Genomic DNA, 57,671 nt, shown 5'->3' on the forward strand with positions numbered 1-57,671 from the left:
TCCCCACTCTACCTAACGGCGTTGTAGACTTGGCATACTCCATAGCATTATCGAGCTCAGTTCCGAATAATTCATCATAAGCCGGTGTAATAATCGTTCCAGGGCTAACCACATTAACACGAATTTGAGTTCCCTTTAAATCAAGAACCCAGTTGCGAATTAGTTGTCTGATTGCCGCTTTTGTAGCGCTGTAGATACTGAATGCCGGCATTCCCATTGAACCTGCCATAGACCCAGTCAGGATAATCGAACCTACATTGTTCGGAAACAAGGGTAATGCCTTTTGAACTGTGAATATCGTTCCTTTTACATTAACATCGAAGGTTTTGTAATAATGCTCCTCCGTAATTTCATCCAACGGAAGAAATGACCCCACTCCAGCATTAGCAAAAAGAATGTCCAAATGACCTTTCTCTTGCTTCACTGCTTTATACAGCCGGTCCAAATCCGCCAGATTGGAAACGTCGCCTTGAATACCAGTTACATTATCTCCAATCAGCTTCACAGCCGCATCAAGCTCACTTTGTCTGCGCCCCGTGATATAAACATGCGCCCCTTCTTTAGCAAACTGTTGTGCCGTTACAAGCCCAATACCGCTAGTGCCTCCTGTTACAACTGCCACTTTCCCATTAAACTTTCCCATGTTATGACTCTCCTTTTAAAGGTGCTTTAAGTATGTCTGTCCGTCGTTTTGTCATCAAACAACTGTTCAGTACATCTCATAACTGATATTATGTAATAAAAGTAACCATAATATAAGTACCCACTTTTTTGTTACATAGTAACTAAAAAGTAATAATTGTAATTGAAGGGAGATATACAACATGAAAGTTTATTATTGTAACCTTGAAGTTACCCTGGAGGTAATTGGGGGGAAATGGAAAGGGCTAGTTTTATACTATTTGATGAAAGGTCCGAAACGAACGAGCGAGTTAAAGCAACTTGTGCATGGTATCACTCAAAAAATGCTTATCCAAACCCTCAGAGAATTGGAAGCTGATGGACTTGTCAGCAGGAAAATGTTCAATCAGGTCCCTCCGAAGGTCGAATATTCGACCACAGAGCTTGGGCAATCGCTTGAGCCGATTCTAAGAGCGCTTTGTCAATGGGGTGACGGTTATGCGGATAAAACATTCGCTGAAGGAGAGTTTCAAATTCTTAATAATGAATTTTGATTATCCAACTAAGTCAGGAATGGATGAAATAAGTCAACAAAACCGCTTTTGGATTGGTATCCGCATCCCACGTGAAGTGTGGAGAGTTGGGAGGATTCGCCCAGCTCATTTTTACGGGGAGACTATCTCCATAGACGGCTATTTACTTTATGGGCTTTGTCATGAGAATAATTTTTTCAAAACCAGTGAAGCCATGCGGCAATTAGTAAACCAAACAAACGAGGAGATACACTTTAACTTGTTTTTGGAGCAAATTAATTTTTCTACTTACGGAGCCATCCATGGCTTTCTGACATCTGGCAAAAGGAAAAAAGAAAACCACCCTCCTTCTCTAAAAAGGCTGATGGTTTGGGTATTCGACAGAAAAACTCAAGATTGCCGCGCCTTCGGGTACTATGAGGTTTAGAAGTTCTTTATCACTCTACTCAACTCCGGGTTCCGGCAGTACAAGTAACATCCCGGGAGATGGAAGGGCAGTTTAAAAGCATTGTCCTGGGATGGTCACGTCTGCTACTTCACCGCTACTGTTAAGCGAATGATTCAAATGGGTTTGTAATGCTATTTGCTGGCTACCGCTTGTGTAAACATCTCAAAATGTTGATCTTCCGTATACTTATTGGTTATACGACCCTCGTAGCTGTAGGAAAGTCCATTATGGCGTGTATATATCAGTAAATTATCTTGAACTTGTGTATAAGATAGCTCAAGGTTATTTATGTTTTTACTTTGCAAGTCATTTGCGTGTTCAACTTCAACTTTGCTTATGGATAATGTTAATACTTTCTCCCCATCATAAGGACCATAAAGTACTGAAACACTAGAATCAGTTTCTACATTCTCAATAAGTTTTCCTTTCTCATCCGTGTACGTAATAATAATTGTATTTCTAAGCCCTTCTTTCGTTTCTTTATCAAAGTTGAGCAATACTTCCTTTACTTCCAATCCCTTAATCACAGGTACTTCTACAGAATCCATATATTTTTTTATAGTGTCATTAGTTTTTGAAAGACTGCCTTCAGAAGAGCAGCCTATAATCGTAAACAGTAACAAAACAACAACCATAATTTTTACTTTCATGGATCCTCCTTCTCTAAAAAGGCTGATGGTTTGGGTATTCGACAGGAAAACGCAAGATTGCCGCGCCTTCGGGTACTACGAGGTTTAGAAGTTCTTTATCACTCTATTCAACTGTCCTTCCGAATATCCACCGTTTCCCGAAACTTCAAAGCATTGCTACAATAGTCATGCTGGATAAGTTGAACTAAAGAATTAGCAATAGGCAAGAGTGTGAAATGATTCTGGAGAAGCGTAGCGCTCGCCTTTGTGACCGGATTTCTACCTTAATAAATTTAAATAAAGAAATCTGGGAGCAACAGCGATCGGAAGAACATTTCACACGCTGCCTTACATGCAAATCAATAGTTCAACTTATATAGCACTCCTACAACTCGGTGTATTTAGTCATTTTTCCGAAGGCCTTGTCCACTGGATACTTGGCGCCATTCCGCCGCATTTTGTTCCGAATGATCTCCTCGATATTGAGGTCCAGCGCGTCCGCCAAATAAACCGCGTAAATCAGCACGTCGGCCAGTTCGTCGGCAATTTCCTGCTTCTTCTGAGTCACACCCTCTTCGGATGATTTCCACTGAAAATTCTCCAGCAGCTCGGAGGCCTCCAAACTTAGCGAGATCGCCAAATCCTTCGGATTATGAAATTGCCCCCAGTTCCGCTCTTCCCGAAAAGCGAGCAGCATCTTGATCAGTTCCTCATTCATGTTCGTGCTCCTATCATTCCGTAATAGAGTTTGAGCCGTGCTCGTCCCACGCTAAAAAGAGACGGTCCTCCCCCTTGATTCGGGGCCCGCCTCTTGTCGTTTCTTGATGTGGCCATGCTTTGGCCCCTGGTTAAATATGCCTACTCCCAACTTATTACGGAACGCGGGATTCGTCAAATCGACCAATGCCACCGACCACAGATTCTTTTAAAAGGATCCCCCCACTCCTCAAATCTCCATAGACTCGCACATAAAAACCATAGAATTACCCCTTTATTTGGCATTAATTCCTGTTTATGATCTCCTTGCGATCCATATCAACCGTATGAAAGGAGGAATGCGGACAAACATGACACCGCTTACATTTTTTTGCCGACAACACCTTAATCGTCAGGAGTAACGGGCTCCACGGACCTGCCGCCAGATGTACGGAACTCGAGGAAACCTTAATATGAAGGGAGATTGAAACTCGTGAAAAGCCAAAGACGCGTCGCCGCATGGATTTGCCTGCTGTCCCTGATCGCAGGAACGTTCTTCGCCCCCCTCGGATTTCCCTATCCTGCCCATGCCGCGGGAGGGCCGAATCTGGCCGCGGGGAAAACGGCGACGGCCTCCGGCCATGCCGATGTTTATGTTGTTTCCAACGTGACGGACGGTAACCCCGAGACGTATTGGGAGAGCACCAATCATGCCTTCCCGCAGTGGGTTCAGGTCGACCTCGGCAGCGCGGCTCAGATCGACCAAGTCGTACTGAAGCTGCCGTCCGGCTGGGAGAGCCGGTCGCAGACCTTGTCCGTGCAAGGGAGCGCGGACGGCTCGAGCTTCTCGGATCTCAAAGCTCCGGCCAGCTATACGTTCGACCCGAACGCCGGGAATAAGATATCGATCGGCTTTGCCGCGGCCAGCGCTCGTTACGTGCGAGTCCACGTGACGGCCAATACCGGCTGGCCGGCCGCGCAAGTTTCCGAGTTGGAAGTCTACGGGAACGGCAGCAGCGCCGATAACGAGCCGCCGACCGCTCCGGCAAACCTGGCCTATACGCAGCCCACCCCGGATACGATCCGCCTCACCTGGGACGCGGCGACCGATAATGTCGGCGTCGCCGGATACGACATTTACGCGAACAACCAGCTTCGCGGGAGCGTAGACGGATCGATGCTTCAGTATACCGACCCGCAACCCGCTGACGAAACGGTGACGTATTACGTTGTCGCCAAGGACGCCGCGGGTAACGCCTCCCCGCCAAGCCAGACCGTCACCCGGACCGGCTCGGGCGGCGACAACGGGACCAACCTGGCCCTCGGCAAGCCGATGACGGCCTCCTCTTCGACGTTCACCTATGTGGCGGCCAATGCCAACGATAACGATACGAGCACTTATTGGGAAGGAAACGGCCATCCGAGCACCCTCACCGTGGATCTCGGAGCCAATGCCGACATCACGGCGGTCGTCCTTAAGCTGAATCCGGCCAGCGAATGGGCCACGCGGACGCAGACGATCCAGGTGCTCGGGCACGACCAAAATTCCGCGACATTTGCGAATCTGGTCTCCCCTGCTTCCTATACATTCAACCCGGCTTTGCAAAATACGGTGACGATTCCCGTGAACGCTACGGTGAGCCGCGTACAGCTCCGGTTTACGGCCAACTCCGGGGCGCCCGGCGGCCAAGTGGCCGAGTTCCAGGTCATCGGTACAACGGCCCCCAATCCCGACTTAACGGTCACGAATATTTCCTGGTCGCCGGCTTCCCCGGACGAATCCCACGCCGTTACGCTTAAAGCCACCGTCCGGAATAGCGGCTCCGTGGCCTCTACCGCGACGAGCGTGAATTTCTACCTGGGAGACGCTCGCATCGGGACCGCTTCCGTAGGCGCGCTAGCCGCCAATACCGCGGCGGAGGTCTCCGCGACCCTAGATCCGAAAGAGGCCGGCTCCTATGCCGTAACCGCCAAAGTGGATGAAGACAATAAAGTCATTGAGAGCAACGAGGCAAACAACAGCTACACTCATCCTTCCCCCTTGGTCATCGGCCAGGTTCAAAGCTCCGACTTGATCGGAACGGCCTCGTGGACGCCAAGCAATCCCAGCGCGGGCGATACCGTAACCTTCACCGTGAACCTCAAAAACCAGGGAACGATCGCTTCCGCCGGCGGGGACCACGACATAACGGTTGTGCTGAAAAACGCGGCGGGCTCCACCATTAAATCGTTTACCGGATCCCACAACGGCGTTTTGGCGGCGGGAGCGTCGGCCAACGTCACCGTCGGGACGTGGACGGCCGCCAACGGCAGCTACACGGTAACGACGACGGTCGCAGCCGATGCGAACGAAGTGGTCGCCAAGCGGGCCAACAACGTCAGCACGTCCAGCTTGTATTCCGGGCGGGGCGCCAACATGCCGTTCACCATCCTCGAAGCCGAAGCCCCGGGGAACGGCACCAACGGGACGAGGCTGGCTCCGAACTTTACGCCGGGCGATTTTGCCGGTGAGGCTTCCGGACGCTCCGCCGTCTATCTGGACGCCGCCGGAGAATACGTGGAGTTCACGCTGACCTCGCCGGCCAACGCGTTCGTTCTCCGCAACGCCGTGGCCGAAAATACCACCGGTACGGTCAGCATTTACGCGAACGGCGTAGATAAAGGCAACTTTACCGTGACCTCCAAGTTTTCCTACGTATACGCGACACCTTCGACGCTCGGGCGGCTCGGCTATGACAATTCGGGCTCCAAGGCCTACTGGCTCTACGAGGATTCGCAGCTGCTGCTGGATCAAGTCTATCCGGCGGGGACCAAAATCCGCATTCAAAAAGACGCCGGAGACGTTCCCTGGATCTATGTGGATATGATCGAGACCGAAAACGTCGCACCGCCCGCCGCGAATCCGGACCCGGGCAAATATGTCCAGGTTTCGGCCACCAAATCCATCGAGCAAGCGCTGAACGAGTTCCGGCAAGATCCGGCCAAGAAGGGGATTTTCATCCCGGCCGGCGAATGGACCCTCCCGTCCAAAATATACCTGTACGGCCGGGCAACCGAGATCATCGGCGCGGGGCCTTGGCATACCCGACTCGTCGCCCCGAAAGACCAGACGAACACCGATGTCGGATTTAATATCGGCTCCGGCGCGAACGGTTCAACCATCAAGGATCTGTCCGCCTGGGGCAACTATATCTACCGGCAAGACGGACCCGGCAAGTTCATTGACGGAAACGGCATGCAGAACGTCACCATCGAGAACGTCTGGGCCGAACATTTTGTCTGCCTCTATTGGGGAGTGAACTCTTCGCACAATACGTTCAAAAACAACCGGATCAAAAATATGTTTGCGGACGGCATCAACATGACCAACGGCTCCTCCTACAACATCATCGACAACAACTATGCCCGGGGAACCGGCGACGATTCGTTCGCGTTGTTCAGCGCCATTGATTCGGGCGGCTCCTATAACGTCGGCAACAAGTATACCAACCTCACCGCCACCAATGTCAGACGGGCGGCCGCCTTCGCGGTCTACGGCGGACAAAACAACCTGTTCCAGAATCTGTATGGCGCGGATACTCTGACTTATCCGGGCGTCACCATCAGCAGCTTGAGCTTCGGCTACAATACGCTCGGTTTCGGCGACCAGGATACCGTCATCGATGGCGTCACACTGGATCGCACGGGCGGCGATTTCTGGACCAGTGTCGGCGGCGACGACAAAATCAACGACTACCAGAATTTCGGGGCCATCTGGTTCCACGGCGGCGACAGGGACTTCAAGAACGTTCTGGTGAAGAACGTCGACATCAATAACCCGGTGTACTTCGGACTGATGTTCCAGTCCAAGTCTCCGGAGAACCTTCCAATGCAAAATGTCCGCCTGGAGAACATCACGATTAACAACCCGACCCGCTACGGCATTAAACTCGTCGTTAAAGCGGAGGACGGCCAAGGCCCGGTTGTCGGCGAAGCGAGCTTTACCAACGTGAAAGTGAACAATCCGGGCATCAGGGCCATCTACGGCGAAGACCGTTCTCCGAATTTCAACGTTATTCGGGTATCGGGGAATAACTGGTAACCCCTTAAATTTCAGCGGCTTAAGGAAGGAATGAGCGGTGCAAGAGGGTATCCTCGCGGGTCGCCATTCCTTCTTTTCTATACTCTATATTTATTTCTACCTAAGAATTATAATTGAGCATATTACCAAATTATTCTATGGGTAGAGAGGGGAACTTTCGTGAGGAAGCTGGTTGCTTCATTGGCGGTTACGCTTGTTGTCGCGCTGCTTTTTCAGCAGCAGGTGTTTGCCATGGCCATTTACGTTAAGACTTTGACCGGCAAGACCATAACCCTGGATGTGGAGCCTTCGGACTCCATAGAAATGGTGAAGCAGCAAATATCCGATAAAGAGGGCATTCCCGTCGACCAGCAGCGGCTGATTTTTGCTGGGAAGCAGTTGGAGGATGGCCGTACCCTGTCGGACTATAACATTCAAAAGGACTCCACACTGCATCTGGTACTGCGAATCCGCAACGATGCGTCCTTGAAAAGCCTCGCCATCCATCCGGGAATCCTGGACCCTGTGTTTGTTCCGGCGGTGGAAGCGTACCGGGCCAACGTCCCGTACGATATCCCGTCCATTTCGGTCTCCGCCGACGCGGCGGATGACACGGCCTCGATCCAAATCAACGGCGGGGAGGACAATCCGGCGGACGTGCCGCTTCAGGTCGGGGATAATTCCGTGACGATCACGGTAACCGCGGCGGACAATACCGCGAAAACCTACACCGTGACGGTAACCAGAGCAACCCCCGTGCCGATTGACAGTTTAGCCGTGGCGGGCACGTCGGCGACCACGGTCGCGTTAAGCTGGGCGGCGGTACCGGGAGCTTCCGGCATGGCGGTCGAGCAGTCCCTTGCAGGGCGCAACGATTGGGCGGCGGCAACGACGGCACCGGATCCTATAGCGGCGGATGCGACATCCGCGACGGTGACGGACCTCAGCCCGGATACGGCGTATGACTTCCGGCTGGTCGTCACGGGCGGCGCCAACGAGGGCCGGTCCAATATCGTCAGCGTTAAGACCGCCGTGCCGGACGTCGACGCGGAGACACCGGCGGTCGTTTCGCAGCCGCTGGACCAGACGCTGCGCCTGGGCGCTTCCGCCCGGCCTTTAAGCGTCACCGCCGTCGTATATGACGGCGGAACCCTTAGCTACCAGTGGTACCGGAGCGACAAGAACGAGACGGCCGGCGGAACCGCGATTGAGGGAGCGGCCGGTTCGTCGTATACGCCGCCGGATAAGACGGTCGGCACCACATACTATTATGCGATGATTACGAACACGAACCCGGGCGTGACCGGCGTTCAAACCGCATCAGCCACAAGCTCGGCGGCCAAGGTGACGATTCTCCCGGCCACACCGCCGGGCGGTCATGACGGCAGCGGATCGTCAGGAAGCGGTTCAGTCGTTTTATCCCCGCAGACTCCGATAAAACCGGAAGATCCGGCGAAACCGAAGGCCGAATTCACGTTTAAAATCAACGGCCAAAGCGCCGATATCGGGTCCGTCTCGCTCACGGAGGTCAATGGGCGTAAGATCGCCAAGGCCGTGTTGGATTCCGGCAAACTGCGTGAACGACTGGCGGTTGGGGAACAAGCCTCCGCTTCCGTGGCCGTAACGATCACTGTCAATGAAGATGCGGATGCGGTGATCGGCGAAATCAACGGTCAGTTGGCCGATTTTTTGCAGGAGAAGCAAGCCGTTTTGACGGTGGAGTCCCCCCAAGCGGCATTCACGCTGCCGGTGCGGGAAATCAATCTCGACGGTCTATTGCGGCAAATGACATCGTCCGGACAGAACCCGACCATGCAGGACCTGGAGATTCAAGTTGAAGTCGCCAAGTCCCCCGCCGATACGACACGATCGTCGGAACAGGCGGCAGCGCGTCATGATTCGGAACTGGTTTCGCCTCCCCTGGATTTTGCGGTCCGGGGCGTCCATAAACAAACCGTTGTCGACATCCGGGAATTCGGTACTTACCTGACCTGGGACATCCCGCTCCCGGGCGGTGAGACGCCTAAGACGACAACCGGCGTGATGCTTGGCTCCGACGGAACGGCCCGCCCCATCGCGACACGCTTTATGGAGGCGGGGGGCCAAACTTACGCCAGACTGTCGGGCATGGCCACCGACACCTACGCATTGACCCGCCGGCAGCCGGCCGGATTCAGCGATACGACGCATCATTGGGCCAAGGGAGCCATCGAAAACCTGAGTTCGCGGCTGATCCTTACAGGTGGCGAGTCCGGGCTGTTCCGGCCCAACGACCAGATCAGCCGCGCCGAGTTTGCGGTCATGCTCACGCGGGCGTTGGGGCTTCCGCTCAAGGAAGGTACCTCCCTGTTTTCGGATATAAACACGAGCGATGGGTACTACAGCGAGGTCAATACGGCGGCGGCCTTCGGCCTGATCGGCGGCTTCGAAGACGGCTCGTTCCGCCCGGCCGACAAGATCACGCGCGAGCAAGCTATGACCATGATCGCACAGGCGATGAAGCTCACCGGCCTGGCGGACCGACTTCCCGGTCAATCCGGCGAGCATTCTGCGGCGCTGAGCGCGTTCCCCGATGCCGCGAACGTGTCCTCTTGGGCGCTTAGCGGCATCCGGGACAGCTTGGCGGCGGGGCTGATCACAGGCCGTGCTGATGGCAGATTGGCGCCGCAGAGCTCTGTGACCCGAGCCGAGGTCGCCATCATTGTCGAGCGCCTGCTGCAAAAATCAGGACTGATTTAATTCATCATGGGGCTAACCGTTTATCGGTAGCCCTTTATCACTTCTTGCGGGGAGAATTACCTGGAAAAGTTCGTTTATTTGTCGTGGTCGGGTAAGCGTGGCCGAACCTGGGCTGAATTAGCAGTGGCACAGGCTATCGATAGGCTCTGTTGGGCTATGGTTGGCCATGGCTGGGCCTAGGCAATAGATTTAACGGGAAAACCTCCCGTTAAATAACGCGCAAATGGCCGGGGGCGAGGATTACCTGGAAAAAGTCCCGCTAATTTGCCGCAATCGGGCCGGATCGGCCAAAAATGGCTTAATTAGCGGGAGAAAATCCAGCTAATTGGGCGAGACCCTACCCATGGGGCAAAATTAACGGGAGAAATTCCCGTTAATTTGGAAGGACGATGCGAAAGTACGACGGGACTGGGCAACATGGACAACGCACTCAGAAGATCGAGGCACTCGGGTGAAGGATTAGTTAGTTGAGTAATAAGATTTGCCTGCGGGGTTTAGTTACGGTAGAAGATAAAGGCAAGTTTGAGCTTGGACAGTGTTTGTCTCGGCGAGGGCCTGGGCCTAACCTTGGGGTCGAACACGGCCATGATTGGGCCATAGTTGGCCATAGTTGGCCATAGTTGGCATGGTTGGCCATAGTTGGCATGGTTGGCCCCACTTGGGCCATGGTCGGCCATGGTTGCCATGATTGGCCAGAGGTGGACCCTGCTGAGCCCAGGCAACGGATTTAACGGGAAAACCTCCCGTTAAATGACGCGCAAATGGCCGGGGGCGAGGATTACCTGGAAAAAGTCCCGCTAATTTGCCGCAATCGGGCCGGATCGGCCAAAAATAGCTTAATTAGCGGGAGAAATTCCAGCTAATTGGGCGAGACCCTACCCATGGGGCAAAATTAACGGGAGGAAATCCCGTTAATTTGGAAGGACGATGCGAGAGGACGACGGGACTGGACAATATTGGCAGCGCACTCAGAAGATCGAGGCACTCGGGTGAAGGATTAGTTAGTTGAGTAATATGATCTGCCTGCGGTGTTTAGTTACGGTAGAAGATAAAGGCAAGTTTGAGCTTGGACAGTGTTTGTCTCGGCGAGGGCCTGGGCCTAACCTTGGGGTCGGACACGGCCATGATTGGGTCATGATTGGGTCATGATTGGGTCATGATTGGGTCATAGTTGGCCATAGTTGGTCATAGTTGGCATGGTTGGCCCCACTTGGGCCATGGTTGCCATGGTTGCCATCGTTGCCATGGTTGACCATCGCTGAGCCCAAGCGACGGATTTAACGGGAAAACCTCCCGTTAAATGACGCGCAAATGGCCAGCAGCGAAAATTACCTGGAAAAAGTCCCGCTAATTTGCCGCAATCGGGCCGGATCGGCCAAAATAGGCTGAATTAGCGGGAGAAATTCCCGTTAAATGGGCGAGACCCCACCCATAGAGCAAAATTAACGGAAGGAAATCCCGTTAATTTGGAAGGACGATGCGAGAGGACGACGGGACCGGACAATATTGGCAACACACTCAGAAAATCGAGGCACTCAAGGGCCTCCCGTTAGTGCCCGGGGTTTTCTCGTTATCCCAACGTTCCGTCTCCCCTCTTCTCCCGCAAAACTGATCCAAAATGCGCATGACAACTTGTACGGCTCCCCTTAAACTATGAAGTACAAATTGCACACATTTTCCAGTCTCCCTAGCTTACTCACCCCCACTTCTAAAGGAGGAATGAACTTGTACAATCCCCGCAAACCCAAGCGCATCCTGATCCTGGGCATTCTTGCGGCAAGCCTGACCGCCCTGCCCTTTTCGGCGGCGGCCGCCGAAGGAACCGCCAATCCCACTGTGGAGCTCCGAATCATGGAGACCACCGATCTGCACGTGAACATGGTCAATTATGATTATTTTGCGGATAAGCCTACGGACGAATACGGTTTGGCGAAGACGGCAACGTTGATCAAGCAGGCCCGCACCGAGGCCAAAAACAGTTTGCTCATCGACAACGGCGACCTGATCCAGGGCAACCCGCTGGGTGATTACGTCGCCACGGTAGAAACGTTGAAAGAAGGCGAAACGCATCCCGTCTTCAAGGCGATGAACCTGTTGGATTACGATGCCGGCAACTTGGGGAATCACGAGTTCAACTATGGTCTCGATTTTCTGGAGCAATCGCTTGAAGGCTCGGATTTCCCTTACGTGAACGCCAATGTCTACATAGACGACAAAGACGGGGACCCGGCCAACGACAAAAATGCCTTCACCCCGTACCTGATTCTGGACAAGGAAGTCACCGACAACAGCGGGGCCAAGCATAAACTCAAGGTCGGAATCATCGGCTTCGTGCCGCCGCAAATTATGGTGTGGGACAAAGCGAAGCTCGAGGGCAAGGTCGTTGCCAAAGATATTGTGGAGACGGCGGAGAAATTCGTTCCTCAGATGAAAAAAGAAGGCGCCGACCTTATCATCGCGGTTCCGCATTCGGGCTTTGAAGACATCCCGCAAACCCCGCTAATGGAGAACTCGGTCCTCTACCTCAGCAAGGTCAAGGATATCGACGCCATTTTATTCGGGCATGCGCACAAGGTTTTCCCGGATGCTTCCTTTGAGGGTAAGCCCGGCGTTGACCTAGCCAAGGGCACCATTAACGGCGTGCCCGCCGTGGAGCCCGGATATTGGGGAAATAACCTGGGGATTATCGACATAACCCTGGAGCAAAAAGACGGCAAGTGGACGGTGAAAAACTCCGCCGCTGCCGTGAAACCGATCTTCGACAGCGCGAAAAAGCTCCCTTTGGTCGAGGCGGACCAAAGCATCTGGAACGCGGTGAAGAAAGAGCATGAGGCCACGCTGGAATATGTTCGGGGACCGGTCGGCAAAACGACCGCGCCGATCAACAGCTGGTTTGCCCTGATCCAGGACGATCCGTCCATTCAAATTGTGACGAACGCGCAAAAATGGTACGTGGAGCAGCATCTGCAAGGCACCGAATACGAAGGACTTCCCGTTCTTTCCGCGGGGGCCCCGTTTAAAGCGGGCGGACGCCAAGGCCCGAACTATTACACAGATATTCCGGCCGGTAGCATCGCCATCAAGAACGTCGCCGACCTCTACCTGTACTCCAACACGGTTAACGCCGTGCTGGTCACGGGAGCCGAACTGAAGGAATGGCTGGAATGGTCGGCAGGACAGTTTAATCGGATCGATCCCGCCGGCACACAAGAACAGGCTTTGGTCAACTACGACTTCCCGACCTATAACTTCGATGTCATTGATGGCGTCACTTATCAGATTGATGTGACGCAGCCCGCCAAATACGACGCCAAGGGCGGACTGCTGAACGAGAAGGCCAGCCGGATCGTGAATCTGTCCTACGAGGGCAAACCGATTGATCCGGCGCAAAAATTCGTCGTGGCGAGCAACAACTACCGCGCCTCGTCCAGCAAGTTCGCCAATCCGGACGGCAAACGGATCATTCTCGCTTCGCCGGATGAAAACCGGCAGGTCGTCATCGACTATATCCGCTCGAACGGCACGATCAACCCGAGCGCCGACGGCAACTGGTCGCTGGCGCCCTTCGGCAGCGCGAACGTGACGTTCGCCACTTCGCCGGCGGCCAAAGACGCCATGGCCGGTAACGCGGCGCTCGCCGCCAAGCAGAACGAGTTGACGTACCTCGAAACGACCGAGGACGGCTACGCCAAGTTCAAGCTGAGCGTGACGGCCGACGGCAGCAAGCCGGTGGCCCAGCCGGCGTCGCCGGCCGCTCCGCAGCCGAACCCGGCAGAGACGCCGGTGACGACGCCGGAACAACCCGCGCCGGAAGCCGCGAAGGCGGAACCGGCCGCTCCGGCGAACAACCCGGCTCCGACCCAGCCCCCGGGGGCGGCCAAGGAAACGGTCTACGTCGTTAAAAAAGGCGACAACCTGTACCGGATCGCCCTTGACCACAACACGACGTGGCGGGAGCTGGCCAAGTACAACAAGTTGGCCAACCCGAAGCTCATCCGTGTCGGGCAGCATATCCTCATTCCGGCCAAATAACAAAGGCCGGAACTAACGAACCCTGGCGCAGCCAAGCAGCTGCGCCAGGGTTCTTTTCGCTTGGTCCGACCTCTCCCCCAACACCTCAGGGCGTTTAAGATTCACTTAAGGTTAGCGGCGTATTTTTAGGGGACATATCACTTACATTACAACCGGGGAGGATTAAGTCCAAATGATAACATCCAACGGAGCAGGCAAAGAAACCAGAAAAAAAAGCATCACGTATTTTAAATTCGGCTTGGATCTCATCATGGCACTGACGTTTGTGCTATTTTTTAACAAGCAGGTTCTCGGGGGGCTTACGTTTCATGAAATGGCGGGGATCGGTTTTGCCGCGGCCTTTCTGACCCATATGGGACTCAATTGGAGATGGATCGTCAGGGTGACGTCGAAGTTGTTCGACCGCAAGCTGCCGCTGAAGACCAAGTTCAGTTACTTGTTGAATCTCGTGCTGTTGTTGTCCATGACCTTTGTAATCGTCTGCGGGCTTTTTATTTCCAGGGTCGTCTTTCCCGCGCTTCGCGTCGGCAACGAGCCATGGTTCAAAGTCGCGCACATGTCCGTCGCCTACTTGGTGCTGATCCTCGTCGCGGTGCATATCGGCTTGCACTGGAAATGGGTCGTGGGCGTCTTCCAGCAAATCGTCCGCTACCGTATGAAAAAGCCCTTCCCCGCCATGGCCGCAAAGCTAGCCGCGGCCGCGCTGCTGGTGTTCGGCTGCTATCAAATCTATACCTCGAACTTCGCCATGCATTTGCGGGGTGTTGCCCAGGTAGCCGGCTTCTCCACCCCGTCGGTGCACGCGGGCGGACGGGACGGCGGACGGCCGGAAGGATTCGGGACGGCCGCTTCCATGCAAAGTAAGGGGGAACACGGCGGATTCGACCGAGCCGGCCGCGAAGGCGGATTCGAGGGTAGAGGCGGAGGCGCCGGGCAGAACGTTTTTGGCGTCGTCGGTGAATACCTCGGTATCATGTCTGTGTTTATTATCATCGTTTACTACCTGGATCAATGGCTTCTAAAGCGGAACGCCGCAAGGAAGAAGCGGCGCCTCCAAAAAGCTGGCCCGGCCGGTGCGTAACGGATGCAGAAGAAAGTACAAGATCCATGGCGGCCACCTGTTCATGGTCAGATCACGGATCCCCTAAATAACCTAACCCTTCAAGATCCCGCCCAGATAGCCCGACAGCGCCTCGGCGGCCTTGGCATGCGCCCGTTTCCCCGGGTGCGTACGGGCGCCGACGGTTTCGTCTGTCGTGTCGGGCAACTGGAACACGGAAACCCGGCGGTCTCCCGTAGCCCGGATATACGCATCCACCGCCCGGTAAATGGACGGCATCAACGGAAGCCCCAGCATCCCGTACACCCAGACGATGTGGGCGTGCTTGTTATTTTTCCGCAGCTTTCCAAGAAAGCTCTCCACCGCCCGCTCGAAAGCGCGCAAATCCTCCTCGTTGTACGTCCCGTCCTCATTCAAACGCTGCTTATGCGCTTCTCCCGTAACCGGGTCTCTCCATGCCGGATTGTTAAAGGCCCCGGCATCGTTCGTCCCCAGATTCACGATCACCGCGTCCGGCTGCCAGGACGCAAATTCATGTTCCCGAAAAGCACCCAGCGCTTCGTTCCTGGCCCCTGTCAGAAGTCCGCAGACCTGCTCGTAGTAAGCCGGAATCACGTTTCGGGGGTTGTTGTCCCAACTGGTGAGCACGCCCCAGCCGCTCTGGGAGATCACGCGGTATTCCGCGTTCAGCGCCTCCGCGGTCATGTACGTGTAATTGTCCACGGCGCTGAACCACATCGGAATCCAGTCCTCCTCTGTCCGGGCCCCGACCGCTCCCTCGCCGGATGTAATGCTGTCGCCGATAAACTCGATCTTGACCGGCTTGTCTTCCACAGGCGCAAAGGTCCCGTCAAACTTCACCGCGTGAATCCGTAAAGAGCAGCCCGGGTCCCCGTTCATGGCCTGGACGTCTTTGACGACCCGGACATTTTTGACCCTGTCGGGGTTCATCCCCCTAAAAAGGCAAACCCAATATCGTCCCTTGGTCAGCATCTGCCTGCTCACAGCCGCGGAGTTGATCAGCACGGTGATCCAGGACTCGTACTGATCATAATCCGCTTCCACCTCGATCCAAAGCTCGGACCCCTTGGCGTTGAGTTCTATGCCGCTGCCCGTCCAGAACAGTGTCAAGGGCGCAAGGTCTCCGGTGGTCCGTCCATGAACCTTCAAATTCGCGATTTCCGACAACGCGTACGGCTTCAACTTTTTCTGGTCCTGATCCTTCAAACTCGTCTCCTCCATTCAAATTCTCGGAATTGATGATTTCGCTTTATCCTGCGTTTCCGCGGCCATTCGAATCGTTAAAAAGCAATACAGGAGCATACTCATAGACGGAGCGCCTAAAATAAAGGGGTTGAATTGGGAGGCGACGATGATGGCCACCACCAGATAAAGCGCCCCGGCCGCCTCCGCCGCTTTGTTCTTGACAAACCAAACGACAAAGATGAAGAAGGCCGCCCAACCCGCAACGCCCACTACCCCGATTTGAAGCAGCAGGGAAGGCAGCAGCATTTCATATAAATAAGGTTGCTCCATAGAGCTCCTCAACAAATTTTCCGTGTAGCTCCCATAACCGAATCCGATCCAGGGACTTTCCCGCCATTGCTCCAACAGAGCCCGGGTTTGCACCAAACGGGTGTCGTTGGCCCTTTTCGTTCCCTCCAATTCGTCGGTAAATCGCAGTTCCTCATTGACGCCCTCTTGAATGCGGATATCCCCCTCCTTAATGGCGCTTGTACTGTTCACCGCGAAGGTGTTCTGGATTCTGGTGAATAGATAGTTGTCCAGCAGAATGGCATTCAGGATATAGCCGCTAACCACGGCTAAACTTAGGCAGACGACCAACTTTTTATAGTGAATCCGGCCCTTCATTCGGTTGCGGAAATAAAACAGAAACAGAAACAAAAATCCGAATAACAACCCCAGCCACAGCGATTTGGTCAACGTCAGAAACAGCGCCGTGAGGCCGAGCAGATAAAATAGGCATGTCCTCGGGGTCAATTTGCTCTTATGCGTAAAATAAAAGATCATCAGCAAATACAAGGACGTCGGATAAATGATCTTGAAGTAATTCATCGGATACATGACCGGCGGGCGTTCGGAATGCCCCAGCGTTAAGGAACGGAGCGTTTCGAAAAAATGAATGGCGAACGTAGCGTCGCCGTAGATTTTTTCACCCGTGTACAAAAAGATGTGCAGCAGAGCCAATCCGGCGAGACAGAACTTGATCAGGGGCTCGGCCCGATGCAATCGGATGTACCCGATTCTCATCAGAATCAGCAGCGGAAAGTACAGCAGCAGCAAGGTTGTCGATTTGACCTGTTGCAGCGCCATTTCGACGCCGTACCCGGAAAAGGCCGGAATGATAAAGACCCAAATGGCATTGAACAATAAGAATAAAGCGAGCACGAGGTCAAAAGGATTCAACATCCCCCACACCGGCGCTTCGCCGTCTCCATGGACCCAAGTTAATTTCTTTGTTGCCGCAGCATGAACGAGCATCCCGCAAAGCGCCGCGAGAAATAAAGCATAGGTCAGCACCCGGACCGGAATTTCCCCGACCAGCAGCAGTTTCCCGTTATAGCCCAAAATAAGCTCGCCGATAAATAGAGCGGTGATGACGGTTAGCAACAACCGCGGCATTTTTTTCAATAGATGCGATCTGCCCATGGTGATCAATGCCTCCAATGTAAGTCCAAGCGGACGGATCTGAGTTGTCTGAATTGAGACCTCCCCTTATTCTAGCAATTTAGGTACCGCCGCACTATGGGGGTAAATTCCAGGAATTTAACCGATGTGGGTGAAATCCCCTTTTTTCCGAAACTCTATTCTATACATATCCGTCTATATTAATAGACTCTCTATTTCGACGTAGTCCCACAACATAAAAAGGGGTGCACGCTATGAAAAAATGGATGGCTGCGAGCGTTGTTTTGGCCCTGCTGGCTGCAGGGGGCACGAACGTTCACGCAGCGGCACAGCAGGCTTCGCCGCAACTGGTGATCAAAGGAACCCCGGTCAAGTCGGACGCGGCGCCTGTAATAAAATCGGGACGCGTGCTTGTCCCGATTCGGGTGGTGACGGAAATGCTCGGCGGGAAGGTGACCTGGAACACGCCCGAGCAGACCGTTTCCCTCCGGAAGTGGACGGACACGATTCAACTGACGCTCGACAAACAGACGGCGGTCATCAACCGCCCCGGCGAAAGCAAGCCGGAAACCCGGCAACTTGAGGCCCCAGCCAGGCTGGTGAACGGCCGGATCTATGTACCACTGCGGTTCGTGTCGGAAGCGTTCGGCTACCCGGTGGATTGGGACGGGACGACCGCCCGTGTAAAATCACCGCTCAGCATGAAGGAACAGGAAATCCTGGCCTCCGGTTCGCTGGAGGATGCCCGGCAGCTGGTGAAGAAGCAGTTGCTGTCCGGAACGGTGCGCTACAAGCATGAGGCGTTGGTTTACAGCTATGAAAGCGAGTATCGTGAGACGACCTTCCTGTTTCCGGAAGGGGAGGCGCTTCGCGGCTATATGATCCAGGGAGACACCATCATGCGGTTTGAGTTCAAGGAAGATTTCCCTGTGGCCGTTTGGCAGGCCCGCGTCAAGGAAGGCGATAAGACGACCTCGATCCTTCAGGGGCATTGGACAAAAGCCATAGGCGAAAATCCTTCGATCAAAAAAGCCTTTTTCACTTACACCTCCGGCGGCTGGGGAGACAGCTTCAACGAGGAGACCGGCTGGATCGATCCGCAAGGCGAATACTCGCAGCTTGGCTACAAACGCCTGGTCGGCGGAGAAGCGGAAACGGCCCACGGGACGATCGCTTACGCGCAAACCCATGAGAAGCGGCAAGAGACCGTCAAGTTCAATAAGACGGGCGGCGCGGGCAACCCTTGACGGGAATGCGGCAAACAAGCTCGCGAGGCGGACGCTCCGCCTGCCATATAAAAAAAGTGCCCTGTCCGATACGTTATCGGAATCCGGGCACTTTTATTTTTTCAGCTTACTTCAACGCCTTCCAAACCCAACCCTCTACCTCCGGCAAGTCAAACCCTTCCTCCCGGATATACTCGTGATGTTTCTTCAGCATGGCGTCCATCTCCTCGACGATCGCGGCGTATTCGCCGGCGTCGGGCAGATTCAGCACGGCTTCCTTCACCAGGTCGAAGCGGTCCATCTGGTTCAGCACGCGCATATCGAACGGGGTTGTGATGTCGCCGTTTTCGCGGTAGCCGTGCACGTGCAGGTTATGGTTGCGGCGTTCAAAGAACAAGTCTTTGATCAAGCCTTCGTAACCGTGGAAGGCGAAGACGACCGGTTTATCCCGCGTAAAATAGCGGTCGAATTCGTCGTCGGACAAGCCGCGCGGGTCCAGCTTCCGGCTTCTGAGCTTCAGCAGGTCGACCACGTTGATGTAGCGGATTTTCAGCTCCGGCAGCTTCTCATGCAGCATCGAGATCGCCGCCAGGCTTTCGATCGTCGGCTCGGTGCCGGCGGAAGCGAAGACGATATCCGGCTCTCCGCCTTGATCCGTGCTGGCCCAGTCGATCACCTTCAAGCCTTTCCTCACCAGCTCCTGCGCCTCTTCCGCCGTAAACCATTGCGGACGCGGGTGCTTGGACGAGACGATCAGGTTGATCTTCTGGCGGTCGTTCAGCACCGTGTCGAACACGGCCAGCAATGTATTGGCGTCCGCCGGCAGATACTCCCGGATGAATTCCGGCTTCTTGTCGGCCAGATGGCCCAGCAACCCCGGATCCTGGTGCGTGTAGCCGTTATGATCCTGCTGGAACACCGTCGACGTGGCCACAACATTGAGCGAAGAAATGTCCGCGCGCCAGCCTTGATCGGTCGCCTTGCGCAGCCATTTGAAATGCTGGGTCAGCATCGAATCGACCACCCGCAGGAACGCTTCATAGCTGGCGAAGAACCCGTGGCGGCCCGTCAGGACGTAACCTTCGAGCAAGCCTTCAGCCTGATGCTCGGACAGTTGGGAATCGATAACGCGGCCGTAAGACGCCAGGAACTCGTCGTTCGGTTCTTTGATGGCGTCCAGCCATTGACGTTTGGTGACCTCGAACACCGGGCCCAACCGGTTGGACATCGTTTCATCGGGCCCGAAGATGCGGAAGTTCCGGTTCTCCTCGTTGATCCGCACCACTTCGGCGATGTACTTGCCCAGCACGGCCATATCCTGCGCAATTACTTTGCCCGGAACGGAGTTATCCAGCGCATAGTTGCGGAAATCCGGCAAGCGCAGGTCTTTCACGAGTTTGCCGGCATCGGTGACCGGATTTTTGCCCATCCGCCGGTCGCCCTTCGGCAGGATTTCGGCGATCTCGGCTTTCAAGCGCCCGTTTGCGTCGAACAACTCTTCGGGACGGTAGCTGTTCATCCACTCCAGCAAAGCCGGGGCATGCTGCATGTTCTTTTGATCCGCCGGAATCGGAACCTGGTGAGCGCGGAAGGAGTCTTCGTTCGGCACGCCTGCCCATTCCTTCGGCCCCGTCCAGCCTTTAGGGCTGCGGAACACCAGCATCGGCCAGGCCGGACGGGCGGGATCGTTGTTTTTGCGCGCATGGCTCTGAATGCTATGAATCCGCTCAATGATCGCGTCCAGCACGAGAGCCATTTCCTTATGCATCCGCGCGGGGTCTTCCCCTTCGACAAAGAAAGGCTCCCAGCCCATGCCCTTAAAATAGGCCGTAATCTCCTCTTTCGATTGACGGGAAAGGATCGTCGGGTTGCTGATTTTGAAGCCGTTCAGATGCAGGATCGGCAGCACCGCGCCATCCGTAATCGGATTGATGAACCGGTTGGAGAACCACGAAGCGGCCAGAGGTCCGGTTTCCGCCTCGCCATCGCCCACCACGACCGCGGAAATCAAATCCGGGTTATCCAAAATCGCGCCGACGCCGTGGGAAAGCGAATACCCCAGCTCGCCGCCTTCATGGATCGATCCCGGCGTCTCCGGAGCCGCATGGGAAGCTACGCCGCCCGGGAACGAAAATTGCTTGTACAGCTTTTTCAAGCCGGGGATATCCTGCGTGATTTCGGGATAAATTTCCGTATAGCTGCCATCAAGGTACGAATTGGACACCATGACCTGGCCTCCATGGCCCGGGCCTTCGATGTAGAACATGTTGAGATCGTATTTCGTGATGATCCGGTTTAAGTGCGCGTAGATGAAGTTCTGCCCGGGGATAGTTCCCCAGTGCCCGATCGGTTTAAGCTTCACGTCCGAAGCTTTCAACGGTTCCCTTAACAGCGGATTATCCTTCAAATACAGTTGCCCGACGGAAATAAAGTTCGCGGCGCGCCAATAAGCGTCCAGCTTCTCCAGATACGTTTTTGACGAGTAGTCCAGTTGTGCGATGGGTACTCCCATGTCATTCACTCCTATCTCTTTGTTCGTTCATTTGTGAAACATTTCACCTATGTATCTATCATAACGACTTTTTTGAAAAATGATACGGTCCAATTTTGTGAAAAGATGAACATACTATGAATTTTGGTTGAACCAAAGCCGATCATAGCCACCCGTCAGACAACCTTGGTAACATAGAATTCCTGCAAATGTGCATGTTTTTTTCTTGTTCGGGGCCCAAAATTTTAAAATTCCTGCGCATCTGCAGGAATTTTCGACGAAACCGGCTCGTTTCTCTAAAATCGCTGGAAATGCCTGCAGATTTGCATCTTTTTTCTCATCCCCTCGGGGATCGGCCTAAATACCTGCAGATTTGCATCTTTTTGGAGTTGGGAGTTTGGAAGCACTTCAGGTGCCTCTTTGTATGTGACATATCACTTTGACTAGCCATTAAGACCGTTTCCTTTCGTCATAAAAAAAATAAGACCGAAACCAAGTTTCAGCCTTATCGTTGCACCGATACAAATGTATTGAATTTCATATATTTGTAGTGGAAGCGCATATGGGAAAATTCAAACGGCGTGCCGTTGTCGAGAAAAAAGACCCCTTCCATGATACCGACGGGTTCGTGTTCCCGCAAGTTCAGCAGTCCCCGGTCTTCCGGCTGGGAAGGCTCCGCAAAAATCGATAGAAAGGACTTGGTTACGGCCATATTGTGCGCTTCTTCCAAGTAGTTGAAGATCGAGCCTTCGATAATCGTCTGGTTCAAATTTTGCACGATTTTGATCGGAATGTAGCCGGTCTCGATCATAAACGGCTCCTCATCGAACAGGCGCAGGCGAACGATTTTATATACAAAATCATGCGGCTCCAGAAACAAATCGCGCTGCAACTCCTCCGTCGGCGAGACCACTTCGAAGCTCAGCACTTTGACTTTCGGCTTTTTTCCGTCCATCTGAAAATTGTCCGTCACGCCCAGATTCGAACCCTCGTAATTAAAAATCGACTCGTTCTTGAGATACAGCGGATTGATGAAGGTCCCGGAACCGCGCTTCTTAAAAATAATCCCATCGCTCTCCATCTTCGCCAGCGCCCGTTTCACGGAACTGCGGCTCACCCGGTACGTCTCGCTAAGACTCCGCTCGTCCGGTAATCTCAGGTCCGCGTACCTGCCTGCGTGGATGTTCTTCTTCAGGTCATCGATTAATTGCTTATAGATCAATGGTGGCATACTGCTCTCCTTTTCAAAGGTACTTCATTAGCTCCGGTCAGGAAGAAAAACAAACCCGCCCGAATCGGGGCGGGCCTGGAGCAACCCTACATCGTCGCCTCTTCCTTCAATCCGCGGATAAAGCTCTCGAAATCGGGGGCGAGCCGGGTGATGCGGTTGTTTTCTTTTTTATCCACATGAACCACTTCAGGTTCGCGGTCATTTCCGGATTCCCGGTAATCCAGCATGACCACTTCATACGCGGAAGGGCAGTCACAAATGACAACCCCGATTTCGGGATAGCCCCCTTGCTCGATCAGCGTCCGGCTGCCCGCTTCGCCGCACAGTGAGTGCTTCTTCGTCCGGCCGATGCCCAGAATCCCCGAGATTTCGATCGCATCCCTGCCGGCACCGGATTCGGTCGGATCCACCGGGAACAACCGCTGGCGGGGAACGCCTCCGTTATGCTGTTTCATCATCTCTACGTAGAAGGCCGGCAGGCGGAAGACCAGTTCTTCCTCCACGGAAGTCACCAGTTCGTCCGTCGGCGGCTCGGACACATACTTCTCCAGCGCCTCCGCGCTGTCTTCCCAGAAGCCCGTCGTATCGATGTCGGCGGCGTCCGGCCGCCCTGCGGTCGCTCGGGCCTTCTCGCCAAACCCGCGCTCCTGCGATCCAGGTTCATCCGGCTCGCCCCCCGGTTCCTCCCCGGACTCTTCCGCCGACACGTCCTCGGCAAGCTTGTCCCGGATCCAGCCGAGGAATTCCTGCGTATCCTCATCGCCGGGATCCAGGCGGTCCGCGGTTTCAAAAGCGCGCAAAGCCTCCTCATACCGCTCCAAATAGTAGTAGGCCAGCCCGATGCGGTAATGCCACAGCGGGTCCTCTTGCCCCTCCTCCGCAACCGTCAAAAACTGTTCCACCGCTTCGTCATACCGCTCAAGGTTGTTCAGCGCCCGCCCCAAATGGCTGACCAGGGTGTAGTCCCGTTCCTCCGCCGGTACCTCCATAATGGCATCGACAATCTTCTCGAACTCGTCCTCTTCGTGCCACGCCTCCAATTGGGCGATCAACTCTTCATTCATTCCAGTTGCCTCCGTTTCTTCGTTTTAAGTAAATAGCCATACAGTCTGAACTAAACACCCTTCGTCAACATTCAACATTGTAGATATCGAGCGCCGCTGTAGAGAGCATCACACTTAACTGCTATATTAACTGGAAAACCTCCCGTTAATATACCGTCTTTGACACCTTAAATCCGATTTAGCTGGAAAATCTCCATCTATTTCGCGATCCAATCGCCGGCATGCGCCGTTTCAGGCAAATTACCGGGAGGTTTTCCAGCTAATGCACCCCTGCGGCCGCTTAGGCCCCAAATTAACGTGAGGAATTCCCGTTATTTCAACTAAACCATTGGCGTTGAGCAAGAGTGTGATAAGAACACTTCCCGTCGATGTCTTTTATACTGATCAATAGCTCAGTCTTTATGGCTAATTCTCCTCGTCCAACTCCTCTTTCCATTGATCCATATCATAAATGATTTTGAACTTGTTCACAGGGGCGGCGTTTTCCTCCAGAGGAGCGTATCCCCCTATTTTCATGGAAAGATCCATTACTAGCGGGTGATGGTGCAATTCCTCCAAATGATCCATTATGGCGGATAGTCTGGCTTTCAAAGCCAAACGACAGCTGTCCCCCTCCCCTAGGGAACTTACATGTTCCCCCGCGTCCAACCAACGATTTTCCTCCAAAAAAGCTGTGCCGCAGGTTAATTCCACTTCCATCACCGGCTCGAATATCCGCCAATCCGCCTTCTTTAAAGCCGCCATAAGCGACCCTCGGGCTCCCGCAATATAATAGTAGTCGCGAAAAAAGCACATCCTGCAATACGTCTTCGTGACCTCAATCCCGCAGTCCGGCAGCGGATACCCCAGCGCTACTCCCTCGGTCTGGAACTTTATGGAAAAGCACTCCAACGATTTCAGAAACAGCCGGTATCCGAGCTCCAAGCCTTCTTTATCATCCTTATGACAGCAATAACTTACGATCTCTTCGTCGGTCACTTTAAATCCGAAGTCATATCCCGCACCGATCTCCCGCGGTTTCAGCTCGATCTCCACGCTCGCGTACAAGTCGTTAAGGCTGGTCACTCTGGATGTACCGCCGCCAAGTATTTTATGTATATCCCCTGTGAATTCCCTGTACAAGATGCAGGGATTCTTGAGGTTCAGCTTCACACCTTGTCCCTTCATAAAGTCGCGGATTCGCTGGAGATGTAAATAGTCATTCCCAATAAAAACGATGTCGGTATACTTCCTTGCCCCATCTTCCGGGAGGACGAAGTAAGCGCCGATCACGACGTCCTTGTCGTGTTCCCGAAGGCGTTTTATGCGATCAAGGATCCCGTCCCGTTGTTCGATACTTTGCGGAAATGACAGGGCAGCGCCCAGGTACTTCATGTTCAAATCCGGCAGCAGGCGCCTTTGCTCGTCCAAATAGGCCGCCGCTCTTTCAAATTGAACCCTTCGTGAATTCCCGCTCAATCCTCATTCCATCCTCTCCTCATCCCCTATTTCCATCATATAGGAGCTTGGTCCGCCAGGCAAATGAGCAAAAGGAAAAATAATTAATTGCTATGAATAGAAAAATTTTACTGTAAACTCTAGAAATCTATTCCATTACTTGTTATATTATGGACAGGGACCATAGTTTAGCTATAAGCTCCCAGTCAGCGCGTCCATCACTCTAGAACGAAAGTGAGGTGAACGGGCTGTTTTTGTTCTAACGCAAGTGATACTCCAGATAGGCAGCATCTCGAGTCAGAAGAGAAGTACAGCTGGTTCCGACTTGTAAGAGGCGATTCGTTTGTTTAAGTAGGATCACATCCGAAGGAGATGAAATCTGCTATGGGCAAATGGGTAAGGAAAGGCGGGATTTTTTCTTTCAGCTTTTTGTTAGCGCTTACAACCTATTCGGGATGGACCTCTCTCACTCCCGTCGCCGATGCGGCGGCATCCGATTACAACTATGCCGAAGCGCTGCAGAAATCGATTTATTTCTATGAGACGCAGCGTTCGGGAGCGCTTCCCGAGAATAACCGCGTGGAGTGGCGCGGCGATTCGGGAATGCAGGACGGGGCGGATGTCGGCCATGATTTGACGGGAGGTTGGTATGACGCCGGAGACCATGTCAAATTCGGTTTTCCGATGGCTTCCACCGCAACAATGCTCGCATGGTCTGTTTATGAGTACCGGGAAGGATACGAACAGTCCGGACAGCTCGATGAAATATTGGACAACATCCGCTGGGCGACGGATTATTTCATGAAAGCCCACACGGCCCCGAACGAACTGTGGGGACAAGTCGGCAATGGGACGGCCGATCACAATTGGTGGGGACCCGCCGAGGTCATGCCGATGGCGCGGCCCGCATATAAAATCGACGCGTCCAAGCCCGGCTCCGATCTTGCCGGGGAGACCGCCGCGGCGCTTGCCGCAAGTTCCATCATCTTCAGAGACAGCGATCCGGCTTATGCGGATAAGCTGCTCCGGCATGCCAAGGAATTGTACGCCTTCGCCGATCAGTATCGCGGCAAATATTCGGACAGCATTACCGATGCCCAACAGTTTTACAACTCCTGGAGCGGATATGCCGATGAATTGAGCTGGGGCGGCGTATGGCTTTATTTGGCCACGGAGGACGAAACTTACCTCGATAAAGCGATCGCCGCGAGCGAGCTGTGGGGCACAAACCAGCAAGGGGAATGGGACTACAAGTGGACGCACGCCTGGGACGACAAGCATTACGGCGCTCAACTGCTGCTGGCCCGGATTACCGGCGATCCCAAATTCGTCCGTTCTACGGAAAAAAACATGGAATTCTGGACCACCGGCGTTTCGGGTACGGGCGAGCGCGTAACGTACACCCCCGGCGGCCTTGCGCATCTCGATCAATGGGGGGCCCTTCGTTATACGGCAAATCAAGCCTTTCTTGCTTTTGTCTACTCCGACTGGGTCAGCGATCCCGTGAAGAAAATAAACGCGCGTTCATTCGCGGAGCGGCAAATCCTGTACATGCTCGGCGATAACCCCCGCGAAAGCAGCTATGTGGTCGGCTTCGGCAACAATCCGCCGCAGCACCCGCATCACCGCACTTCACACGGCTCCTGGGCGGATAACCAGAACGTGCCTGAGAACCACCGCCACATCCTGTACGGGGCGTTGGTCGGCGGCCCTTCCCAAACCGACGCGTACACCGATTCCATCGGCGATTACGTATCCAACGAGGTCGCAACCGATTATAACGCCGGATTTACCGGGGCGCTGGCTAAAATGATGCTGCTCCACGGGGAGGGCAGACAGCCTCTCTCTAACTTCCCGGCTCCAGAACAGCGCGAGGACGAGATGTTCGTTGAAGCCTCGGTCAATGCCAGCGGCAGCAATTTTGTGGAAATCCGCGCCTTGTTGAACAACCGTTCCGGCTGGCCGGCCCGCGCCAGCGAGAACATGTCTTTCCGGTACTACGTTGACCTGAGCGAAGCCGTGGAAGCCGGATACGGACCGGAGGATATCACCGTAACGGCGGGGGGCTACAATCAGGGAGCCACGGTATCCGAGCTTCAGCCTTACGATGCGGACCGGCATATTTATTACACCACCGTCGATTTCACCGGTACACGGATCTACCCGGGCGGGCAATCGGCCTTCCGCAAAGAGGTGCAATTCCGGATCGCCGCGCCGCTAAACACCAACTTCTGGAACAACGCCAACGATTTTTCGTTCCAGGGCGTAGCCAGCGGAGGAGCGGCCCCGGCCAAGACGCCGTATATCCCGGTGTACGACGGAGGGCGTCACGTTTTCGGCGAACATCCCGCGGGAGGCGGGAATCCGGGTGAACCCACGGTGCCCGCCGCGCCGCGAAACGCCAAGGCCGTGCCGGGAGACGGGATCGTCCGGCTGTCCTGGAACGCCGTAAGCGGCGCCGCCGATTATCTGGTCAAGCGGTCGCTGACCAGCGGCGGCCCTTACGAGACGGTAGGAACGACGACGGAACCGGCCTTTACCGATGACGGAGTCATCAATGACACGACGTATTATTACGTCATCACCGCCAGAAACGACGTCGGCGAAAGCCTTCCCTCGGCCCAAATCAGCGCCAAGCCGCGCACCGTTCCCATTCCGTCGGAAGGCGACCTGGTCGTCCAGTACCGGAACAATGACGCGAACGCCGGCGACAACCAGTTTCGGCCGCATTTTCGCATCGTGAATACCGGCGATGAAGCGGTGGCGCTCAGTGATCTTACCTTGCGTTACTACTACACGATTGACGGGGAGCAATCCCAAGAATTCCATTGCGACTACGCCGCCGTCGGCAGCGGCAACGTCAACGGGCGGTTCGTCAAAATGGATTCCTCCACAGACGGCTCGGACTATTATCTCGAAATATCTTTTGCGCCGGGAGCGGGCAATTTGGAGCCCGGCGGCGACACCGGCGAAATTCAGGCCCGCGTCAACAAAACCGACTGGAGCAATTTCAACGAAAGCGATGACTACTCCTACAACGGGACACAGCAAGCTTTCGGCGATTGGGACAAAGTCACGCTTTATCGGAACGGAACAAAGGTTTGGGGCGTCGAGCCTTGAGTCTTTTCCAAAACCCTATAATCGAATCGAAAGGATGATGTAAGGATGACGCATTGGACAAGGTGCAGGAAACCTGCTTCGATCCTGATGACCGTGGTTTTATTCTTTTCCGTTGCAACGACCGGCGTGTTCGGGTTCGGAACGACTCGGGTCCAGGCCCAGGAACCGGCTCCCGAACAGGCTGAGGCATCGGTGCAGGCGGCTTCCCCGGAGGAAACGCGGTTTCTCCAGCTGTATAATCAGTTAAAGGACCCTAGTAACGGGTATTTTTCACCCGAAGGCATCCCCTACCATTCCGTGGAAACGCTGATGAGCGAAGCTCCCGATTACGGGCATATGACGACCTCGGAGGCTTACAGTTACTGGCTGTGGCTCGAGGTGCTGTACGGGCACTATACGGGCGATTGGAGCAAGCTGGAAGCCGCCTGGGATAATATGGAGAAGTACATTATTCCGGTCAATGAGGGCGACGGCAAAGAGGAACAGCCGACGATGAGCTACTACAATCCGAACAGCCCGGCGACGTACGCTGCGGAGTATTCGCAGCCGGACCGGTACCCCAGCCAGCTCAGCGGCCAATACGCGGCCGGCAGAGACCCGCTGGACGCCGAGCTCAAGGCCACATATGGAAACAACCAGACTTACCTGATGCATTGGCTTCTGGACGTGGACAACTGGTACGGATTCGGCAATCTGCTGAACCCCAGCCATACCGCCACCTACGTGAACACGTTCCAACGCGGGGAGCAGGAATCCGTGTGGGAAGCCATTCCCCATCCTTCGCAGGACGACAAGTCCTTCGGCAAACCCGGTGAGGGCTTCATGACCCTGTTCACCAAGGAGAATCAAGCTCCGGCAGCGCAGTGGCGTTACACCAACGCGACCGACGCCGATGCGCGGGCCGTTCAGGCCATGTATTGGGCGAAGGAGCTCGGCTACGACAATGAGGTTTATCTGAATAAAGCCGAGAAAATGGGCGATTACCTCCGCTACGGCATGTACGATAAGTACTTTCAGCAAATCGGCAGCGCGGCGGACGGAAGTCCGGCGGCGGGCACCGGCAAGAACGCCAGCCACTATCTCATGGCCTGGTATACGGCCTGGGGCGGCGGTCTCGGACAGTCGGGCAATTGGGCTTGGCGGATCGGGGCCAGCCACGCGCATCAAGGATACCAGAACGTGGTGGCGGCTTACGCCCTCTCCGATCCGGACGGCGGGCTGATTCCCGACTCCCCGACAGCCGGGCAGGACTGGGATACCTCGCTGAAGCGGCAGTTGGAGTTCTATACCTGGCTGCAATCCGCCGAAGGGGCGATCGCCGGGGGAGCGACGAACAGCTGGGATGGCGCGTACAAAGCATATCCAGCTGGAACGAGCACATTCTACGGTATGGCTTATGACGATGCTCCGGTTTATCATGACCCGCCTTCGAATAACTGGTTCGGCATGCAAGCCTGGCCGGTGGAGCGGATCGCGGAATTGTACTATATCCTGGCCTCGAAGGGGGACACTTCGTCCGAAAACTTCCGCATGGCCAAGCAAGTGGTGACCAAGTGGATCGACTGGTCGATGGATTATGTATTTGTGGATCAAAAGCCGGTAACCGACGCGGACGGGTACTACTTGGACGAGCAAGGAAACCGCGTGCTCGGCGGACAGAATCCGCAAATCGCCACGGTTTCGGCGCCCGGCGACTTCTGGATTCCGAGCAACCTCGAATGGGAGGGCCAGCCGGATACCTGGAACGGCTTCGGCAATCACACGGGCAACCCCGGTCTCCGCGCCGTAACCAAAAACCCCGGGCAAGACACCGGCGTCCTGGGCAGTTACATTAAAGCGTTGACCTTCTTCGCGGCGGCCACCAAGGCGGAGAACGGCAGCTATACGCCGCTTGGCGGAGAAGCCGAGCAACTGGCCAAATCGCTGCTCGACACGGCTTGGGGGCATAACGACGGCGTAGGCATTACGAAGCCGGAGGCGCGCGCCGATTACTACCGCTACTTTACGAAGGAGATCTATTTCCCGGCGGGCTGGAGCGGCAAGAGCGGCCAAGGCAACACGATCCCGGGAACGAACACAGTTCCTTCCGATCCGGCAAAAGGCGGCAACGGCGTTTACGCCAGTTATTCCGATGTCCGTCCGGACATCAAGAACGATCCCGCCTGGTCCTACCTGGAAGACAAATACAACACGTCCTGGAATCCGCAAACGCAGAAGTGGGAGAACGGCGCGCCCGAGTTCACTTACCATCGCTTCTGGTCCCAGGTCGATATGGCCACGGCCTACGCCGAATACGACCGCTTGATCAACGGCGGCGGTGGCGGTCCGGTCGAGCCGGTAGCCCCCAAAGCTCCCGGTAATTTGAAAGCGGTTCCCGGGGATGCGCAAGTCTCGCTGACGTGGAGCAAATCAAGCGGCGCGGACAGCTACACCGTGAAGCGGGCTGAAACCAGCGGCGGTCCTTACACGAACGTCGCCACGATCTCCGAGACGTCCTATGTGGACCTTGATGTCGTCAATGACACGACGTACTACTATGTGGTCAGCGCCGCCAATGAAGTCGGCAGCAGTCCCGATTCCGTCGAGGTCAGCGCCAAGCCGACGGAGGCGCCGACGCCGGTTGAAGGCGATCTCAAGCTGCAGTACCGCACGAATGACACGAATCCCGACGATAACCAGATTCGGGCGCAGTTCCGAATCGTCAACACCGGGGAAGAAAGCGTGGCGCTCAGCGATGTGAAGCTGCGTTATTATTTCACGGTCGACGGCGACCAGGCCCAGCAGTTCCACTGTGATTACGCAGTCATCGGCAGCGGCAAGGTCACCGGCTCCTTCGTGAAACTGAATGAGAGTAAAGACGGTGCGGACTATTACCTGGAGGTCGGCTTCACATCCGATGCGGGAACGCTCGCACCGGGCGCGGACACCGGCGATATTCAGGTTCGCTTCAACAAAGCCGATTGGTCCAACTACAGCGAAGCGGATGATTTCTCTTATGATGGAACCAAAACCGCTTATGCGGATTGGGAGCGCGTTCCGCTGTATTTGAACGGCAGCCTGGTTTGGGGGCTTGAGCCTTAAGCCGCCGCTTACGGAAAAAGCAAGAGGGTCATCCGTCGGGATGACCCTCTTCGCTTTTTAATAGGCCATACTGCAGCTACGGGGCTGATTCCGTTAACTTTGTCAATTCAAAGATCAGCTCATTGGCCATCCGCTTATTCAACCGATACGTTTCGAATCTTCCGGCTTTGGCGGATAAGGTCTTGATCGTTTGGATCTGCGTCTCGGTCGGGGGCTGCCGCTCGATCAGACCCTCGTAATTTTGATAAGCGACCTTCAGCGCCGTTTCCGGGGAAAGCAGATCGATCGTTTCATATAACGCTTTCGCCGCTTGTTCCGTCGTCAAGCCAAATCCGGCATCGGTCGACAGCATGAAGCGGTCGGGGTATTTTTCCATCAGCGGCACGAAGTCCTCCAATTTGTTGGTGCTCTCGGGATTATAGGCCGTAAACCCGGCAAAAAAATCAATATACAAGTTCGGATGCTTGTTTAATAGCGGTTCGATATTTTCCGGAGGGTTATATGCGTTGGCATGTCCGAAGATGATGGCGGTATCCGGATGCTGATCCAGGGCTTCCTCCAGACGGGTGATCGGCTCGCCGTTCGGCGGGTCGATATGCAGCAGAATCGGCACTTGGTATCGGGCCGCCAAATCATATATCTTCGGGAAATTCCCGTCGTTCGGATGCTCCGCCTTCCAGGCCACCCGGGAGACCGTTTGCGAATAAGTCGAAGCGGCGGCCACCTCCCCGATGTTCAAATAGCCCTGTTCCAGGTTTTGCTTAACGATGGACACCCCCTCCTCTTCATAGATCGGAAATCCCGCAAAGGAAGGGTATACGCTCGAAGGCGCTTGCTGATATTGCTGCCAGGCCAGTTTATCCGTTTGCTGGGCGCTCGGCTCCGATATATTTCCGAATAACACGAGGCGGTCGATGCCGTATTCCCCCCACTTCCCGATCGCTCCCGGGTCGGAGGCATCGTGATTATGAATGTCGATGACCGTAAGATCCTGATAGATTTCGTACAGATCTTTATTCGAGTCCTTGTTTTGGTTTTTCCTCAGGCTTTCTATGAAAGCCCCCTCCTCCTTGGGGGTATATTCGGTCAATGGTTCGACCCTGACCTCGGTCCCCTTCTTGTTCCCCGTAGTCTCCTCTGATGACGTGCATCCCGAGAATAGGACAGCAGCGAGAGTTAGCGCACATAGGGCAAAACAACGCACCGTTTGAGGCATAGGCGTTCCTCCGTCTGGATTTTTTTTTGGATCACATAAAGAATGGGGTAGTCTGTCTGATATGCATAATTCGTGAAATTTTCGTCTCCATTTGGAAGCGCTATCAAATCCTATCAAAAATATATCTCATGGAGCCGCGAATTTCCACCTAAATTTGGAAGTATGCCCTGAAATGACCTCCAAGGTGGAAGCTCGCTATTTGAGCAGACGGTAATGCCTCATCGGCCAACCTTGTTTTTGTAGATATAATGTCCCACCCTCGGAGTCTATACCATTAACGGGAAAATCTCCTGTTAATATACCGTTCTTGGCTTTTCGAGCAGATTTAGCTGGAAAAGTTCCATCTATTTCGCGGCCCTATTGCCGCAATACACCATTTTAGGCGAATTAACGGGAGGTTTTCCAGCTAATTCGCCCTTGCAGCCGCATACGTACCAAATTAACGGGAAGTATTCCCTTTAATTCAAACCAAACATTTAGTTGTAGATCAAAAGTGCGAGAAGAGTACGGTACAAAAAAAGGAGAAATCGCCGAACGATTTCTCCCTCCTACAACATGAGCATCCCCGCTATCGGGCAGCCTTAGTTAGAACGTATTTTCAAAAGCCGTGATGCAGGCCCCGCCCTTCGAACGGTCCAAGACCGAGAAGCGGATTTCCGCAAACAATGTCCCAAAGCCCTCGTCATCCAAAAGCTCCCGCCACCATCTCGCCACCTTCACCGGATCGTTCCGGAATACGCCGCAGCCGTAAGCGCCCAGGATGAGGTTCCGGTCGCCCTTATGGGCGAAGATCGCCAAGGCCAGCCGCATCCGGTCTTTCATAACGCGCTCCGCCTCCAACGGGTCCTCCCCTTTGAGCAGAACCTGCCCGTAGTTCACGGCGGGCAGCGTCAATACCGACGCCGTGACCGGCCGCTCGATCAGCTCGAACCTCGGGTCGCGGAAAAACACCACATCCGGCGAATAGATGGCATGATCGGTATACATCATGGTTCCGCAGGCCCGATTGGCCTTATAGTAGCCTTCGTTTCGCAGCTGCGTTTCGTACAGACCGCTGGAAGCGGCCAGGCTCTCCTCCTGGGCCATCGCGCCGTTCAGGAAGCCGCCCCCGGGGTTTTTGGCGCTGGCGAAGTTCAGCACGCCAACTTGCTCCTTTCCGGCTTCCGCAAAGCCCAAGATCGCCTTCACCGTCGCCTCGTTGGCGACGGAACGCGCGGCGGCCTGCGGCAGCCTCGGCAGCCCGGCGCTTGCCCGCACCAGCTCCGCCCCCCGTTCGGGGGTGATCAGCTCGCTGTTCTCCTCCGAATGCTTCTGCGCCGCGGCAAAATCCACCCGGCGCCCCTCATATTCATAGAACCCTTGCCGCTGAATCCGCAAGGTATCCTCGGCAATTCCTTTACGCTTCATTACCGTTCCCTTCTTTCAATAATAATTCGTCACGCGCTTCGGTCAGCGCAAAGCCCAGCAGATTCCGCCCCCGCCATTTCACCGGGTTCTCCGCGTCCGGGTTTGATTGTCCCATCCCGATCCCCCAAATGCGGTCCCGCGGACTGGCCTCGACCAGAATGCGGTTTTTCGTCGCTTTGAGGTAATCGCCGAGCTCAGGATTTTGCGAAAATTTGGCCAAGCTGCCTCTTTTCACTATGCCGTAGCACGCGCTGTCCCAAATCTCCTTGTCAAAGTTGCGGACCGCTCGCCCGTAAGCCTTCATCTCCTTCGGATGCTTGGCCCCCAGGATCGCCTCCAGCATCTCGCCGTCCCCGAACAGCCGGGCTTTCTCGGCCATCATAAACTGCTCGGCACAGGAATACTTCGTGCCCTCCACCTCAAACGGGCACATCCACCATTGGCTGAAGCAGCTCTTGTCGACGCCTCCATTCTTCGGCGGGGTATGGCCCCAAAAGAATACAAACTTGAACGTTTTCCCTGCGTTATAGGCTTGTCTTAATTCCTCGATATTGTAAATCATCGGTATCCCTCCAAATTCCTCCGATACAAGCGGGAGGGCCGGTGTCCCGCATTTTCGGTATAATGGTCCGTTTCCGTCACAAGATCCGCGACCTTCCGGCGGAAAGCGGCTTTTAGCAGCTCTCTATCCAAAATGACCTCGTACACCTGCTGGAGCTCCGTCAAAGTGAACAGCTGGGGCATTAAATGCAGAGCGATGTCGGTGTAATTCACCTTTCCGCGCAGCCGCTCGATGGCGCAGGCAATGATTTTGGCATGGTCAAAAGCCAAACCGTCGTTGGCAACAATCGCATAAGCCGTCCCCGTCGAAGTCGGCCTGGCTGTCACCGTTCTCGCCACGACGGCCGTAAGCTCCTCTTCTTCGGCGCTCAGCTTAAGCTCGTACTCCAGCGTCTTCACGTATCCGCCCTCTTCAAGCAGTTCCTTCCGTTCCCGCAGCAGCTGGTAGGTTACCTTGAACCAGGCGGCCTCGGCCGCATCGTCCCCCGCCTTAAGCTGGAACTGGTCGCTATTGATCAGGGCCATATAACTGCAGCTCATCACCCAGGTGCGGGGGTCCCGCCCGATATCGCTAAAGGTATACAGCTGCTCCAAATACACGTCATCCAGGCCGGTCTCCTCGCGCAGCTCGCGCGCGGCGGCCTGCTCCGTCGTCTCGTTCGGGCGGACGAAGCCGCCCGGCAGGGCCCATTTGCCCAGGAAGGGATGCCCTCCCCGGCGAATGAGCAATATGCGCAGTTCCTTCTCCGGAAGCTTGCGGTAGCTGTCCGCCTGGGCGTCCGTCACGGTAAAAATCACCATGTCCGCCGCCACCGACGGGCGCTCAAAGTCCCCAGCCCGGTACTGCTCCAAAAACTCGCGTTCCGTCAGTCCGTCGCGATCCTTCAAATCCATCGGTTCCGCTCGCTCCTTCACTCTTTTTCCATGGTCAGTTCAGCATTTCCCCAAAGTAGTTGCCGTAAGGCTGAAACTTCGCCAGCACCTCGTCAACCTTGCGCATCCGCTCCTCCAGGCTTCCCCGCAGCGAAATGTAGGGGATCCGGCGCTCCTTCAAATCCGCGATAATTTGCTTGTGAAAAACATGCCGCTTCTGATCCCCGCTGCGATCCCAGGTGTCGTCGTAAGGAATGTCGTCTTCGCACAGGAAGAACAAATCGTAGCGCTGCGCGTTTTCGAGCGCGATCCGGGTCAACAGCTCCGGCGCCCGGCCGTGGTAATCGAGCGCGAACATGTACGTCGTAATCGCATTGGTGTCGACGAAAAGATACCGGTTCGCCTCAAGCACAGCCCGCTCCTCCCGCTCGATATGCCCGACCGCGATTTCATTGAACGCCTCGAAGCCGATTCGGCGGTCCACCTGATGCTCGGTCCAATAGTCGCGGCCGTATTCGCTGGCAAAGGTTGTCTTGTACCGCAGGGCCAGCGCCTCGGTGATCGTCGATTTGCCGGTCGACATCGCCCCCACGAACACCACCTTCGTAATTAGGTCCCGGTACACGACATCACTTACGAATTCCCGGTACTTGTAAGGGTCCGAACGCACCATCGTCGCCGAGACCGGGACCCGTAAGCGAGCTTCGTCCACCCGCCGGTCCACCGCGCCCAAAGCGATGCTCATGTGCTCGCCGTAGAACTCGCTCGAGTAAAAGTGCGTTACCTGCTCTCCCTTCAGCAGGCCCAGAATATACTGCTCCTCCCGGATTTCGTGTTCCCGGTCGTCGGAGTAGCCGTCCGGGCCGTCCCAGGCTTCGATCACCCGCACGTCCGGGTAAAGACGGCGTATCCAGTTCGCCCGGATATGAAGCGGGATCGGCGTGACGGTCGTCTCATAGATCACGACGATCAGTTCGTCGACTTCTTGCAGCGCCGTCTCGATCATGTATTGGTGCCCTTTATGCAGCGGGGCGAATTTCCCCAGCGTCAATCCCAACGTCTTCATGCATACGCCTCCTTGGCCCCTTTGTTCCAGTTGTAATAGCCGTATCCCGCATTGATCAGATAGGCGCTCCACATGACGATCATCAGCAGACCGTCCGGACTGCCTTCAACCATCCGAATCACCCACAGCAGCACCGTGAACATATTGAGTACAATGTAGAACAGCCATTGCTCTTTGAATCGTCTGACCATCAAAAACGTCGCCACAATGGACAGCACCGTCGTAATCGCATCGATATAAGGCGAGTTCTGTCCGGGAATGAACGAGAGCCCGAAGCCCAACAGCAGGCAGCCTGCCACAGAAACCATGCCGACCCCAAGCAATCCTTGGAGCTTCATCTGGCGCATGGCCAGCTTGCCGCCCTGACGGTTGTTCTTCCACATGTAAAAGCCGACGACATTCATGGGGACAAAAAACAGCAGGTTTAGCATAACCTCCCCGAACAGCCCGTTGACATAGGACAAGTAGGCGTAGCCGACCGTGTTATACATGCCAAACACATAACTCATCAGGCTCCCCTTGGCCGCCAGCACCACGCATAGCACGCCCGTAACAAACACCGTAAATCCGAACAAGGAGTCCTTGGATATCACCGTGAATCCTATAGCAATGGAGGTAAACAGAACCAGCCATGCGATTTCAAACAAGTTCCAGCTGCCCGTAAGCTTCTTCACCTTGCATCTCCTCAGCTTTCTTCCGCTCACGCTTGGAGCCAAACTCAAATTGTTACTTAGTATAAAATTGATAATAACAATTTGTTACTATCAAAGATAACAGAAGAACCCGCGGATGGCAAGTAAAATTTTCCTTTCCGGGTGACGAGAGGGCCTGGGAGGACCGGCAGAAGCAGCGGCTGGTATGACTTTGGGTAAGTGAGATGTGGTTGTGTGGGATGTGTGTATCTGGGATGTGTTATGTGGGCTGTGCTATGTCGGCTGTGCTATGTGGGATGTATGATCCGCGCCGAATTAGCGGGAAAATCTCCAGGTAATTTTGCTCCAAAAGCGTACAGGCCGCGATTACCTGGAAAACCTCCCGTTAACCAAGCTTCCTGGGGGGTCATTATCGTGGATCAGGCCGAATTAACGGGAGAATATCCCGGTAATTCGGTCCTTTTAAGCTAAACAGGCAAAATTAGCGGGAGAAACTCCCGTTAATGATGATGAGGGTTAGCGGAAAATCCCCGCGATCACATGCAATTGCCCATCCGAAATCGGGGGATGACAATGCGACGTCTGCTTTTCTTTTTCAGGCTAGAGGGTTCGGACTTCCGTCCCTTGAAGCGATCCGCGGTACGCAAGCTCTGTTCGCTCCATCGTATCGTGAATCTGGCGAATGATGTCATCCAGCGATGCTGGATCGTTCACATCGTATTCCTCGATATTCAGCCGAAGTACGGGACAGGCGGTAAAACCGTCGATCCACTCGGCGTACCGGGCATGCATCCGCTCCCAGTACGCGCGTTCCGTGCGAATTTCCATGTCGCGGCCGCGCTCCTGGATCCGGGATAAGATGGCAGGCAGGCTGCCTTCCAAATAAATCATTACGTCCGGATGCGGAAAATAAGGCGTCATCACCATCGCCTCAAACAGGCTGGTATACGTCTGATAGTCCGTGGCCGACATCGTGCCTTGATCGGCGTGCATTTTGGCGAAGATCCCGGTATCCTCGTAGATGGAACGATCCTGGATGAACCCGCCGCCGGCTTCCACGATCGCTTTCTGTTCCTTAAACCGCTCAGCCAGGAAATAAATTTGCAAATGGAAGCTCCAGCGCTCAAAGTCCGCATAAAACTTTTCCAAATAGGGGTTATGATCGACCTTCTCCATCGAAGTCTTGAATCCCAGCCGCCCGGCAAGCGCCGTAGTCAGCGTCGATTTGCCCACTCCGACCGTGCCCGCGACGGTAATCAGCGCATCGTCCGGTATTCCGTAGTTATTCATCATCACATTAAACTCCTTTACACCTTGTACCCTTCATAAGTGAAAAATTATAACGTTCCTGCCCGCTTTTTACAATCGGAAAATTTCATGTTCGATCCTGGATGACATATCCTTCCTCCGGTTGGAAGGCGACGAAACCGGCCATCTCTTTCTCCCGGAAGTGAATGGGTTGTCCGGCTCCCATGAGCAGGATGTTTCTTTTATCGGCCGCTCCCGTTTGCGGCAGTTCAAAACAGCAAGTATAGGGAAAAACGGCCCGTAACGTGGTATGCACGGCACGAATGAGGGTATCGCCTCCCCCGCGGCCAAACAGATTCATCAAGAGGGCCCCCCGCTCGTTCAGCTTGTTCCTGCACAGCCGAAAAAAAGGCTGCGAAAGCAGGTGAAGCGGCGTATCCTTCTCCGTAAACGCGTCGAGCACCACGAAATCATAGGCGAGATTCGGCTCCCTTACCAGCAAACACCGTCCATCGCCAACATCCACATTATCCGGGGAATATCCGAAATAACGGCGGCTGACCTCTTTTACCCGCGGGTCGATCTCCGCCACCTTCACCCGTTTATCGTAAAGCCGGGCAGGAAGGGTCCCGATGCCGAGCCCGATGATATAAGCGTCGTTGAAATCCGGTATATGGGATTCCATGAGATGAAGCAAGGCCCTTGGATATTCAAAAACAATGCGGCTCGGGCGATCGATATCCATAATCCCTTGAGCGGCTCCGTCCGAAAAAGCCAGTACCCGGAAATTTCCGCGTTCCCCCTCGTAACGGGAGGTCTCATAAACCACCAGCCTGCCTCCCTCTTCGTCCCGATCCTCGTATAGTACCCTCATCCGTCCTGCTCCCTTTTATAGTATGCTCTAGGCTGTGGTTACCCGAAGATCCCTTCGATCTCCTCCCGCTGCCGGGCCGAAATCCCGGTTTCGCTTAGGACAATGACGGCATCGGCCTTCCGCCAGACGAGCAGTTCGCCGTTCGTATCCCAACTGACGATATCTTCGGGAAAGTCATCTATCTTTTTCAACCCCATCCGCCGAACCAATTCCCCGTACTTCGTCTGATCCACGATGTCGTAACAGCCCTTGTGGTAGAAATCCAATTCATATTTAAAAACGCTCTTCCATTTTCCGGTGTTCACCTGTTCCAGCATCGCCAAGTTTTCGATATGGGTCTCGAAACGATGGCATTTGATATCGTACCCTTCGTAATATCTTCCCTGCTCGTCGATCGTAAAGGTCTCTTGGTATAAAGTATCCGCACACTCCAAGTGCCGGACGACGATGTCGTCTTCCGGCTCCATGACGATCAGCCCCGTCTCGCACTCAAAGGCGCCTCGGCAAGGGGGCTTATGAAGAATCCCAAAGACGATGGGTTCCAGGTAAGCATAGTATGTAAAGCCGCCAAAATTCTTTTGAAATTCGATCAATGCATTAGTAGGTGCTATCCCCGCAGCCTCGAACGCTTGAACGATGTCTTTCTCCTCCCGAACGGAATCCTTCCATTTGGAGTGATCCAGAAATCGCCGCGCTCTATTGGATAATTTCACGTCTCCACCCCCGCACAAATTCCGGCCGCCTCTCGGGCCACCCGCCACTCTCATGGCGAAATCGGCAAACTAAAACGCCCTTTCGCCAGCCAACAGCTAGTTTTTAGTATAACAGAGTATGGGCTATTTGCTGGATCGATGCTTTTTAGGCAAATCCGGACCGTAAAACGGCGTAAGAGCGCTACCTGATTCAGGTTAGCGCCCTTAACTTTTTCCGGAGAAGAATATTTGCGATAACTGAGCAAATAGGTTCCTGGTTGCTGTCTCCGCCCCAACTATAGGCCGAAGGGGTTACCCTTTTCGGATTACGCCCCCAGCATGGCGACAAAGGCAAATGCTCTTATTGCTTTTTTGAATGCTGTTGTGTCGGCATCCGCACACATTAACGGGAAAACCTCCCGTTAATATCCCTCTTTCGGCCCTTGGATCGAATTTAGCTGGAAAAGCTCCATCTATTTCGCGGCTCAACTGCCAATATACTCAATTTCAGGCGGATTAACGGGAGGTTTTCCAGCTAATTCGCCTCTATAACCGCATCGGCACTAAATTAAAGGGAGGAATTCCCTTTAATCTCAACCAGAGAATTAACTGTGGGCAAAATGGTGAAAAGCACCATTCACACGGCTGTCCACTAGGCAAATCAATAGTTCAACCTATCTGGCTCCTGTAACCCCGGACTATTGGAGGTATTGCTTTATTCTCCCGATCGCTTGTTCTCCGGCCTGCCGCCACCGGTTTTCATGTTCAATCCGGTCGTCCGGATCGACGGGGGCTTGAAACTGGTTCAATCCGAAGGCCGTAAACGGGCCTAACTCGCCGTTCTCATCGAGTCCTGTATGCACGATATGCTTGATCAGAAACGGACGCCCAAACTCCAACAAAGCGTCGTCCCGATCCAGCTTCCCTTCCACAACCCGTGCCGGCAGGCGCAAGTACACCGTGGTTCCTTCGTTCATGTGCAGAATGGAATCGAAAAATCCGGCGTAATATTCCCAGCTTCCGCAAAAATGAAATCCCTGCTTCTCAAAATCCCCGCACACATCGCCATAATAAGCGCGCATTCCCTCAATCTCCGACGGGATATTTAACATCCTGGCTTCCTCCCTACTTGATATAAATAGACTTATCCTAAGGGATTGCCATGATCAGCCGGTTTCATTCGCGGAAAGGCGCAGGGAAACACGATCGAATAAATGCGGACTCATTCCGATGAGGCCTTCCTGTTGTTCGAACATTTCACCAAGGCAACTGCTCATCCATATAGTAAAACCCGCCGGTTGGCCCGTCCTGAGCTAGGGTCGCCAAGCGAACCGCCGTCTTCGCCCCTTCCTCCGCGGAAAGCTCCGCCTTTTCTCCGCCCATTCGGGTTTTGACCAAACCGGGGTGCACCGAATTGACCTTGAGATTCGTTCCCTTGGTCTTTTGCGCCCAATAAGCCGTCAGCATGTTTAAGGCCGCTTTGGAGGCCGAGTACGCCGGCGTCGCGATCCGCTGCGCCAGTTCATTGGACAGCTGGAACTGAATGGAGCCCAGGGCGCTGCTTTGGTTGACAATCCGTCCCGCATCGCTTTTTAACAACAGCGGCAGCAGAGCTTCCGTAATAAAGAAAGGCGCGAACGTATTCACTTCAAAAGTATCCCGAAAGGCGTCCCCCTCGTAGCCGGAGTTCTCCGCCCAGATCCCCGCGTTGTTAACCAAAATATCCAAGCGTCCGTAGGTTTCTTGGATGAATTGAGCGATCTCCGCGATATGTTCGGCATTCGTCACCTCCAGCTCCACTCCGAGCGCCTGAAGCCCTTCCCTCCGCAGTTCTCCCGCCGCTTCCTCCGCCGCTGCTTTGGTGCGTGCCGCAACCAATACGGTAACGCCCTGCTTCGCCAGTTGTCTGGCTACCTCATACCCGATTCCTTTGCTTGCGCCGGTGACTAAAGCAATTTTGTTCTCCATGATTCATTTCCTCCTTAGTGTGTGGACCTCTTTTAGGTTGTGGATGGCGAAAGGCGGCAGATAATGAAAATGTCTCCTTTTTATTTTGAGAATGAATGTTCTAGAATGTCCGTGGACAGCTTTTGAGAACGGTCGTTCTAAATTTACGAAAAAAAATTAGTCCGCCGCTTTCTCTAGTATATGCATCGACAATTTGGCAATCCGCCGCAGCTTCGCCTTGTCGACTGAAGTCCGGGCCATGACTCTCAAGCCCGTTAAAGCGTTATGCAGAACCTCAGCCAACGCCTTGGCATCGTGCCGCTTCGTAAACTCGCCGTTCCGCTGCCCCCATGCGATGATTTCTTCCAGCAGCCGCTCCACCTTGGCAAAAGCCTCTTTCGCCTTAGCGTCGACATCCGCATCCCGGATCCCCAGTTCAACGGCCGAATTGACAAGCATACAGCCGGGGGGCGTGTCTTCCTCGCCGTTAATCATAAAATCAAAGACAAATTCGACTGCTTCGAGCGCCGTATTGGACTGCTTGGCTCCCGCTGCCAATCTGGTGCTGATCCGGTCTTCAAATCGGTCCATCGCTTTAAGGAACAAGGTGCGTTTGTCGGTAAAGGTATCGTAAAGGCTTCTGCGATGAATCCCCATGCACTCGACAAGGTCATTCATGGAAGTCTTCTCGTAGCCCTGCTCCCAGAACAGCTTCATGGCCTTCTCCAAAACCGCGTTCTCTTCGAATTCTTTGCTCCTGGCCATTTTCAATTCCCTCCTGAAACGATCTTAGCATAATGAGAATGATCAGTAAAGAATTATTTTTACCGATCGTTCTCAAATCATAATCACTTGCTTCCATCACGCAAAAAGAGCCTGATCGCATCAGGCTCCCATCAAATTCTCATCCTATCTCTAGGATTTCAGAATATTATTCTGCTGCTGAAGCTCGACCTCTTCTTCCACCTCATAATACTCCCGGGTATACTCCGCTTTCAAAGCCTCCGCCTTCAGCAGGTTCTCCAGAAGCGGGATCACGTCCGTGCATTTTTGCCCCTTGATTCCCAGCGTTTCCGCCTTGACGGTGCCGTCCGGGAAAATACGAATCTGGATTTTTTCCGGCACTAAACTCCCCCCTTAGAAATCGATCGCGCGGCCTCCGCGGTTCAGGCGGACATCGTCATGCCCCTTGTCGCCGAACAGGCGGCCTGCTCCGGAAGACTTGCCGTCGTAGCCTTCGCGGTCCTCCCGTGGGGTGGCCGTCACAGCCCGGACGTTAGCCCAGTCCCGCAGCGCCCGGATTTGCTCCGCCAGGGTGACCGACAGCGAAACGGTGTTGGCGATGGCTTTGTGGAAGTCCTCCAGGCGAATGGACCGGTTTTCCGCAAAAGCCTCAAACAGCGCGTCGACGATCAACTGTTCGATTTCGGCTCCCGCAAACCCCTCGGTTTTCTCCACCAGATCCTCCAACACCTCGTCGGTCAACTGGAACTCGCCAAGCACTTCAGGATCCTGGATGCGCTTGTGGAAATGAACTCTGAGGATTTCCTTCCGCTCCCGTTTGGTCGGCAGGTCCACAAAAAAGATTTCGTCAAACCGGCCTTTCCGCATCATCTCCGGCGGCAGCTCGGAGATATTGTTCGCGGTCGCCACGACGAAGACCGGCTTGGTTTTCTCCTGCATCCAGGTCAGGAATTGCCCGAAAACCCGGGCGGACGTGCCGCTGTCTCCGCTGCTCGTAATGCCGCTGAAGCCTTTTTCAATCTCGTCGACCCAAAGGATACACGGAGAAATCGCCTCCGCCGTTTTGATCGCTTTGCGCATGTTGCTTTCGCTGCCGCCCACGATGCCCGTGAAGATCCGGGCCATGTCCAGGCGCAGCAGCGGAAGCTGCCACAAGGAGCTGATCGACTTGCTGATCATGCTCTTACCGCAGCCAGGAACTCCCGTGATGAGCACTCCCTTTGGTGCGGGCAGTCCATACTTTTTGGCCGAATCGAGCCACGATTTATTGCGCTTGGACAGCCAGCGTTTAAGGTTTTCGAGTCCGCCGATATCCTCCATCTTCAGGCTGCTTCGGACAAACTCCAAAATGCTGGTCTTTTTAACAATCTGCTCTTTCTCCTCCAGAATGACCTCCACGTCCTGGGCGTCCAGCTTGCCGTCTTCCACCATCGCCCTCGCAAACGCATTTTCCGCCTCGGACAGAGTCAGACCCAGCGCCGCCTGGGCTAGCCGCTCCTTATCCTCCTCGCCCAGCTCGATCTGGATTCTCCCGCTCTGCTCGTTGATCGCAATCATCTGTTCGAGCACCGCCTTGATTTCCTCGAAGCTCGGCAGCTCGAAGTCCACAATGGTGACGTCTTTCTGGAGATCTTCCGGAAGCACTAACGCCGATGACGTAAAAATCACATTGATGGGATGCGCGCTCTGCTTGATCAGAATCAGCATATCCCTTAATTTTCGGATGACCTGAAGATCGGCCGCCCGCCCTTGCCCGCCGAAAAACACGTGGAAATCCTGCAGGACGACAATGCAGGGCTTGTCGTATTTTTCGATGAACTCGAGCGCTTTCAGGGGCTGTTTGCTGTCCCCCTTCGGCTGGTGGTTCCCGTCGACAATTCCGGTTGTCACCCGCCAAGTCAGCACCTCACGGGGGGTTTTGATTAATCCGGCGTCCTGCGCCACGGAACGGATAAGCGACAGAATGCGGTCTTCTTCCCAAGTCTGAATGTACAAATAAGGAAACCGCGCTTTCAGCAGGTTGGCTAACAAAGTCTTTGTTCGTTGCTGATCATGGACTACGTTCATGTTGACCCTTCTCTCCCTTTAAAAATCAACTTTTCTTCCGGAAATCGGCGGCGCTTGTTTAAGCTGCTGCTGTGAGAACATCACCAACGGCTCAATGACGTGGTTAGGTTGCCGGGTAATTCCCATCACCGATATAAAATGGTCGAATGATTCAAAGCCGCCGATTTCCTGGCGCTTCATGACGATTTTCTTAGCCAAAATGATGCCGATCTGCGGAATAGCCGCAAGCTCCGCTTCCGTCGCCGTGTTGACATCGGTTCGTCCTGCCGCGGCTGTCGAGTCCTGGAGCGGGGGGGCGGCCGGCTGTCCATCCGCCTCGTCCTGCCAACTCTCCCGGGCGGGTATTTGCGGCTGGGGAGGCCGCTTCATCCCCGAACCTCCTCCGCCGGCATTCAGCCGCGTTTCGGCCTCCTGTCTGAGCTTTGCGATCCGTTCTTGTTCGCGGGCTCCTTGCCCGTCTATATAGACATCCAATTGAATCAAAAAGGCGGGCCTTACCATAAAAGCGTGAATTACAGGAACCACCCAAAGGACAATCGCCATATACGCGCCGAAGTCCATCCCCATGGCGGTGACCGTAAAGGCCGTGATGAACCAGGCCAGATATCCAAACCCGTATAAGCGCCAACGTTGATTTTTCACTCTGAACCCGATGTACAAAAAAGAGACAAAGCTTGTGATTCCGAAGGGGGCCAAGGTTAACAGAATCCACCAGCTGTTGACGATCTCCCAGGACATCCCGCGGTTAGTATACGTTTTTGCCATGCCTTCACCTTCTATCCGTTCAATATGTACGTCACTTGAATGGAGTTATCCTCAAGCACTTCTTCCGTTTCCAGAATAAGCCCCTGCTCCTTGGCTTTTTCGATCAAGCTGGTGTAAACGCTCTGTTGAAGGTAGTGATGGTAGGACAATTCCACCTTCTCCACCCATTCGGCAAAAGCCTCCCGATCCGCGGACTCCGGCAAAATCAGATCGTAGCAGCCCTCCTCGTTCACGATAAAAGTAGCTTCTCGCTCGCCGCCAAAAGTAATGGAATCGGCGGATTCCGCTTTGCGCAGGGAACAGCTCCAATCGTTCAGCGCCTGCTCCAAGAGCGCCTCGTCCTTCATTCGGGTGGGGAGAATCGTATAGCGCTGCCCCCCGTGCTGCAGCTGCTTGGAAATTCCTTCAGCGATCTCCTTGGTTAAAGCGATAGCCAAGGGAATCAAGACTACTTCAATGCTCATGCGTTGGCCTCCTTGCGCCCATATCCCAAACGCAGCAGCAGCTCGATGTCCGCCGTTTGCGCCATGCCGTTCGCGGTAATCGTCCCGTCGGGATGAAGCCGGATCTCCAGTTTATTCGGGATCTTGGGCAGCTGTTTCTCCAAATGTTTGTACCTCTCCGTCAAAAATCGATATTGCTGATTCCTCGAACCGATCCAAGGGCGGCTTAAATCATGTTGACTTTTTATGTAGGGGCCGTCGATCAGCAGGTCGGTCTCGTCCAGTAAGCGCTGCCATCCGGCGTCTTCGGCCTTTTTGATATGTTCGTAAGGGTAGCCCGAGAACGTCACGACCGACAAGTTCAGTTCCCGTCTTATACGGCCGGCTAAACGGCTCAATGCCTCCGCCTGGCTGAAAGGCTCTCCGCCCAGAAACGTGACGCCCTCCAACTCAGGGGCGCGCTTCAGGGTGGAGCGGATATCCTGGAAGAGGTCCTCCAATGCATAAATTTCTCCGCCGTTCATATCCCAGGTATGGGGATTGAAACAGCCCTCGCAGCGGATCGGACAGCCCTGGACCCAAATGACGTAGCGCAATCCCGGTCCTTCGACCTTCGTTTGCTCGACGATCCTCGAAACCCGGACGAAATCCATCCCTTCACCTGCCTTGTCATTGCTCATAGGACCCTAAAAATGAGCAAGCTGAATAATATGGCATAATTTTACTACACGCCCCCAGTCCCAGCAATGGACCTAAAAGGCTATAATACGGCGGTTTATCCCGGTTTCGGCCCCGGCGCCCAAGGACGAAAGACCCTCCTGACGGAGGAGCGATCAGCTGGACAAACCTGGAAAAAATGCCGAAAGGCCGACCGAAAAAAATTCGGTCGGCCCAGTATCGACGGTCCCTCTTCAGCCACCATGACTTTACTTTAGATAAGCTTGAGCCAGATCGATCAGCTCTTGTTTGCTCAAGTGACCGCCGACATCCTCGATATGGTACCAGATATAAAACTTGCTGTCCGGAATGGAGTAAATAAAGCTGATTCCTTTCCCCGTTGCGATCTCCCTGCTTATTTCTTTGCCGGGGACGGTCGTATACTCGCTGTATAACAGCTCCGCGCCGTCGACGTTCAGCTTTTCTTTCTTCACGCCCTCGCTCCCCGCAGAGCTCTGCATAACAACCGTTTTTTCATCGGATTTGGTCGCCTGTACCAGCAGCTTGTTGCCGCTATTCTCGTAAACGCTGAACAAGTTCCAATGATCGCCGGACACCCGGAGCGTCTGCATGGCGTAGCCCTTCCCCGATTCTTCGGCTTGCTTCTCCAGTTGGTCCGTCAGCTTGCTCCACTCCTCGTCGGACAGCTCGTCAGGGGAGTAGATGACGCGGGCGCTTTCAAACTTGTACTTTTGCCCCGCTACGGTCTCCATAATCCGAATGGGCTGCCCTTTTAACTTTTCACGCAATGCGGAGAGCGTCTTAAATCGCACAGGCGCTCTTTCGATATCTATTTTGCGGTCCGGGTTGCCTTCCGCCATATAGAACGCAGCGACTTCCCCTTCCTCCAATAGCTGATCGGCCAATCGGCCGCTTTGGAGGGAACGCAGTTGATTTTCCAGCGTGTTCCCGTCCCGGTCGGCGGGGTCGATCTGCTTCTCCTCGTAAACAATATCACCGTGATGATTCGTCAACGAGTACAGATGAACGGCGGCGAAGGCCGAAGATACGGTTAACAGCATGCCGACCAGCACGAATACACTAACCCTGTAATTCAATGTACCTCTCCCTTTTTCGGCTTTGGACTTCAACAGCTTCTTCATTACAGGCTGGGTCAGATCCGTTTCCGGCAGCCGCGCGTTATGGAAGAGTTGTCTGAGATCCCGGTCGTTGTCTCGATTCACCGCTGCTCGCTCCCTTCATTTGGATATAGTACTTGCGGAATTTGGCGGCAGTTCTTTCATACTTCTTGCGTAAACTGGTACTGCTGCGCTGCAAAATCAACCCGATCTCCTCATAGGTTTTATCCTCCACGCAGCGCAGAATCAGCAAACTGCGCTCCTCCGCCGACAACCTGGACATGGCCCGAAGCACCCGCTCATCGAAATAGGCGGCTTCGATCCGCTGATCGATCGGCTTGTGATCCTCATCCGAACGGTACAGGAAAGGAAGGTACCTTGCCAATCTGCGCTTGCGCAAAACGTCCAGGCAATGATTGGAGGCGATCGTATAAAGCCAGGCCTCGAACGGCTTTTCCGGCCGATATGTCCGCAGATGACGGAAAGCCTTCAGGAACACCTCCTGCGCGCAATCCTCGGCTTCGGCATAGTTTCCTAACATATGATAGCAGTAGTGGAGGATCTGCCTCTGATACTTCTGCATGATCTTTTCAAACTGACGGGTATCCCCGTTCAAAATTTCACCGATGATGAAGCGAAGCTCCGTATCATCCACATCATCACCCCTTTCTATTCGCTTTCGGACGCAAAACCCAAGATGCGGCGTTAAGCTAACAATCCAGTTAGAATACCAGCTTTATATTTCATCGAAATGACTCTCCTTTTTGGTGTGCGGCAAAAGCGCACTGTGTTTTTTGCAGGCCTGGCCAGGTCTGAACCAGGGGCGCGGACTATAGCAAGCAACATCGTTCGTTACGGCAAGGGTCGACCCTTGCCCGCCCCTTTCTAAAGAGTACTACGCACGAGCCCCCTGCAAATGTGACATAAAAAAATGCAGGAAATCCCTGCGGGGATTCCTGCTATTTAGATAAGGGGGAACATAACCCACGGCCCGAAGGAGCCCTGTCGATAAAAGAAATGCTAAATTACAACTTTTTCACTGGGCGCAATACCGCATAGCCATATCCCTCGGGAAAATGACGCTGGTAATCCTGCTTAACGTCCTCATCCCATTCATACCCTCTGCTCTTCGGGTCAAAATTCCAGGCGGTATGTTCAACGGCCCCCATGACGGCGCCGTTATCCTTGAGATAATCGAAAGGCGGGTGAAAGAAAACCAGATATTCCGATTCCGGAATCTCTTTGCATTCCATCCCGTCCGGAATAGCTCCCTGGTAGTCCAGGGCAACGGGAATTCCGTACAGATAGCCTTTTTGCCCGTCCCGATAAAACCATCCCGCCGTCTGGCCCAATTGCCCCGGCAAGGCCAGGTTGGACATGCTGTCCAGAACGCCGGCGATCTCATCGCAGTTGTGACCGTTTTGCCAGAACGACCCATAATTTTGTACGTCTAAATCCCAAATTCCAATAAACTTGTGTGCCGGAATGTACTCGACTTTGATCTCGACCGGTTGTACCCGTGAGTTGCTCATCTTGCCACGCTCCTTGGTCAAATAATAATGATAAGGCGAAAATACCTCCTGACGAATGGCCAATGGAATGGGCCGGGGCGCCTTGCGGTAAGCCGCCGGGGTAACCCGGAACGCCTTGACAAACGCTCGGGTAAAAGACTCCTGTGAGGAGAAACCATACTTTACGGCAATATCCAGCACGCGCTCGTCCGTGTCGCGGAGCTCCAAGGCGGCACGGCTGATCTTGCGTGTCCAGATATAATCCCGCAGCGTCATCCCCGTTAACTCGTTGAATTGCCTGGAACAATAATAGGGAGAGTACCCCAACTGCTCGGACATCTTCAGGAGAGATGCGGTTTCCGTGATATTGGCGTCCACCCAGTCCACCATAAGCTGGACCATTTCATTCCACTCGTACATGAGAGATTTCCTCCTTCCAACAGCATCATAGCAAAACGGTTTCCCGGCCTTTTGATCTGAGTTGCACTGCTTTTCGGGAACGCGGCTTTCTTATGTACACTTGTCATATTAGTGAATTTTTCGCACAATGATAATACCACAAGCCCTAAAATTGCAAAGATGATCATCCCCGAACAGGAGGAACTTTATCATGAAACTCAGAGTGTCCGCAGTACAATATCAGCTTCAGACCATTACATCGTTTGACGATTTCGCGAAACAATCGGAACATTACATCAAAACAGCCGAGGAGTTCGGCGCCGAGTTCGTGTTATTTCCCGAGTTCTTCACGACCCAGCTGATGTCGATCGGAGACAAAGACGGTCACGCCTTGACCATCAACGACTTGCCCGATTTTACCGAGGCGTATCTGAATTTGTTCTCCTCCCTGGCCAAGCGGACAAACCTGCATATTATCGGAGGAACGCACGTCATCCGTAAGGAGGATCGGCTCTACAATGTCGCCCACCTGTTCTATCCGGATGGAACCATAGCGGCACAACCCAAGCTGCATATTACCCCCACCGAAGTGAACGAGTGGAAAATGGCCCCCGGCGATGGCCTGCAAGTGTTCCAGACGAGCAAGGGGACTGTCGCCATGCTGACCTGCTATGACATCGAGTTCCCGGAAATTGTGCGAATGGCCAAAGCAAAGGGTGCGGACGTCATCTTCTGTCCCTCCTGTACCGACGATCGCCACGGCTTCCACCGCGTCCGCTACACCAGCCATGCCCGAGCGATTGAGAACCAGGTTTACGTCGTTCTGACCGGAACGGTCGGTTCGCTGCCGACGGTGGATTTCATGCGGGCGAACTTCGGGCAGGCGGCGATCATCACCCCGAACGACATTCCGTTCCCGCCCCGCGGTATATTGGCGGAAGGCGAGATCAACCAGGATATGATCATCACCGCCGATCTGGATCTCGACCTGCTGTACCAGGTTCGGGAGCAGGGCTCCGTCACGACGTGGCGCGACCGGAGAACCGATCTTTATCCGGACTGGAACTAAGGCGGGCCTGGGAAAATGGATATGTACCGCAAGGAATTTTACGTGTTTGACCAGGATCAGCCCGTCCCGGCGGTCATTCGTAATTATACGGATCGGGACTTTCCCGCGCTGATCCGGATTCAACAGGAAAGCTTCCCGCCGCCGTTTCCGTCCGAATTGTGGTGGAACGCGGAACAGCTGAACAACCATGTCGCACTTTTTCCGGAAGGGGCGTTATGTATCGAGGTGAACGGCGAAATCGCCGGGTCGATGACGGGTCTGCTCGTGGACTTCGATCCCGCTCACCCCGAACATACCTGGGAGGAAGTGACGGACGGCGGATATATCCGCAACCATAACCCTAACGGAAACACCCTCTATGTCGTGGATATCTGCGTACGCCCGTCCCAACGAAAGCTAGGGCTTGGCAAATGGCTGATGTCCTCTATGTACGACGTGGTGGTCCACAAGGGGGTGGACCGGCTGCTCGGCGGAGGCCGAATGCCCGGCTACCACAAGAAGAAGCACGAGATGACGGCGGACCAATACCTCGCTGCCGTGGTTAAAGGCGAGCTGAAAGATCCCGTGATCACCTTTTTAATGCGCTGCGGGCGTACGCCCGTGCAAGTCGTGGCGAACTACCTGGAGGACGAAGAATCTTGCCATTACGGCGCGTTAATGGAATGGAGAAATCCGTTCCGCATGACAAAATAAATTAAGAATGAGGTGCGCAGAATCTATGGAATACCGCAGAATTACGAGTATCGAGGACCCTTTGTTTAAGCAGATGCACCAGCTCATGCAGGATATTTTCCCACCCGAGGAAGTGCTTGAGTTCAGCCTTTGGAAAGAGCCGCTGGAGGATCCGGGCATCCGCGTCTTCGTTGCCGTTCATGACGGTCAAGTCTGCGGCGCAACGGAATACCGCTTCTATGAGGATTTCAATGTGGCGATGACCGACTTTACCATTATCGGGCGCGCCGGACTGGGGATCGGCCGCTTCCTCAGCCAAAAACGGCTGGAGGATTTGAACGCGCTGGCCCAAGCCAACGGCAAACCGCTGCTGGGCATGTTCGCCGAGATCTACGACCCTTACCGGGTGGAGCAGTACGAATTCGGCGGCGTAAAGCCGATGGATCCGTTTGTCCGCCGTGAAGTGCTGTCGCATTTGGGGTACAAACGCCTCGACTTCCCTTACGTTCACCCTTCCTGGAACAACGACGGGGAAGCCGTCACCGGGCTCGACCTGTGCTTCCTTCCGACCGACGACAGCCTGAGCGAGCTGCCGACGGAGCTGATCGTGAAGTTTTTGCGCCGTTACTACACCGTCCTGCCGAACAAGCCGCAGGCGTGGCACGACATGGTCGGGCAGCTGGAGGCGAAGGAGAGCGCGGCGCTGCTGCCGATCTGACCTTTTGTCAGTCCTGCATGCCGGCGTCACCTGCAAACTAACGGGAAAACCTCCCGTTAATTTACCGCACTTGGCCCTTGGATCGGATTTAGCGGGAAAAGTTCCATCTAATTCGAAGCGGAGTTGCGAATATACGCTATTTTAGGCGAATTAGCGGGAGGTTTTCCTGCTAATTCGCTTCAGCCTCCGCCTTAGCGTCAAAATAACGGGAGAAATTCCCGGTAATCGCACCCCTGCCCAGGTACAAGCCTGGGCAAGGAGAAGCCGCCGAACAAACAACCCTGAAACCGCCACGCGGCGGCCATCAGGGTTGTTTGCGTACTCCATCATTTATTTAGATTCCGCCGTCATGTTGATCTTCAACACATCGCCTGGCCGACCGCCGAAGACGATGAGGCCGTCCTCCGGCAGAACCGCGGTGCGGCTGCCGTCGGCGGCGGAGAAGCTCACCAGCCCGCCTTTCGGCTCATAGACGACGAATCCCGCATGCTGAGGCAGATCGACCGTCATGGTCCGGCCTACCGCCTCGCCGCCGATTTTGAACCAGCGTGCGCCGCCGCTCTCGGCCGGAATCGTGACGATGGACGAAGCGCCGCCATAGATCGGCTTCACGGCGGCCTCTTCCACATACGTCCGGCCGTCGGCCCGCAAATATTCGATGCCGTCCTTGCGGAAGAACTCCAGGTCGAAGGCGTCGCGGCCGTTCATGACCGGAATTTCGGCGACGTTGACGGCGTGGTCTTCGTCCGTAATCTTCGCCCCGTTGGCATAGCCGCCGTCCTTGTTAAGCTCGATCTTCTTGGTCAGAACCGAAGGCGACAGGTAGAACAACGAATTGATCTTTTCGTCCAACGCATAGTAGGTCCGTCCATTCCGCTCCTTCCAGGCCTTGGAGACCGTATCCTTCAACGGGTTATCGGCCAGCTTCTGGTACTCGTAATAGGCCATGACCGCCTGCCCGAGACCCGGAAACTCCAGGTGGCTCTTGACGCGGATGTACGTGTGGCCGTTCGTCTGTTCGTCGAAGCTGATGACGGTGCGGCCATCCGCACCCGTAAACTCGTCCCCACCGGTGTACACGTACGTTTGCTCGGGAATCAAACCCATCAGCACGGGCAGCTTCACTTCCCCGTTGTCCACCGTGATCCGAAGCGTGGAGCCCACCGTTCCATACCAGCCGGCATAAGTGCGCAAGCGGTCCGGCATGTCTTTTTTCACGGGCTCGGAGAAGGTTGGGGCCGGCAAGATCTCGGCGATGTCCCCCTTCCCTTTCAGGTAGGCCAGCAAGATGTTCGTTGCTGCGGCCGTATTATAGACGGACGAACCGCCCGAAGTGAGCAAGGCTATGGAGACGTCCTCTTCCGGCAACGCGATCAGCGCCGAGTGGTACATCAGCGTGTCCCCGCCTTTGGTCAACGCCTTGATGCCGTAGTCGCCGAACGGAGCCAGATCGACCGAGTCCCAGCCGAGCCCGTAGCCGAACGCGTTCGTCTCGTCTTTGACCCAGACGCCTTTGCGGTACTCCGGCTGCTGCATGGCGGAGGCCGACGCTGCCAACAGCAGCTCGGGCTTCTTCCCCGTCAGCACTTCCGCGAACAGAGTCAACTCTTCGGCGGTCGAGTAGACGCCGCCGGTTCCGATCACGTTCGCGTTCTCCGGAGGCAGAGCGCCGCCGATCCCGGGAAAGCGGATCGGATACAAGCGGCCGCGGTCGAATTCGTCCAGCGGCGTTTTCGTTGACGTCAGCTGCAGGGGCTCGCCGACATGACGAGCCAGGAACTCGCTGTAGCTCATTCCGCTCACCCGTTCCACGAGAATCTCCAACAACTGAAACCCGTCATTGGCGTAAACGGAGTACTCGCCCGGGTCGGATTTCAGTCGCTGGGACCGCAGGTTCTCAAGCAATTGGTCATGGTTCCCGGTATCGTTATCATTCATCAGCATGCTGTTTTTATAGTGCGAACCATATAATCCCGCCGAGTGATTCATCAGCATGCGGGGCGTAATCCGCTTATACCGTTCGTCGGCCATTTTGAACTCGGGGATATACGCCGTCAGCGGCACGTCGATATTTATTTTGCCGGCATCCGCCAACATCATCGCCGCGGCGGTCACGTACATTTTGCTGACCGAGCCGATCCCGAACATCGCTTCTTTCGCGACAGGCGTCTTGCTCCCCGATTCCGTCACTCCGAGCCCGCCGGACAGCACGACTTTCCCTTCGTCCCGGATCGCATACTGCACGCCGGTTACGCCGTAATTGTCCACAAGAACTTCGGCCAATTGGCGAGCCTTGGCTTCGGCCGGCTCATTTACCGCCGGGCCGCCGCTGGCCCGGGCGGCCTCTTCCGCGACCGGAAGCGCCAGCAGCAGAGCCGCCAGCACTCCCGCACTCATCCGTTTCCACATCTTCATCGTATCCTCTCCCTCTTTCTGTTCGGATTCAGATCTTGCCTCTCATCATACAAAGAGAAAGAACAGAACGGACGAAAATGCCCTGAAACGAAAAAAAGAACCCCCGAACGGCATTAAGCCGGGGATTCCTGGGCGCTCAAAGGAAGAACGACCATGTTGTCGAACGTCCGCGATTCGGTTTCAATCGTCATATGGCCGCCGTATTTTTCGCAAATCCGCTGAATGTTCGTTAATCCGTAGCCGTGATAATCCGGATTCGCCTTCCGGCTCCGCAAATCCGATACCTTCTGGTCCACATGATTGCGAATGCGGATGAACAAGGCGGACTCGGTCGAACGGATCCGAATCTGAATATACCGGTCTTCGGCGATTTTGACTTTTTTGGAAGCCTCGATGGCGTTATCCAGCATGTTCCCCAGCACCACGCACAAGTCGTACCGTTCGATGCCAAGGTTCGGGGTATAAAGCCGGAGCTCCGTGTCGATGCGGACACCATTGGCCTGCCCGATGTTGAGGGCGTTGGTTACCAGCGCGTCGACGGCCAGATTGCCGGTGTTTACCCGGTGGTAGGCATCTTCAATCTTGTTTAGCGTTACGCGGATATGCTCATTGGCTTCGTCCGTCCTGCCCTGTGCAATGCATTCCGCCACGTATAAGAACTGCTGATTTGTATCATGAATGATTCGTTTGACTTTTTTGAAGCTGTGCACGGTTTTTTCATAGTTGGCGTCCTGATAATCCATCTGATGCTGAAGCTGGGCATTCTCGTGGAGCAGTTGGAACTTGGCGATGACGGTATCGAGAATATAGACGACCAGCACGTTTAAGACAATAAAGCCGAACACCGAGAGGAAATAGTGAATATTCTTCTCGCTGTAGGCCGTCAGCACATTCACCTGATAGATGCTGATGACCGGTACGCTTAAGAACAGCAGATAATAGCGGGAATCGAGGGGGTAGTTTTTTCGTTTGGCCAAAAAGCGAATCATCTGAACGACGGCAAACATGACTGTACAGCTGACCAGCAAGCTCATGGCAAACAGTCGCTGCCCCGGTTTGGTTATCCAGTCCGAAGGGTCCGCCGTCACGGCAACGGAAGGCTCGATCAAATAGAGGGAAATGGAGTTCACCAGTGTGAGCAGGACCGCATAAAGCACGGAAAACATGATTTTCAGCTTGAGCTCCGCCTCGAACCCCAGTGCCAGGGAAAAGATGACCACGAGTCCCAGCAGCGAGGACCAGAGCGGAGTAATATAAACGGACATATACATCAGGTTTAAGAAAACAAAGGCAATCATGTACGCCCACTTCGTCGGCTTGCCGCTCTCCTTGCCGAAGACGGAATTGAAGTAGAAATTCACCTGGACGGCCATAACCAGCGTGATCCCCAGGTTCAGCAGTGGCAGTATAAGGAGTTCCATGATCTCAATCCGCCCTCATCACCATAAATTTTGTGCAGGCATCCTTGACCTCTTTGATCTTGGAACGCCCGATGGGAAGCTCCATCCCGTTCGACATCACAACTTGGCCGCCGGCAAATTTATGCACGTGGAGCAGGTTAATCAGAACGGCGCGGTGAATTTGTAAAAAACGGTTCTCTTTCAGCGCCGTCGCGTAGCTGGAAATCAGTCCCCGGCCCTCGTGGACGGCATGGAGCGTGGTGAATTTCAGTTTGCCTTTGACCGTCAGGCTTTTGACAGCTTCGATGGCAATGATGTCATCCTGCCGAAGAACGATCTCCTCATGCGTCGATTTGATGATTAAAATGTCTTGCTCGCGTTCTTCAAAATAACGGCACAGCTTCAGCATCTTCTCCTCAAAGAGGTCCGGCTCGACCGGCTTGATCAGATATTGAAAAGTGACGACATCGAAGCTTTCCAGCATATATTCGGCGTAACTCGTCAGGAATACGATCTGTTCGCCGATCCGCTTCATCTCTCTCAGCTTTCGGGCGGTCTGGATCCCGTTCAGTCCGTTATTCATTTCAATGTCGAGGATGAGAATGTGAAAGGATTGTTCCCCGCTCTCATAATGCGCTATCAATTGTTCGCCGGACTCGAACGGCACAGCCTCAAATTCAACGCCGCTCTTGACCGACAAAGCCAGCAGCATCCGCTTGACCCGCTCTCTCTGCAGCGCTTCGTCGTCGCATATGGCAACCCGGTACATGCTTGTCTCACCCTTTCCTTCGGTGATGGAACATTTAGTTCTAGCGTAACATCCGGCCGCCCCGGCAGCAACAGAGCTTGACAATTCAGCCCGGCTTGGGAGAGATGGGGATCATCGCATTCACGCCAATTTTTTTTGCACATATTGTTCAGATTGGACCGGCGCCCGGCATCTCTATATCATGGCAGCAACATTTATCCGTCAGCGGGAGGCACACTTGTGGAAGCAAAGGAAGCAAAAGAAACAAGGGAACAAATCATGGAGGAAGACTTAGGGCTGGTGGAACGGGCCCGGCAGGGAGATACGGAGGCTTTCGGCGTATTGATCGAACGCCACCGGGACAAGGCGCACGGCATCGCCGAGCGGATGACCGGAGATCCGCATATGGCCGACGACATCGTCCAGGACGCGCTCATTCGCGCATTCATGCATGTCGGATCGCTGGTCGATGCAAGCCGGTTCCTTCCGTGGTTCCACCGGATTGTCCGCAACCAGGCGAACATGCGGCTCCGGCGCGGCGGCCCGTACCGCAAGGAGAAGCCGTTGTCGGCGTGGGATAAAACGCACGCGGAAAGGGTGGATTGGGAGAACCTCGACAGCATTCTCGGCCACTTGACGCGCTCCGCATCCGAGGCGGCCCGTACCGAGCACGACCCGGCCGAACATCTGCTGCGGAAGGAGCTTTACGAGACGATTCGCGCCGTTCTTCACTGCCTGACACGCAAGGAGCAGTCCATTTTCGAGGACTATTTCTTCCGTCAGCTGTCGCCGGACGAGATCGCCGCGATGCACCGGATGCCGGTCGGCTCCATCTACACCTATCTTCACCGTTCCCGCCGCAAGCTTCGTGAAGAGCATGTCCGCCTCTCGCTCGGTCTGCTGCCCGAAAAGGAGGGAATGGCTATGAAGCGGAGACGAATTCTGGACCTGCCGCCGTGGCCCGCGCATGCAATGACCGCCGTCTCCCTCATCGACCGGATCGGCCATTTGCTGGCCGCACTCGGCGATCCGCGGGATACGGCGGAATTGATGGGTCTGTCGGGGTTTGCGTTTCGGATGAAAATTTCAAACAAAACCACATTCGCCGACGGGATCTATGTCTACGATTGGCGGATGACGATACATTCGTTTCTGCAAACGCTCGGCTACCCATCATCCATTTTGTGCGGCCAGCTCGCCGAATCCCCCGTTCCGCTGCTGGCGGCGGCCGAACGGTTTCCCGTCGTGCTGCCGATCGAAGAAGCTCTGT

General features: G+C 54.5%; 45 protein-coding genes (2 of these 45 cut by a window edge). 13 read left to right on the forward strand and 32 right to left on the reverse strand.

Features of this window, described 5'->3' with window-relative positions; genetic code table 11:
* A protein-coding gene (locus tag LBW89_RS08910) for an SDR family NAD(P)-dependent oxidoreductase (protein WP_225039006.1) crosses the window boundary here: on the reverse strand, positions 1 to 643 show its 5' portion. Its footprint begins 104 nt before the window's first position; only the first 643 of its 747 coding nucleotides appear in the window; it begins with the start codon at positions 641 to 643; its stop codon lies beyond the left edge, outside the window.
* A gap of 181 nt (positions 644 to 824) precedes the next feature.
* Here LBW89_RS08910 and LBW89_RS08915 point away from each other — a divergent pair, with 181 nt between their 5' ends.
* Both LBW89_RS08915 and LBW89_RS08920 read left to right on the forward strand, forming a co-directional pair.
* Entirely contained in the window at positions 825 to 1,175 is a 351-nt protein-coding gene (locus LBW89_RS08915) for a winged helix-turn-helix transcriptional regulator (protein WP_148453723.1), read from the forward strand.
* Positions 1,120 to 1,581, forward strand: a complete 462-nt coding sequence (locus LBW89_RS08920; RefSeq protein ID WP_225039007.1) for a hypothetical protein — start codon at positions 1,120 to 1,122, stop codon at positions 1,579 to 1,581. Before LBW89_RS08915 ends, LBW89_RS08920 begins: the two co-directional genes overlap by 56 nt.
* A 152-nt stretch (positions 1,582 to 1,733) precedes the next feature.
* Here the strand turns inward: LBW89_RS08920 and LBW89_RS08925 are convergent, their stop codons facing one another.
* Positions 1,734 to 2,252: a hypothetical protein gene (locus LBW89_RS08925; protein ID WP_225039008.1), complete on the reverse strand. Its 519-nt coding sequence runs from the start codon at positions 2,250 to 2,252 to the stop codon at positions 1,734 to 1,736.
* Positions 2,253 to 2,616: 364 nt separating this feature from the next.
* Complete coding sequence (locus LBW89_RS08930) at positions 2,617 to 2,949, reverse strand: nucleotide pyrophosphohydrolase (RefSeq protein WP_148453734.1); 333 nt, start codon at positions 2,947 to 2,949, stop codon at positions 2,617 to 2,619.
* Between the two features lie 471 nt (positions 2,950 to 3,420).
* On the opposite strand from LBW89_RS08930, the gene LBW89_RS08935 reads away from it, so the two are divergent.
* From LBW89_RS08935 to LBW89_RS08950, 4 genes are all read left to right on the forward strand, one after another.
* Complete coding sequence (locus tag LBW89_RS08935) at positions 3,421 to 7,008, forward strand: discoidin domain-containing protein (protein WP_225039009.1); 3,588 nt, start codon at positions 3,421 to 3,423, stop codon at positions 7,006 to 7,008.
* Positions 7,009 to 7,167: 159 nt separating this feature from the next.
* Complete coding sequence (locus LBW89_RS08940) at positions 7,168 to 9,726, forward strand: S-layer homology domain-containing protein (RefSeq protein WP_225039010.1); 2,559 nt, start codon at positions 7,168 to 7,170, stop codon at positions 9,724 to 9,726.
* A gap of 1,725 nt (positions 9,727 to 11,451) precedes the next feature.
* The gene (locus LBW89_RS08945) at positions 11,452 to 13,758 is read left to right on the forward strand and encodes a bifunctional 2',3'-cyclic-nucleotide 2'-phosphodiesterase/3'-nucleotidase (protein ID WP_412066996.1); all 2,307 of its coding nucleotides are present in this window, start codon (positions 11,452 to 11,454) and stop codon (positions 13,756 to 13,758) included.
* Between the two features lie 172 nt (positions 13,759 to 13,930).
* Positions 13,931 to 14,839 carry a DUF4405 domain-containing protein gene (locus LBW89_RS08950; protein WP_225039011.1) on the forward strand — a complete coding sequence of 303 codons (909 nt, stop codon included), beginning with the start codon at positions 13,931 to 13,933 and terminating at the stop codon, positions 14,837 to 14,839.
* A 72-nt stretch (positions 14,840 to 14,911) separates the two neighbouring features.
* Here the strand turns inward: LBW89_RS08950 and LBW89_RS08955 are convergent, their stop codons facing one another.
* Both LBW89_RS08955 and LBW89_RS08960 read right to left on the reverse strand, forming a co-directional pair.
* Positions 14,912 to 16,060, reverse strand: a complete 1,149-nt coding sequence (locus tag LBW89_RS08955; protein ID WP_412066997.1) for an SGNH/GDSL hydrolase family protein — start codon at positions 16,058 to 16,060, stop codon at positions 14,912 to 14,914.
* Entirely contained in the window at positions 16,061 to 17,488 is a 1,428-nt protein-coding gene (locus tag LBW89_RS08960; protein ID WP_225039013.1) for an O-antigen ligase family protein, read from the reverse strand.
* A gap of 233 nt (positions 17,489 to 17,721) precedes the next feature.
* Here LBW89_RS08960 and LBW89_RS08965 point away from each other — a divergent pair, with 233 nt between their 5' ends.
* On the forward strand, positions 17,722 to 18,714 hold the full coding sequence (locus LBW89_RS08965) for a copper amine oxidase N-terminal domain-containing protein (protein ID WP_225039014.1): 993 nt from the start codon (positions 17,722 to 17,724) through the stop codon (positions 18,712 to 18,714).
* Positions 18,715 to 18,820: 106 nt separating this feature from the next.
* On the opposite strand, the gene LBW89_RS08970 is transcribed toward LBW89_RS08965, so the two are convergent.
* The 4 genes from LBW89_RS08970 to LBW89_RS08985 all read right to left on the reverse strand — a co-directional run bounded on the left by LBW89_RS08970 (position 18,821) and on the right by LBW89_RS08985 (position 24,937).
* Positions 18,821 to 21,205: a phosphoketolase gene (locus LBW89_RS08970; protein WP_225039015.1), complete on the reverse strand. Its 2,385-nt coding sequence runs from the start codon at positions 21,203 to 21,205 to the stop codon at positions 18,821 to 18,823.
* 484 nt (positions 21,206 to 21,689) lie between these two features.
* Positions 21,690 to 22,415, reverse strand: a complete 726-nt coding sequence (locus tag LBW89_RS08975; protein WP_213509024.1) for a GntR family transcriptional regulator — start codon at positions 22,413 to 22,415, stop codon at positions 21,690 to 21,692.
* A gap of 86 nt (positions 22,416 to 22,501) precedes the next feature.
* On the reverse strand, positions 22,502 to 23,479 hold the full coding sequence (locus LBW89_RS08980) for an SMI1/KNR4 family protein (RefSeq protein ID WP_225039016.1): 978 nt from the start codon (positions 23,477 to 23,479) through the stop codon (positions 22,502 to 22,504).
* 405 nt (positions 23,480 to 23,884) lie between these two features.
* On the reverse strand, positions 23,885 to 24,937 hold the full coding sequence (locus LBW89_RS08985; protein WP_225039017.1) for an elongation factor G: 1,053 nt from the start codon (positions 24,935 to 24,937) through the stop codon (positions 23,885 to 23,887).
* Positions 24,938 to 25,300: 363 nt separating this feature from the next.
* Here LBW89_RS08985 and LBW89_RS08990 point away from each other — a divergent pair, with 363 nt between their 5' ends.
* The gene (locus LBW89_RS08990) at positions 25,301 to 28,036 is read left to right on the forward strand and encodes a glycoside hydrolase family 9 protein (RefSeq protein ID WP_225039018.1); all 2,736 of its coding nucleotides are present in this window, start codon (positions 25,301 to 25,303) and stop codon (positions 28,034 to 28,036) included.
* Between the two features lie 45 nt (positions 28,037 to 28,081).
* Positions 28,082 to 31,117, forward strand: a complete 3,036-nt coding sequence (locus LBW89_RS08995; RefSeq protein WP_225039019.1) for a glycoside hydrolase family 48 protein — start codon at positions 28,082 to 28,084, stop codon at positions 31,115 to 31,117.
* Positions 31,118 to 31,193: 76 nt separating this feature from the next.
* Here the strand turns inward: LBW89_RS08995 and LBW89_RS09000 are convergent, their stop codons facing one another.
* The 20 genes from LBW89_RS09000 to LBW89_RS09095 form a co-directional block, all read right to left on the reverse strand.
* The gene (locus LBW89_RS09000; protein ID WP_148453763.1) at positions 31,194 to 32,333 is read right to left on the reverse strand and encodes an amidohydrolase family protein; all 1,140 of its coding nucleotides are present in this window, start codon (positions 32,331 to 32,333) and stop codon (positions 31,194 to 31,196) included.
* 585 nt (positions 32,334 to 32,918) lie between these two features.
* A complete protein-coding gene (locus tag LBW89_RS09005) occupies positions 32,919 to 33,740 on the reverse strand; it encodes a TIGR02452 family protein (protein ID WP_225039020.1) in 822 nt (273 codons plus the stop codon).
* Complete coding sequence (locus LBW89_RS09010) at positions 33,730 to 34,302, reverse strand: NADAR family protein (protein WP_213506643.1); 573 nt, start codon at positions 34,300 to 34,302, stop codon at positions 33,730 to 33,732. The genes LBW89_RS09005 and LBW89_RS09010 overlap by 11 nt, the downstream gene beginning before the upstream one ends.
* A complete protein-coding gene (locus tag LBW89_RS09015) occupies positions 34,299 to 35,195 on the reverse strand; it encodes an NUDIX hydrolase (RefSeq protein WP_225039021.1) in 897 nt (298 codons plus the stop codon). Before LBW89_RS09015 ends, LBW89_RS09010 begins: the two co-directional genes overlap by 4 nt.
* Before the next feature lie 34 nt (positions 35,196 to 35,229).
* The gene (locus LBW89_RS09020; protein ID WP_225039022.1) at positions 35,230 to 36,240 is read right to left on the reverse strand and encodes an AAA family ATPase; all 1,011 of its coding nucleotides are present in this window, start codon (positions 36,238 to 36,240) and stop codon (positions 35,230 to 35,232) included.
* On the reverse strand, positions 36,237 to 36,914 hold the full coding sequence (gene pnuC / locus LBW89_RS09025) for a nicotinamide riboside transporter PnuC (protein ID WP_225039023.1): 678 nt from the start codon (positions 36,912 to 36,914) through the stop codon (positions 36,237 to 36,239). The genes LBW89_RS09020 and pnuC overlap by 4 nt, the downstream gene beginning before the upstream one ends.
* Before the next feature lie 579 nt (positions 36,915 to 37,493).
* Positions 37,494 to 38,183 (reverse strand): deoxynucleoside kinase, encoded by a 690-nt coding sequence (locus LBW89_RS09030; protein ID WP_148454544.1) that lies wholly within the window; start codon positions 38,181 to 38,183, stop codon positions 37,494 to 37,496.
* A gap of 85 nt (positions 38,184 to 38,268) precedes the next feature.
* The gene (locus LBW89_RS09035; protein ID WP_148453776.1) at positions 38,269 to 39,015 is read right to left on the reverse strand and encodes a spermidine synthase; all 747 of its coding nucleotides are present in this window, start codon (positions 39,013 to 39,015) and stop codon (positions 38,269 to 38,271) included.
* Positions 39,016 to 39,053: 38 nt separating this feature from the next.
* Entirely contained in the window at positions 39,054 to 39,728 is a 675-nt protein-coding gene (locus tag LBW89_RS09040) for a hypothetical protein (RefSeq protein ID WP_148453778.1), read from the reverse strand.
* A 677-nt stretch (positions 39,729 to 40,405) separates the two neighbouring features.
* Positions 40,406 to 40,819: a YugN family protein gene (locus LBW89_RS09045; RefSeq protein WP_148453779.1), complete on the reverse strand. Its 414-nt coding sequence runs from the start codon at positions 40,817 to 40,819 to the stop codon at positions 40,406 to 40,408.
* Positions 40,820 to 40,964: 145 nt separating this feature from the next.
* Positions 40,965 to 41,675 carry an SDR family oxidoreductase gene (locus LBW89_RS09050; RefSeq protein WP_213506629.1) on the reverse strand — a complete coding sequence of 237 codons (711 nt, stop codon included), beginning with the start codon at positions 41,673 to 41,675 and terminating at the stop codon, positions 40,965 to 40,967.
* Positions 41,676 to 41,831: 156 nt separating this feature from the next.
* Positions 41,832 to 42,419: a TetR/AcrR family transcriptional regulator gene (locus LBW89_RS09055; protein ID WP_148453782.1), complete on the reverse strand. Its 588-nt coding sequence runs from the start codon at positions 42,417 to 42,419 to the stop codon at positions 41,832 to 41,834.
* Between the two features lie 150 nt (positions 42,420 to 42,569).
* On the reverse strand, positions 42,570 to 42,779 hold the full coding sequence (locus tag LBW89_RS09060) for a DUF2997 domain-containing protein (RefSeq protein ID WP_148453785.1): 210 nt from the start codon (positions 42,777 to 42,779) through the stop codon (positions 42,570 to 42,572).
* A gap of 12 nt (positions 42,780 to 42,791) precedes the next feature.
* On the reverse strand, positions 42,792 to 44,465 hold the full coding sequence (locus LBW89_RS09065; RefSeq protein ID WP_225039024.1) for an AAA family ATPase: 1,674 nt from the start codon (positions 44,463 to 44,465) through the stop codon (positions 42,792 to 42,794).
* 18 nt (positions 44,466 to 44,483) lie between these two features.
* Positions 44,484 to 45,230, reverse strand: a complete 747-nt coding sequence (locus LBW89_RS09070) for a ComEA family DNA-binding protein (protein ID WP_225039025.1) — start codon at positions 45,228 to 45,230, stop codon at positions 44,484 to 44,486.
* Positions 45,231 to 45,241: 11 nt separating this feature from the next.
* Complete coding sequence (locus LBW89_RS09075; protein WP_225039026.1) at positions 45,242 to 45,694, reverse strand: DUF1257 domain-containing protein; 453 nt, start codon at positions 45,692 to 45,694, stop codon at positions 45,242 to 45,244.
* Positions 45,691 to 46,353 (reverse strand): 4Fe-4S single cluster domain-containing protein, encoded by a 663-nt coding sequence (locus LBW89_RS09080; RefSeq protein ID WP_225039027.1) that lies wholly within the window; start codon positions 46,351 to 46,353, stop codon positions 45,691 to 45,693. The genes LBW89_RS09075 and LBW89_RS09080 overlap by 4 nt, the downstream gene beginning before the upstream one ends.
* 246 nt (positions 46,354 to 46,599) lie before the next feature.
* Positions 46,600 to 47,574: a hypothetical protein gene (locus LBW89_RS09085; protein ID WP_225039028.1), complete on the reverse strand. Its 975-nt coding sequence runs from the start codon at positions 47,572 to 47,574 to the stop codon at positions 46,600 to 46,602.
* On the reverse strand, positions 47,531 to 48,124 hold the full coding sequence (locus tag LBW89_RS09090) for an RNA polymerase sigma factor (RefSeq protein WP_213506617.1): 594 nt from the start codon (positions 48,122 to 48,124) through the stop codon (positions 47,531 to 47,533). The genes LBW89_RS09085 and LBW89_RS09090 overlap by 44 nt, the downstream gene beginning before the upstream one ends.
* 370 nt (positions 48,125 to 48,494) lie before the next feature.
* Positions 48,495 to 49,400: an AraC family transcriptional regulator gene (locus LBW89_RS09095; protein WP_148453802.1), complete on the reverse strand. Its 906-nt coding sequence runs from the start codon at positions 49,398 to 49,400 to the stop codon at positions 48,495 to 48,497.
* 190 nt (positions 49,401 to 49,590) lie between these two features.
* Here LBW89_RS09095 and LBW89_RS09100 point away from each other — a divergent pair, with 190 nt between their 5' ends.
* The 3 genes from LBW89_RS09100 to LBW89_RS09110 are packed head-to-tail and all read left to right on the forward strand — an operon-like array spanning position 49,591 to position 51,838.
* Positions 49,591 to 50,448, forward strand: coding sequence for a carbon-nitrogen hydrolase family protein (locus LBW89_RS09100; RefSeq protein WP_225039029.1), 858 nt, complete (start codon positions 49,591 to 49,593; stop codon positions 50,446 to 50,448).
* Between the two features lie 21 nt (positions 50,449 to 50,469).
* Positions 50,470 to 51,141 carry a GNAT family N-acetyltransferase gene (locus tag LBW89_RS09105; RefSeq protein WP_225039070.1) on the forward strand — a complete coding sequence of 224 codons (672 nt, stop codon included), beginning with the start codon at positions 50,470 to 50,472 and terminating at the stop codon, positions 51,139 to 51,141.
* 25 nt (positions 51,142 to 51,166) lie between these two features.
* Complete coding sequence (locus tag LBW89_RS09110; RefSeq protein WP_213506612.1) at positions 51,167 to 51,838, forward strand: GNAT family N-acetyltransferase; 672 nt, start codon at positions 51,167 to 51,169, stop codon at positions 51,836 to 51,838.
* Positions 51,839 to 52,168: 330 nt separating this feature from the next.
* Here the strand turns inward: LBW89_RS09110 and LBW89_RS09115 are convergent, their stop codons facing one another.
* The 3 genes from LBW89_RS09115 to LBW89_RS09125 all read right to left on the reverse strand — a co-directional run bounded on the left by LBW89_RS09115 (position 52,169) and on the right by LBW89_RS09125 (position 56,422).
* Positions 52,169 to 54,253 carry a serine hydrolase domain-containing protein gene (locus LBW89_RS09115; protein WP_225039030.1) on the reverse strand — a complete coding sequence of 695 codons (2,085 nt, stop codon included), beginning with the start codon at positions 54,251 to 54,253 and terminating at the stop codon, positions 52,169 to 52,171.
* 113 nt (positions 54,254 to 54,366) lie between these two features.
* The gene (locus tag LBW89_RS09120; RefSeq protein WP_225039031.1) at positions 54,367 to 55,674 is read right to left on the reverse strand and encodes a sensor histidine kinase; all 1,308 of its coding nucleotides are present in this window, start codon (positions 55,672 to 55,674) and stop codon (positions 54,367 to 54,369) included.
* 4 nt (positions 55,675 to 55,678) lie between these two features.
* Positions 55,679 to 56,422: a LytR/AlgR family response regulator transcription factor gene (locus LBW89_RS09125; protein ID WP_148453812.1), complete on the reverse strand. Its 744-nt coding sequence runs from the start codon at positions 56,420 to 56,422 to the stop codon at positions 55,679 to 55,681.
* Between the two features lie 219 nt (positions 56,423 to 56,641).
* Between LBW89_RS09125 and LBW89_RS09130 the strand changes: the two genes are divergently transcribed.
* Positions 56,642 to 57,671 carry the 5' portion of an RNA polymerase sigma factor gene (locus tag LBW89_RS09130; protein WP_225039032.1) on the forward strand. It continues 746 nt past the right edge of the window, so 1,030 of the gene's 1,776 nt are visible here — the first part of the coding sequence; the start codon lies at positions 56,642 to 56,644; its stop codon lies off the right edge, out of view.

Source organism: Paenibacillus sp. alder61 (assembly GCF_020179875.1).
Taxonomy (GTDB): domain Bacteria; phylum Bacillota; class Bacilli; order Paenibacillales; family Paenibacillaceae; genus Fontibacillus; species Fontibacillus faecis.

Coding starts and splice junctions, on each gene's coding strand:
- LBW89_RS09045 (WP_148453779.1), bottom strand. CDS start 40,819: ATGTTAAATATCCCGTCGGAGATTGAGGGAATGCGCGCTTATTATGGC.
- LBW89_RS09065 (WP_225039024.1), bottom strand. CDS start 44,465: ATGAACGTAGTCCATGATCAGCAACGAACAAAGACTTTGTTAGCCAAC.
- LBW89_RS08965 (WP_225039014.1), top strand. CDS start 17,722: ATGAAAAAATGGATGGCTGCGAGCGTTGTTTTGGCCCTGCTGGCTGCA.
- LBW89_RS09095 (WP_148453802.1), bottom strand. CDS start 49,400: ATGTACGAGTGGAATGAAATGGTCCAGCTTATGGTGGACTGGGTGGAC.
- LBW89_RS08925 (WP_225039008.1), bottom strand. CDS start 2,252: ATGAAAGTAAAAATTATGGTTGTTGTTTTGTTACTGTTTACGATTATA.
- LBW89_RS08995 (WP_225039019.1), top strand. CDS start 28,082: ATGACGCATTGGACAAGGTGCAGGAAACCTGCTTCGATCCTGATGACC.
- LBW89_RS08950 (WP_225039011.1), top strand. CDS start 13,931: ATGATAACATCCAACGGAGCAGGCAAAGAAACCAGAAAAAAAAGCATC.
- LBW89_RS09000 (WP_148453763.1), bottom strand. CDS start 32,333: ATGCCTCAAACGGTGCGTTGTTTTGCCCTATGTGCGCTAACTCTCGCT.
- LBW89_RS09030 (WP_148454544.1), bottom strand. CDS start 38,183: ATGAATAACTACGGAATACCGGACGATGCGCTGATTACCGTCGCGGGC.
- LBW89_RS09010 (WP_213506643.1), bottom strand. CDS start 34,302: ATGATTTACAATATCGAGGAATTAAGACAAGCCTATAACGCAGGGAAA.
- LBW89_RS08915 (WP_148453723.1), top strand. CDS start 825: ATGAAAGTTTATTATTGTAACCTTGAAGTTACCCTGGAGGTAATTGGG.
- LBW89_RS08980 (WP_225039016.1), bottom strand. CDS start 23,479: ATGAATGAAGAGTTGATCGCCCAATTGGAGGCGTGGCACGAAGAGGAC.
- LBW89_RS08970 (WP_225039015.1), bottom strand. CDS start 21,205: ATGGGAGTACCCATCGCACAACTGGACTACTCGTCAAAAACGTATCTG.
- LBW89_RS09075 (WP_225039026.1), bottom strand. CDS start 45,694: ATGAGCATTGAAGTAGTCTTGATTCCCTTGGCTATCGCTTTAACCAAG.
- LBW89_RS09055 (WP_148453782.1), bottom strand. CDS start 42,419: ATGGCCAGGAGCAAAGAATTCGAAGAGAACGCGGTTTTGGAGAAGGCC.
- LBW89_RS09050 (WP_213506629.1), bottom strand. CDS start 41,675: ATGGAGAACAAAATTGCTTTAGTCACCGGCGCAAGCAAAGGAATCGGG.
- LBW89_RS08920 (WP_225039007.1), top strand. CDS start 1,120: ATGCGGATAAAACATTCGCTGAAGGAGAGTTTCAAATTCTTAATAATG.
- LBW89_RS08975 (WP_213509024.1), bottom strand. CDS start 22,415: ATGCCACCATTGATCTATAAGCAATTAATCGATGACCTGAAGAAGAAC.
- LBW89_RS08990 (WP_225039018.1), top strand. CDS start 25,301: ATGGGCAAATGGGTAAGGAAAGGCGGGATTTTTTCTTTCAGCTTTTTG.
- LBW89_RS08930 (WP_148453734.1), bottom strand. CDS start 2,949: ATGAATGAGGAACTGATCAAGATGCTGCTCGCTTTTCGGGAAGAGCGG.
- LBW89_RS09070 (WP_225039025.1), bottom strand. CDS start 45,230: ATGGCAAAAACGTATACTAACCGCGGGATGTCCTGGGAGATCGTCAAC.
- LBW89_RS09125 (WP_148453812.1), bottom strand. CDS start 56,422: ATGTACCGGGTTGCCATATGCGACGACGAAGCGCTGCAGAGAGAGCGG.
- LBW89_RS09015 (WP_225039021.1), bottom strand. CDS start 35,195: ATGGATTTGAAGGATCGCGACGGACTGACGGAACGCGAGTTTTTGGAG.
- LBW89_RS08960 (WP_225039013.1), bottom strand. CDS start 17,488: ATGGGCAGATCGCATCTATTGAAAAAAATGCCGCGGTTGTTGCTAACC.
- LBW89_RS09005 (WP_225039020.1), bottom strand. CDS start 33,740: ATGAAGCGTAAAGGAATTGCCGAGGATACCTTGCGGATTCAGCGGCAA.
- LBW89_RS09035 (WP_148453776.1), bottom strand. CDS start 39,015: ATGAGGGTACTATACGAGGATCGGGACGAAGAGGGAGGCAGGCTGGTG.
- LBW89_RS09120 (WP_225039031.1), bottom strand. CDS start 55,674: ATGGAACTCCTTATACTGCCACTGCTGAACCTGGGGATCACGCTGGTT.
- LBW89_RS09100 (WP_225039029.1), top strand. CDS start 49,591: ATGAAACTCAGAGTGTCCGCAGTACAATATCAGCTTCAGACCATTACA.
- LBW89_RS09115 (WP_225039030.1), bottom strand. CDS start 54,253: ATGAAGATGTGGAAACGGATGAGTGCGGGAGTGCTGGCGGCTCTGCTG.
- LBW89_RS08955 (WP_412066997.1), bottom strand. CDS start 16,060: ATGGAGGAGACGAGTTTGAAGGATCAGGACCAGAAAAAGTTGAAGCCG.
- LBW89_RS09105 (WP_225039070.1), top strand. CDS start 50,470: ATGTACCGCAAGGAATTTTACGTGTTTGACCAGGATCAGCCCGTCCCG.
- LBW89_RS09110 (WP_213506612.1), top strand. CDS start 51,167: ATGGAATACCGCAGAATTACGAGTATCGAGGACCCTTTGTTTAAGCAG.
- LBW89_RS09080 (WP_225039027.1), bottom strand. CDS start 46,353: ATGAGCAATGACAAGGCAGGTGAAGGGATGGATTTCGTCCGGGTTTCG.
- LBW89_RS09020 (WP_225039022.1), bottom strand. CDS start 36,240: ATGAAGACGTTGGGATTGACGCTGGGGAAATTCGCCCCGCTGCATAAA.